The 56,988-nt window shown below is 66.2% G+C and carries 54 protein-coding genes and 2 tRNA genes (2 of these 56 cut by a window edge); 34 read left to right on the forward strand and 22 right to left on the reverse strand.

The genetic code is table 11. From position 1 onward, the window contains the following. Both BLS91_RS01830 and trhO read right to left on the reverse strand, forming a co-directional pair. Window positions 1-512, reverse strand: partial view of a cysteine desulfurase-like protein gene (locus BLS91_RS01830; RefSeq protein WP_338061537.1) — the 5' portion only. The gene continues 436 nt to the left of window position 1, outside the view; the window shows 512 of its 948 coding nt (coding positions 1-512); the start codon lies at window positions 510-512; its stop codon lies off the left edge, out of view. Between the two features lie 96 nt (window positions 513-608). Further along, window positions 609-1,505 (reverse strand): oxygen-dependent tRNA uridine(34) hydroxylase TrhO, encoded by an 897-nt coding sequence (gene trhO, locus BLS91_RS01835; RefSeq protein ID WP_092338623.1) that lies wholly within the window; start codon window positions 1,503-1,505, stop codon window positions 609-611. A gap of 96 nt (window positions 1,506-1,601) precedes the next feature. Between trhO and BLS91_RS01840 the strand changes: the two genes are divergently transcribed. Then, window positions 1,602-2,126 carry a YbhB/YbcL family Raf kinase inhibitor-like protein gene (locus BLS91_RS01840; RefSeq protein WP_241983072.1) on the forward strand — a complete coding sequence of 175 codons (525 nt, stop codon included), beginning with the start codon at window positions 1,602-1,604 and terminating at the stop codon, window positions 2,124-2,126. A gap of 84 nt (window positions 2,127-2,210) precedes the next feature. Beyond that, on the forward strand, window positions 2,211-3,308 hold the full coding sequence (locus BLS91_RS01845; RefSeq protein WP_233197244.1) for an alpha/beta hydrolase: 1,098 nt from the start codon (window positions 2,211-2,213) through the stop codon (window positions 3,306-3,308). Here BLS91_RS01845 and BLS91_RS01850 read toward each other — a convergent pair. Then, window positions 3,305-3,943: a LysE family translocator gene (locus BLS91_RS01850; RefSeq protein ID WP_092338625.1), complete on the reverse strand. Its 639-nt coding sequence runs from the start codon at window positions 3,941-3,943 to the stop codon at window positions 3,305-3,307. The two genes, BLS91_RS01845 and BLS91_RS01850, sit on opposite strands and share 4 nt — an antisense overlap. A gap of 126 nt (window positions 3,944-4,069) precedes the next feature. Here BLS91_RS01850 and BLS91_RS01855 point away from each other — a divergent pair, with 126 nt between their 5' ends. Then, entirely contained in the window at window positions 4,070-4,633 is a 564-nt protein-coding gene (locus BLS91_RS01855; protein WP_369827315.1) for an acyl-CoA thioesterase, read from the forward strand. A 5-nt stretch (window positions 4,634-4,638) separates the two neighbouring features. On the opposite strand, the gene BLS91_RS01860 is transcribed toward BLS91_RS01855, so the two are convergent. Next, a complete protein-coding gene (locus tag BLS91_RS01860) occupies window positions 4,639-5,145 on the reverse strand; it encodes an SRPBCC domain-containing protein (protein ID WP_092338629.1) in 507 nt (168 codons plus the stop codon). 71 nt (window positions 5,146-5,216) lie between these two features. Further along, a complete protein-coding gene (locus tag BLS91_RS01865; RefSeq protein ID WP_092338631.1) occupies window positions 5,217-6,785 on the reverse strand; it encodes a phytoene desaturase family protein in 1,569 nt (522 codons plus the stop codon). A gap of 116 nt (window positions 6,786-6,901) precedes the next feature. On the opposite strand from BLS91_RS01865, the gene BLS91_RS01870 reads away from it, so the two are divergent. Continuing rightward, window positions 6,902-10,609: a choice-of-anchor I family protein gene (locus tag BLS91_RS01870; protein WP_092338633.1), complete on the forward strand. Its 3,708-nt coding sequence runs from the start codon at window positions 6,902-6,904 to the stop codon at window positions 10,607-10,609. 105 nt (window positions 10,610-10,714) lie between these two features. Here the strand turns inward: BLS91_RS01870 and BLS91_RS01875 are convergent, their stop codons facing one another. After that, complete coding sequence (locus BLS91_RS01875) at window positions 10,715-11,689, reverse strand: LysR family transcriptional regulator (protein ID WP_092338635.1); 975 nt, start codon at window positions 11,687-11,689, stop codon at window positions 10,715-10,717. 157 nt (window positions 11,690-11,846) lie between these two features. Here BLS91_RS01875 and BLS91_RS01880 point away from each other — a divergent pair, with 157 nt between their 5' ends. From BLS91_RS01880 to BLS91_RS01895, 4 genes are all read left to right on the forward strand, one after another. Continuing rightward, window positions 11,847-15,428 (forward strand): proline dehydrogenase family protein, encoded by a 3,582-nt coding sequence (locus tag BLS91_RS01880; RefSeq protein WP_092338812.1) that lies wholly within the window; start codon window positions 11,847-11,849, stop codon window positions 15,426-15,428. 206 nt (window positions 15,429-15,634) lie between these two features. Beyond that, window positions 15,635-16,657: a 3-oxoacyl-ACP synthase III gene (locus tag BLS91_RS01885; RefSeq protein ID WP_092338637.1), complete on the forward strand. Its 1,023-nt coding sequence runs from the start codon at window positions 15,635-15,637 to the stop codon at window positions 16,655-16,657. Window positions 16,658-16,832: 175 nt separating this feature from the next. After that, on the forward strand, window positions 16,833-19,844 hold the full coding sequence (locus tag BLS91_RS01890; protein ID WP_241983073.1) for an alpha/beta fold hydrolase: 3,012 nt from the start codon (window positions 16,833-16,835) through the stop codon (window positions 19,842-19,844). Window positions 19,845-19,854: 10 nt separating this feature from the next. Next, window positions 19,855-20,844 carry an NAD-dependent epimerase/dehydratase family protein gene (locus BLS91_RS01895; RefSeq protein ID WP_092338639.1) on the forward strand — a complete coding sequence of 330 codons (990 nt, stop codon included), beginning with the start codon at window positions 19,855-19,857 and terminating at the stop codon, window positions 20,842-20,844. Window positions 20,845-20,950: 106 nt separating this feature from the next. Here the strand turns inward: BLS91_RS01895 and BLS91_RS01900 are convergent, their stop codons facing one another. The 3 genes from BLS91_RS01900 to BLS91_RS01910 all read right to left on the reverse strand — a co-directional run bounded on the left by BLS91_RS01900 (window position 20,951) and on the right by BLS91_RS01910 (window position 22,756). Next, window positions 20,951-21,313 (reverse strand): GntR family transcriptional regulator, encoded by a 363-nt coding sequence (locus BLS91_RS01900; RefSeq protein WP_338061538.1) that lies wholly within the window; start codon window positions 21,311-21,313, stop codon window positions 20,951-20,953. Next, window positions 21,310-22,311 (reverse strand): hypothetical protein, encoded by a 1,002-nt coding sequence (locus BLS91_RS01905; RefSeq protein ID WP_134505228.1) that lies wholly within the window; start codon window positions 22,309-22,311, stop codon window positions 21,310-21,312. Before BLS91_RS01905 ends, BLS91_RS01900 begins: the two co-directional genes overlap by 4 nt. A 67-nt stretch (window positions 22,312-22,378) precedes the next feature. Beyond that, window positions 22,379-22,756 (reverse strand): GntR family transcriptional regulator, encoded by a 378-nt coding sequence (locus BLS91_RS01910; protein WP_092338643.1) that lies wholly within the window; start codon window positions 22,754-22,756, stop codon window positions 22,379-22,381. Between the two features lie 171 nt (window positions 22,757-22,927). On the opposite strand from BLS91_RS01910, the gene BLS91_RS01915 reads away from it, so the two are divergent. Beyond that, a complete protein-coding gene (locus tag BLS91_RS01915) occupies window positions 22,928-23,692 on the forward strand; it encodes an ABC transporter permease (protein WP_092338645.1) in 765 nt (254 codons plus the stop codon). Window positions 23,693-23,723: 31 nt separating this feature from the next. Here BLS91_RS01915 and BLS91_RS01920 read toward each other — a convergent pair whose 3' ends face one another. After that, a complete protein-coding gene (locus BLS91_RS01920; protein ID WP_092106650.1) occupies window positions 23,724-24,161 on the reverse strand; it encodes an Lrp/AsnC family transcriptional regulator in 438 nt (145 codons plus the stop codon). Window positions 24,162-24,386: 225 nt separating this feature from the next. Between BLS91_RS01920 and ddaH the strand changes: the two genes are divergently transcribed. The 5 genes from ddaH to BLS91_RS01945 all read left to right on the forward strand — a co-directional run bounded on the left by ddaH (window position 24,387) and on the right by BLS91_RS01945 (window position 28,293). Next, window positions 24,387-25,241, forward strand: coding sequence for a dimethylargininase (ddaH, locus tag BLS91_RS01925; protein WP_092338647.1), 855 nt, complete (start codon window positions 24,387-24,389; stop codon window positions 25,239-25,241). Window positions 25,242-25,270: 29 nt separating this feature from the next. Then, on the forward strand, window positions 25,271-26,527 hold the full coding sequence (gene rocD, locus BLS91_RS01930; protein ID WP_092338818.1) for an ornithine--oxo-acid transaminase: 1,257 nt from the start codon (window positions 25,271-25,273) through the stop codon (window positions 26,525-26,527). A 190-nt stretch (window positions 26,528-26,717) separates the two neighbouring features. Then, window positions 26,718-27,680: an acetylxylan esterase gene (locus tag BLS91_RS01935; RefSeq protein ID WP_092338649.1), complete on the forward strand. Its 963-nt coding sequence runs from the start codon at window positions 26,718-26,720 to the stop codon at window positions 27,678-27,680. 38 nt (window positions 27,681-27,718) lie between these two features. Beyond that, on the forward strand, window positions 27,719-27,925 hold the full coding sequence (locus tag BLS91_RS01940; RefSeq protein WP_233197246.1) for a ribbon-helix-helix domain-containing protein: 207 nt from the start codon (window positions 27,719-27,721) through the stop codon (window positions 27,923-27,925). Beyond that, window positions 27,922-28,293 (forward strand): type II toxin-antitoxin system death-on-curing family toxin, encoded by a 372-nt coding sequence (locus BLS91_RS01945; protein ID WP_092338650.1) that lies wholly within the window; start codon window positions 27,922-27,924, stop codon window positions 28,291-28,293. The genes BLS91_RS01940 and BLS91_RS01945 overlap by 4 nt, the downstream gene beginning before the upstream one ends. 22 nt (window positions 28,294-28,315) lie before the next feature. Here the strand turns inward: BLS91_RS01945 and BLS91_RS01950 are convergent, their stop codons facing one another. Next, window positions 28,316-29,689 carry an alpha-hydroxy acid oxidase gene (locus tag BLS91_RS01950; RefSeq protein ID WP_092338652.1) on the reverse strand — a complete coding sequence of 458 codons (1,374 nt, stop codon included), beginning with the start codon at window positions 29,687-29,689 and terminating at the stop codon, window positions 28,316-28,318. A gap of 7 nt (window positions 29,690-29,696) precedes the next feature. After that, window positions 29,697-30,422 (reverse strand): FadR/GntR family transcriptional regulator, encoded by a 726-nt coding sequence (locus BLS91_RS01955; RefSeq protein WP_092338654.1) that lies wholly within the window; start codon window positions 30,420-30,422, stop codon window positions 29,697-29,699. A gap of 90 nt (window positions 30,423-30,512) precedes the next feature. On the opposite strand from BLS91_RS01955, the gene BLS91_RS01960 reads away from it, so the two are divergent. Both BLS91_RS01960 and BLS91_RS01965 read left to right on the forward strand, forming a co-directional pair. Then, complete coding sequence (locus BLS91_RS01960) at window positions 30,513-31,262, forward strand: dienelactone hydrolase family protein (RefSeq protein ID WP_092338656.1); 750 nt, start codon at window positions 30,513-30,515, stop codon at window positions 31,260-31,262. Continuing rightward, window positions 31,205-32,638 carry an ABC transporter substrate-binding protein gene (locus BLS91_RS01965; protein WP_233197247.1) on the forward strand — a complete coding sequence of 478 codons (1,434 nt, stop codon included), beginning with the start codon at window positions 31,205-31,207 and terminating at the stop codon, window positions 32,636-32,638. Before BLS91_RS01960 ends, BLS91_RS01965 begins: the two co-directional genes overlap by 58 nt. Window positions 32,639-32,645: 7 nt before the next feature. On the opposite strand, the gene BLS91_RS01970 is transcribed toward BLS91_RS01965, so the two are convergent. From BLS91_RS01970 to BLS91_RS01985, 4 genes are all read right to left on the reverse strand, one after another. Next, window positions 32,646-33,566, reverse strand: coding sequence for a 2-hydroxyacid dehydrogenase (locus tag BLS91_RS01970; RefSeq protein WP_092338658.1), 921 nt, complete (start codon window positions 33,564-33,566; stop codon window positions 32,646-32,648). Window positions 33,567-33,670: 104 nt separating this feature from the next. Continuing rightward, window positions 33,671-34,576, reverse strand: coding sequence for a DMT family transporter (locus BLS91_RS01975; protein WP_092338660.1), 906 nt, complete (start codon window positions 34,574-34,576; stop codon window positions 33,671-33,673). A gap of 157 nt (window positions 34,577-34,733) precedes the next feature. Continuing rightward, on the reverse strand, window positions 34,734-36,209 hold the full coding sequence (locus BLS91_RS01980; protein WP_241983074.1) for an MFS transporter: 1,476 nt from the start codon (window positions 36,207-36,209) through the stop codon (window positions 34,734-34,736). Next, complete coding sequence (locus tag BLS91_RS01985) at window positions 36,206-36,727, reverse strand: MarR family winged helix-turn-helix transcriptional regulator (protein WP_092338664.1); 522 nt, start codon at window positions 36,725-36,727, stop codon at window positions 36,206-36,208. Before BLS91_RS01985 ends, BLS91_RS01980 begins: the two co-directional genes overlap by 4 nt. Before the next feature lie 78 nt (window positions 36,728-36,805). Between BLS91_RS01985 and BLS91_RS01990 the strand changes: the two genes are divergently transcribed. Next, complete coding sequence (locus BLS91_RS01990; protein ID WP_092338666.1) at window positions 36,806-37,654, forward strand: alpha/beta fold hydrolase; 849 nt, start codon at window positions 36,806-36,808, stop codon at window positions 37,652-37,654. A gap of 4 nt (window positions 37,655-37,658) precedes the next feature. Continuing rightward, window positions 37,659-38,711 carry a lipoate-protein ligase LplAB gene (locus BLS91_RS01995; RefSeq protein WP_092338668.1) on the forward strand — a complete coding sequence of 351 codons (1,053 nt, stop codon included), beginning with the start codon at window positions 37,659-37,661 and terminating at the stop codon, window positions 38,709-38,711. Between the two features lie 49 nt (window positions 38,712-38,760). On the opposite strand, the gene BLS91_RS02000 is transcribed toward BLS91_RS01995, so the two are convergent. Next, window positions 38,761-39,099 (reverse strand): GNAT family N-acetyltransferase, encoded by a 339-nt coding sequence (locus tag BLS91_RS02000; RefSeq protein WP_233197248.1) that lies wholly within the window; start codon window positions 39,097-39,099, stop codon window positions 38,761-38,763. Between the two features lie 49 nt (window positions 39,100-39,148). On the opposite strand from BLS91_RS02000, the gene BLS91_RS02005 reads away from it, so the two are divergent. After that, the gene (locus BLS91_RS02005) at window positions 39,149-40,036 is read left to right on the forward strand and encodes a DNA-methyltransferase (protein ID WP_092338672.1); all 888 of its coding nucleotides are present in this window, start codon (window positions 39,149-39,151) and stop codon (window positions 40,034-40,036) included. A 118-nt stretch (window positions 40,037-40,154) separates the two neighbouring features. Beyond that, window positions 40,155-41,078, forward strand: coding sequence for an LLM class F420-dependent oxidoreductase (locus BLS91_RS02010; protein ID WP_092338674.1), 924 nt, complete (start codon window positions 40,155-40,157; stop codon window positions 41,076-41,078). A gap of 122 nt (window positions 41,079-41,200) precedes the next feature. Here BLS91_RS02010 and BLS91_RS02015 read toward each other — a convergent pair whose 3' ends face one another. Continuing rightward, the gene (locus tag BLS91_RS02015; protein ID WP_092338676.1) at window positions 41,201-42,616 is read right to left on the reverse strand and encodes a GH1 family beta-glucosidase; all 1,416 of its coding nucleotides are present in this window, start codon (window positions 42,614-42,616) and stop codon (window positions 41,201-41,203) included. A gap of 172 nt (window positions 42,617-42,788) precedes the next feature. Between BLS91_RS02015 and BLS91_RS19825 the strand changes: the two genes are divergently transcribed. Further along, window positions 42,789-42,926: a hypothetical protein gene (locus BLS91_RS19825; protein ID WP_158252782.1), complete on the forward strand. Its 138-nt coding sequence runs from the start codon at window positions 42,789-42,791 to the stop codon at window positions 42,924-42,926. Window positions 42,927-42,953: 27 nt separating this feature from the next. Next, complete coding sequence (locus BLS91_RS02020) at window positions 42,954-43,661, forward strand: amidase domain-containing protein (RefSeq protein ID WP_159433812.1); 708 nt, start codon at window positions 42,954-42,956, stop codon at window positions 43,659-43,661. Here the strand turns inward: BLS91_RS02020 and pgm are convergent. Next, the gene (gene pgm, locus BLS91_RS02025; RefSeq protein ID WP_092338824.1) at window positions 43,658-45,274 is read right to left on the reverse strand and encodes a phosphoglucomutase (alpha-D-glucose-1,6-bisphosphate-dependent); all 1,617 of its coding nucleotides are present in this window, start codon (window positions 45,272-45,274) and stop codon (window positions 43,658-43,660) included. The two genes, BLS91_RS02020 and pgm, sit on opposite strands and share 4 nt — an antisense overlap. Window positions 45,275-45,309: 35 nt before the next feature. Here pgm and pheA point away from each other — a divergent pair, with 35 nt between their 5' ends. Together pheA and BLS91_RS02035 are read left to right on the forward strand one after the other, a co-directional pair. Continuing rightward, complete coding sequence (gene pheA, locus BLS91_RS02030; protein WP_092338680.1) at window positions 45,310-46,266, forward strand: prephenate dehydratase; 957 nt, start codon at window positions 45,310-45,312, stop codon at window positions 46,264-46,266. A 24-nt stretch (window positions 46,267-46,290) separates the two neighbouring features. Further along, a complete protein-coding gene (locus BLS91_RS02035; protein ID WP_092338682.1) occupies window positions 46,291-46,752 on the forward strand; it encodes a hypothetical protein in 462 nt (153 codons plus the stop codon). On the opposite strand, the gene BLS91_RS02040 is transcribed toward BLS91_RS02035, so the two are convergent. Beyond that, window positions 46,741-47,736, reverse strand: coding sequence for a diacylglycerol/lipid kinase family protein (locus BLS91_RS02040; RefSeq protein WP_092338684.1), 996 nt, complete (start codon window positions 47,734-47,736; stop codon window positions 46,741-46,743). The two genes, BLS91_RS02035 and BLS91_RS02040, sit on opposite strands and share 12 nt — an antisense overlap. A gap of 62 nt (window positions 47,737-47,798) precedes the next feature. Here BLS91_RS02040 and serS point away from each other — a divergent pair, with 62 nt between their 5' ends. The 5 genes from serS to BLS91_RS02065 all read left to right on the forward strand — a co-directional run bounded on the left by serS (window position 47,799) and on the right by BLS91_RS02065 (window position 51,655). Continuing rightward, window positions 47,799-49,079 (forward strand): serine--tRNA ligase, encoded by a 1,281-nt coding sequence (gene serS / locus BLS91_RS02045; protein ID WP_092338686.1) that lies wholly within the window; start codon window positions 47,799-47,801, stop codon window positions 49,077-49,079. Beyond that, the gene (locus BLS91_RS02050; protein ID WP_276326775.1) at window positions 49,076-49,891 is read left to right on the forward strand and encodes an HAD family hydrolase; all 816 of its coding nucleotides are present in this window, start codon (window positions 49,076-49,078) and stop codon (window positions 49,889-49,891) included. Before serS ends, BLS91_RS02050 begins: the two co-directional genes overlap by 4 nt. Before the next feature lie 119 nt (window positions 49,892-50,010). Further along, window positions 50,011-50,095, forward strand: a tRNA-Ser gene (locus BLS91_RS02055). A gap of 83 nt (window positions 50,096-50,178) precedes the next feature. After that, complete coding sequence (locus tag BLS91_RS02060; protein ID WP_092338688.1) at window positions 50,179-51,462, forward strand: LCP family protein; 1,284 nt, start codon at window positions 50,179-50,181, stop codon at window positions 51,460-51,462. Window positions 51,463-51,564: 102 nt separating this feature from the next. Then, window positions 51,565-51,655 (forward strand) — tRNA-Ser (locus tag BLS91_RS02065). Here the strand turns inward: BLS91_RS02065 and BLS91_RS21100 are convergent. Further along, window positions 51,637-51,825 (reverse strand): hypothetical protein, encoded by a 189-nt coding sequence (locus BLS91_RS21100; RefSeq protein ID WP_420838488.1) that lies wholly within the window; start codon window positions 51,823-51,825, stop codon window positions 51,637-51,639. The genes BLS91_RS02065 and BLS91_RS21100 overlap by 19 nt on opposite strands. On the opposite strand from BLS91_RS21100, the gene BLS91_RS02070 reads away from it, so the two are divergent. The 4 genes from BLS91_RS02070 to BLS91_RS02095 all read left to right on the forward strand — a co-directional run bounded on the left by BLS91_RS02070 (window position 51,772) and on the right by BLS91_RS02095 (window position 55,140). Next, entirely contained in the window at window positions 51,772-51,885 is a 114-nt protein-coding gene (locus tag BLS91_RS02070) for an ATP-binding protein (protein ID WP_420838487.1), read from the forward strand. The two genes, BLS91_RS21100 and BLS91_RS02070, sit on opposite strands and share 54 nt — an antisense overlap. Before the next feature lie 374 nt (window positions 51,886-52,259). Next, the gene (locus BLS91_RS02080) at window positions 52,260-52,442 is read left to right on the forward strand and encodes a hypothetical protein (RefSeq protein WP_092338692.1); all 183 of its coding nucleotides are present in this window, start codon (window positions 52,260-52,262) and stop codon (window positions 52,440-52,442) included. A 690-nt stretch (window positions 52,443-53,132) separates the two neighbouring features. Then, window positions 53,133-54,671: a multicopper oxidase family protein gene (locus BLS91_RS02090; protein ID WP_092338696.1), complete on the forward strand. Its 1,539-nt coding sequence runs from the start codon at window positions 53,133-53,135 to the stop codon at window positions 54,669-54,671. A gap of 46 nt (window positions 54,672-54,717) precedes the next feature. Continuing rightward, window positions 54,718-55,140: a DUF302 domain-containing protein gene (locus tag BLS91_RS02095; RefSeq protein ID WP_092338698.1), complete on the forward strand. Its 423-nt coding sequence runs from the start codon at window positions 54,718-54,720 to the stop codon at window positions 55,138-55,140. A 446-nt stretch (window positions 55,141-55,586) separates the two neighbouring features. On the opposite strand, the gene BLS91_RS02105 is transcribed toward BLS91_RS02095, so the two are convergent. Further along, window positions 55,587-55,943 carry a thioredoxin family protein gene (locus BLS91_RS02105; protein WP_092338701.1) on the reverse strand — a complete coding sequence of 119 codons (357 nt, stop codon included), beginning with the start codon at window positions 55,941-55,943 and terminating at the stop codon, window positions 55,587-55,589. Between the two features lie 125 nt (window positions 55,944-56,068). Here BLS91_RS02105 and BLS91_RS02110 point away from each other — a divergent pair, with 125 nt between their 5' ends. Continuing rightward, window positions 56,069-56,988, forward strand: the 5' portion of a protein-coding gene (locus BLS91_RS02110; RefSeq protein ID WP_092338703.1) for an MBL fold metallo-hydrolase. 457 nt of this gene lie beyond the right edge of the window; only the first 920 of its 1,377 coding nucleotides appear in the window; its start codon is at window positions 56,069-56,071; the stop codon falls past the right edge of the window.

A 56,988-nucleotide genomic window follows, 5' to 3' on the forward strand; every position in this document is an offset into this window, starting at 1 on the left:
CCGATGAGGTTGGAAGCAGCCGTGACGGCGACCAGACGGGTGTGTTCGGTCAGTTGCGCGGTGACCGCCTCGGCGCTGAGCTCGCCGGTTGCCGGGTCGAAGTCGACCCACTTGACGGTGGCGCCGGCGTGTTCGGCGGCCTGGATCCAGGGACGGATGTTGGCGTCGTGGTCGAGCCTGGAGACCACGATCTCGTCGCCGACATTCCAGCTGCGGCCGAGGTGGCGGGAGAAGTCGTAGGTGATTTGGGTGGCGCTGCGGCCGTAGACCACGCCGTGCGGGTCGGCGCCGAGCAGGTCGGCCATCGCCGTGCGGAAGACGGTGACGGCGTTGTCGGCGTTCTGCTCCGGCAGGCTGCCGCTTCCGCGGTTGGACAGCGGTCGGGTCAGGGTGAGGGCGATCGCGGCGGCGACCTGGCGAGGCGTCTGCGTGCCGCCCGGACCGTCGAAGTGGGCGAACCCGGAGGAGAGGGAGGGAAAGTGGGAGCGGACTGCCAGCGCGTCATAGGTCACACGCCATCCAAGCACAGCGTCTGCTCGTCGACCAGCGCCGCCGAGACCACCGCCGGTCGAGCCGCGACGAACGGGTGGTCGAGACGAGTGGTCGAGCTACGCGTGCGCGGCGCAGGCGGGCGCTTCGCGTGTGACGCAGTCCGGGCAGGCCACGAGCTGTTCGCGGCAGGAGGCGTCCCGGCAGTTGAGCATGTTCGTGGTGGCCTGGCCGCACTCCTGGCAGGTCCCGAGCACGGCAGCACCGGGTGCGAAGTCGATGGACATCCGCTGGTCGAAGACGTAGAGCGATCCCGACCACAGTCCCTCATTGCCGAAAGCCTCGCCGTAACGCACAATGCCGCCGTCGAGTTGGTACACCTCGCCGAAACCACGCGACTTCATGAGACCGCTCAGCACCTCACAACGGATGCCCCCGGTGCAGTAGGTCACGACCGGCTTGCCCTTGAGATGGTCGTATTTGCCGCTGTCGAGTTCGGCCACGAACTCGCGCGTGTTGGCCACATCGGGCACGACCGCGTCTCGAAAGTGGCCGATCTCGGCCTCGAACCGGTTGCGCCCGTCGAAGAAGACGACCTCGTCTCCGCGTTCGGCGACGAGCGCATTGAGCTCGGCCGGCTGCAGCTTGGTGCCACCGCCGACGACGCCGGCCCCGTCGACGCGCAGCTCGCCGGGGGCGCCGAAGCTCACGATCTCCTCGCGCACCTTGACCACGAGCCTTGGAAAATCGAGGCTGTGTCCGTGCGAGTCGAGGCCGGTGCCCTCGCTGAACTTAAAGTCGATGTGCCTGAACGCCGGGTAGTCGCGGGTCTTGCGAATGTACTTCTTGATCGCGGGCAGGTCGCCACCGACCGTGCCGTTCAGGCCGTCTTTCGAGATGAGGATGCGCCCGCGCAGACCGAGCCCTGCACACAGGTCGCGCTGCCACAGTCGCACCGCATCGGGGTCGGCCAGCGGCGTGAAGATGTAAAAGAGCAGAATCTTCGGAATGGCCATGGGCCCATTTTACTTTGTGCGCATTTCTTGAGAGCGCGCGTAGGCTGGCCGCACTGTCTGTACTGCCACTGGTCAGCCGTATCGAGGAGGCAAATCGTGACCCAGGACCCGCTCGCCCGCTTCGGCGAGGTGCCCCAGTTTTCACTCAGCAGCACCGACATGACCGACGGGGCACCGCTCGCCGCAGCACAGTATGGAACCGACGCGGGCGGAGCGGATGTGTCCCCGCAGCTCTCTTGGTCGGGTTTTCCCGCCGAGACCCAGAGTTTCGCGCTCACCGCATACGACCCCGACGCCCCGACCGGCTCCGGGTTCTGGCACTGGGCGGTGGCCAACCTGCCGGTATCCGTGACCGAGCTGGCTGCGGGAATCGATACCCTGCCGGCCGGCGCACTCGTGCTGTCGAACGAGGTGCGTCTCACCTCGTTCATCGGCGCTGGCCCGCCGCCGGGAACCGGCACTCACCGCTACCAGTTCATCGTGCACGCCGTTGACGTGCCGACGCTCGAACTCGACTCGCAGTCCACGCCGGCCGTTCTCGGCTTCAACCTGCACTTTCACACGCTCGCGCGTGCGGTACTGGAGGCGACCGGGGTCGCGGGCGGGGCATCCGCTGCCTGAGGGGGCGCCGTGTAAAACCGGGAGTTGTCCCCAAATGGGGTAACTCCCAGCGGGGATTCGGGGGAAACGACTTAACCTCAGGCAGTGAGTATCACCAGCACCACGTTCGACACCGCTCGTTCCATTCCCCCCACCAGCCCCCCAACGTCGTCAGCGCGCCCGGCCGTGCCGACGCCCGCCTGGCTGCACGGCATCCGTTTGCATGCCGACGGCGTGACCGTCGACCGGTCTCTGCACCGGGAGACGGGCATCCGTCGGTTGCCGGTCTGGGCGTGGCGCGCGCTGATGCTGCGCCGGGCGACCCCGGTGCACAAGTTCAACCTGCACCCGATCGATTCGGTCGAATACGACCTCGACCTCGACTACATCGGCGATGGCCAGAAGATTCACCGGCTCGACGTTCTCGTTCCCAAACGCGAAGCGGGCGCAGACCCCTTACCCGTGTACGTGTATTTTCACGGCGGCGGCTGGACCTCCGGCGACAAAGACCCGCTCACCAAGTACTGCGCAAGCCAGGCTGCCGAAGGAATGGTCGTCGTCAACGCGAACTACCGCATGGCCACCCGGTTTCAACTGGGCCACATGATGAAGGACGGCAACGCCGTGCTCGACTGGGTCGCCCGCAATATCGCCGCCTACGGGGGAGACCCGACCCGAATCGTGCTCGGCGGCGACTCGGCCGGCGGCCACATCGCGGCGCTGCTCACCGCTGCGGCCTTTGAACCCGAGCTCGCAGAACACTATGACATTGCGCCGCCGGTCGCCCGCCGCAACCTGCGCGGCCTCGTGCAGCACTGCAGCATCGCCGATTTCTCGGTGCTATTCGACCGTGGGTTTGTGCTGAGCCTCAACTTTGTTCGGATGCTGCTGCCCGAGCGCGGCCGCGGACTGCACCTGCGTACGGCCGCGCGTTTCATGTCGCCGATCGAGTGGCTCGACCGCGGTTTTCCGCCGGTCTTCGTCACGACGTCGGAGCGCGACTATTTCTACCGGGCCAACCTCAACTTCATCGAGGCGCTACGAGCCCGCAAGATTCGGGTCGACACGCTCATTTACGGCCGACGCAGCGTCAACACCAAGCACACCTGGCAACAGGACGACACGCATCCGGAATCGCAGGAGGTCTACCGTCGCCTCGGCGCCTTCGTGCGTGCCGTCGCGCCGCGGGCTATGACGGTTTAGGACCGCGCGCCGGTTGCGGCGAGCACTCCGCCGAGGCCGATCATCATGACGCCGCCGGCCGAGGACAGGTTCTCGATGCGCTTCGGTGACCGGGCAAACCAGACCCGTGCCGTGCCGGCCGCGAGAGCCCAGGTGCTGTCGCCGAGCAGGGCGAGCAGCACGAAGACCAGTCCGAGCACCGCGAGCTGCAGCGGAACATCGCCGGCCCGGTAGTTCACAAACTGCGGCAGCACCGCGATGAAGAAGACCAGTGACTTAGGGTTGCTCAGGCCCACCACGAATCCTTCGAGAACGAGCCGCCACTTGGTCTTGCGGGCCACCCTAACCTCGCTCATCTGCGCGGCCTTGCCCCGGTTGCGAATCGCCTGCACCCCGAGATAGATGATGTAGGCCGCGCCGGCGAACTTGACGATCGTGAACAGCAGCACCGACTGGGTCACGATGACGCCGAGTCCGAGAGAGACCGCGACGATTACCGGAATCAGGCCCAGGGCGTTGCCGAGCACGCTGAGAAAGCCGCCAAGCCGGCCGAGTGCCAGCGATCGTCCGATCACGAACAGCACGGTCGGGCCGGGAATGACGATGAGCGCGATCGACGCGAGCGCGAACGTGAGCAGGGTGGGCAGGGAAACCATGTTTGAATGCTAAACCCAGCGGCGACTGTGGCACATCGTGCAGCCAACCCCCGTTGCGGCGACGGATGCTGGTGCCCCCCCACAACGGATTGCTCGCGGTTGCGCCCACTTCGCTAGCATCGTTTCGTGCATATGTTCTTCAGAACCCTCCTCCACGCCCTGCTGTCGAAGTTCGGCCCAAAGCTCGGTCACTTCGATGTCGCGCGCACCAACTTTGTGACCCTGCCGACCGACCAGGATATTTTGCGGCACATGAACAACGGCGTCTACCTGTCCATCATGGACGTGGCCCGCTTCGACATGCTGCACCGCACGGGCGTCTGGGCCATCTTCAAGCAGCGAGGCTGGTACCCCGTCGTGGTCTCCGAGACCATCAGTTTTCGCAAGTCGCTCACGGTCGGCCAGAAGTTCACGGTGGAGTCGCGCATCCTCGGCTTCGACGAAAAGGCGGTCTACGTCGAGCAACGTTTCGTACGACCGGATGCCGACGGCGTGCTCGAGATCTACGCCCACGGCTACATTCGTGGTCGCTTTCTCAAGCGCACCGGCGGAATCGTCACGATCGACGAACTGCTGGGCGCGATCGGCGTCGCCCCCGACAACGTGAGCGTTCCGGAGTGGCTGCTCGAGTGGGCTGGCGCGGCAGCGGCCGCACCCACTCGAGCCCCGGCCCCGAGCATCTGGATCTAGCCTAGTTAGGCGGTGCGCACCGGAACGATGAGGTCCTTGTAGAACTGGGCGTGCGCGGGGTAATAGTGATTCCACTCGGGCAGGGGAAGGCCGGCGCGGGAGGCGACCAGGCGGTCGAGGTAGTAGTCCCAACCGGGGCCGACCGTGGCGGCCTCGCTCGCCGAGCGCAGACGCTGCCCGAAGGTCAGGTTGGTCATGCCGTCGCCCTCAACCAGGTGGAACAGTGCGCGCCAGGAATCTTCACCCTCGCCGAAGTCGCCGTTGAAACGGTGCGGCGCCTGGCACTCGCGAATACTCACGTACTCCCACTTGGCATCCGGCTCGGCCGTCATCTTGAACTTGACCGCGCCGGTCGCCGGAGAACCGGAGTAGGTGCCGATCCACTTCTCGAGTTCGGCAGGACGGGTCAGGCTCGCCCACACCTGCTCGATGGGCGCGTTGAACAGCCGATTGAGCATGAGATACAGGCCGTCCTCGCGGTGTACGAGGCGTCCGGTGGGCTTGGCTGACATGGGGACCTCCACTATGAGTGACATGCGCTTGTAACCTCAGGTTAGGCCACATTGAGAGGGTCGGCTACACGCTAAGCCCCTTCGAGCAGGGCCATCGCGGCGTTGTGTCCGCCGAGCCCGCTGACCCCGCCGCCGCGCCTGGCTCCGGCACCGCAAATGAGAATGCGCGGATGCTCGGTGGCGACTCCCCAACGCTCGGCGGGCGTGGCCTGCGGCTCGTCATCCTCCAGAAATGGCCACGACAGCCCGCCGTGAAAGATGTTGCCGCCGGGCAGATTCAGGGCGTGCTCGAGGTCGAGGGTTGTTTTGGTTTCGAGGCAAGGGTGACCCTCAACATCCGTCATCAACAGGGCTTCGATCGGCTCGGCGAGCACCGAATTGAGCGAGCAGAGCACGGCGGCCTGCAGCTGCGCGCGCATCTGGTCGTTGTTGGCTTCGGTGAGCGCCCGATTCGGGGTGTGCAGGGCGAACACGGTAAGGGTGTGGGCACCGGCCTGGGCAAGTTCGGGCGACAGAATGCTCGGGTCGGTCAGCGAATGGCAGTAGACCTCGCACGGCACCAGTTCGGGAATCTCACCGGACATGGCCTGGTCATACGCGGTCTGCAGCTGCTTGTAGCCCTCGTTGATGTGAAACGTACCGCCGAATGCCGCCTCCGGCGACACGCTCGCGTCCAACAAGTGCGGCAAGCGTGTCAGCAGCAGGTTGACCTTCACCTGGGCGCCTTCCGGCTTGACCAGGTCTGCGGATGCCCCGCCTCCACCACCCAGCAAACCCCGCAGCACCCACGGCGCCACGTTGGCCAGCAGCGCGGCGCCGTTCGTCGTCTTCAGGCGCCCGTTCTGGCGGTATTCCACGGCTCCGTCGGGGGTGGCCGACGTGACCTCGGCGCCGACTTCGAGCCGCGCACCGGCCTCGCGCGCCGCCCGTTCGAGTGCCCCGGTCACAGCGCCCATGCCGCCGATCGGCACGTCCCAGTCCCCGGTTTCATTGCCGATCACGTGATACAAAAAGCAGCGGTTCGCGTCGGGACTGGAGTCATCGAGGCCCGTGAAGGTGCCGATCAGCCCATCGGTAGCCACGACGCCGCGCACGAGATCGTTCGCAAACCGGTTGGTGATCGTGTCGCCGAGCGGCTGCTCGACCAGGGCGGTCCAGAGGGCATCGTCGCCGACCAGTCGCTTAGCCTCCGATCGGGTGAGCAGCGGTTCGCAGATCGTGGGAAACACGGCGCGCGCCAGTCGGGCGGTGTCGTCGTAGAAGGAGTTCCAGGCATCGAAATCGGCCGCGGCACCGATGCGTTCGAACGACGCCCTGGTCGCTTCGGGGTCGCCCTGGTCAACGAGTAATCCGGCGCCAGTCGGCCCCGGCGTGTACGACGAGTACCGACGTCGAGCCAGCTCGATATCGAGCCCCAGCTCGCGGATGATTCTGGTCGGCAGCAGGCTCACCAGATAGGAGTAGCGCGAGAGGCGCGCGTCAATGCCGGGGAAGGTATCCGCTGAAATGGCGGCGCCGCCCACCTGCTTCTCCCGCTCGAGCACGAGCACGCTGCGGCCGGCCTGGGCCAGGTAGGTGGCGGCGACAAGGCCGTTGTGGCCGCCACCGATAATCACGACGTCGTGTCTGGTCTCGCTCATGAGCAGAGCCTAGCCAGTGCGCGCCGAACCTATCAGTCACCTTGCATTCACCTGCGAGTCACCTGTGACCAGTACACAGAATGGCATCCATTGTCTGCAACAGGAGGATCTACCGCATGAGCGCCTTTCGACGCCCCGCACGCCGCCGACTACCCGTTGCCATCCTGGCTGTCACGGCCTGCGCCGCTCTCGCGGTGGCGCCGCTCGTATCGTCGGCAGCACCGACGGCATCCGCTGCTATCGTCGTCGCACCGGTGACCGCGTCGGGGACCGACCCGTACTTCAACCTGGCGCCGCTGGGAACGTACGAGACCGGCACCTTTGACGCCTCGGCCGCCGAGATCGTGACCTACCACGCCGCCAGCAAGCGACTCTTCGTGGTCAACGCGGCCCAGGGTGCCGTGGACGTGCTCGACATCGCCGACCCGACTACCCCGGTCAAGGAGTTCTCGCTCAGCGCAGCGGGAACCACAATCGACGGCGGCAGCTCGCTCATCCCCACCGGTTCCACCGCCAACTCGGTCGCCGTGCGCGCCGACGGCCTCGGCGCAATGGCCATCGAATCGCCCACCAAGTCGGATGCCGGCTGGCTCGTCTTCTTCGACGCCAACGCGACGACAGCCACCATTCTGGGCGCGGTTACGGTCGGTGCCCTGCCGGACATGGTGAGCATCTCGGCCGACGGCAAGTATGCCGTCTCCGCCAACGAGGGCGAGCCGAACGACCTGTTCACCGTCGATCCCGAGGGGTCGGTCAGCGTCGTCACGCTCCCGTCGACCCTTACCCTGCCCGCTTCGTCGGCCGTCGCGACCGCTGATTTTCACGCCTACGAATCCGAAGCCAATGGCGGCACGAGGACCCTCGACCCCGACGTGCGCATCTTCGGACCGACTCCCGAAGCGGGCTTTCCGGTCTCGCGCAACCTCGAGCCCGAGTATGTCGCGATCGACCCGAACAGTCTCACCGCGTATGTGGCGCTGCAGGAAGCCAACGCGGTCGCTGTGGTTGACCTCGTCGCGGCTGAGGTCACCGAAGTGCGCTCGCTCGGCTTTCAGGACCACGGCCTGCCCGGCAACGGCATCGACGCCTCCGACAAGGATTCGGCCGTCAACATTCAGACCTACCCCGGTCTGCACGGCATGTACATGCCCGACGGCATGAACGCCTACACGGCGAAGGATTTCTCCACCGGCACTGACGCGACCTACCTGGTCACCGCCAACGAGGGCGACGCCCGCGAGTGGGGCAGCTACGTCGAGGGCGCGCGTGCGGAGGACCTCACGATCTGCGCTACTAGCGACCTCTTCGGCAAGAACAACGACGCAGGAATGGGCCGCCTGAACGTGACCAAGGAAAACGGTTACAACACCGCCGGCACCTGCTACGAGGAGCTCTACTCCTTCGGCTCCCGCTCCTTCTCGATCTGGGACACCAACGGCGCCCAAACCTTCGACTCCGGTGAGGACTTCGAGCGCATCACCGCCGCGGCCAACCCGGCCTATTTCAACTCGAACCACAGCAAGTCCAACTTCGAGGGTCGCAGTGACGACAAGGGCCCCGAACCCGAGAACCTCGCCATCGGCGAGATTGACGGTCGCACCTACGCCTTCATCGGCCTGGAACGGGTGGGCGGCATCATGGCCTACGACATCACCGACCCGACCGACGCGAAGTTCGTGACCTACCTCAACAACCGCAACTTCGGCGTCGACGCCACCGTCGACCTGTCGGCAGCCGGTGACCTCGGCCCGGAGGGCGTCACGTTCATCTCCGCCAAAGAATCGCCCACCGGTGAGCCGATGCTCGCCGTCGGCAACGAGGTTTCCGGAACCACCACCATCTTCTCGATCAACGTCATCCCCACCGAAATTCAAGTGCTCGGCATCAACGACTTTCACGGTCGCCTCGAAGCCAACGCCAGAAACCAGGAGGCCGGCGCGGCCGTCCTGGCCGGAGCCGTTGCCCAGCTGAAGGCGAAAAACCCGAACACCCTGTTCGTCTCGGCAGGCGACAACATCGGCGCCTCCACCTTCACCTCTTTCTCGCAGCAGGACGAACCGACGATCACGGCGCTCCTTGCGGCCGGGCTGGACGCATCCGTTGTGGGTAACCACGAGTTCGATGCGGGCTGGGACGACCTCGAGGGTCGGGTCCGGTCTTCGTTCGGCGACCCGCGCTACGCGCTCGGCGCCAACGTCTACCTGAAGGGCACGACCACCCCGGCACTCGATGAATACTGGGTCAAGGAGGTCGATGGCGTGCGCGTCGGCTTCATCGGCACCGTCACCGCGGCTACCGCCTCACTGGTCTCCCCGGCCGGCATCGCCGACATCGAGTTCGGCGACCAGCTCGAGGCCGCCAATCGCGTGGCAGCGCAGTTGCAGGATGGCAACACGACCAACGGCGAGGCCGATGTCATCGTGCTGCTCACCCACGAGGGAGGCGTCGGCACCGACTGCGCCGCGATCGGTGACGCCGACACCCTCTACGGCGATCTGATCCGCGACGCATCGGCCAATATCGATGCGATCCTCTCGGGTCACACCCACGCCACCTACAACTGCTCCTACCCGGTCACGGGCTGGACCGACGGGCTGAAACGCCCGGTGATGCAGAGCGGCCAGTACGGCATGAACCTCGACCAGCTGAAAATCTCGGTCGACCCAGTGACCAAAAGCGTCGTCTCGATGACCAGCGCGCTGGTGGACCTGCACAACGGCACGACCGGCCTCTACCCGGCCGACGCCACCGTGGCGCAGATCGTGACGGATGCCGCGGCCCAGGCCGACATCGTCGGCTCGGTTGAAGTCGGTGCCATCAGCGCCGACATCAAACGTGCTTACAACGGCGTGGCAGAGGACCGCGGGTCGGAATCGAGCCTCGGCAACCTCGTCGCCGACATTCAGCTTTGGGCCACCTCGAACTCTACCTTCGGCGGTGAACCGGCCGAGATCGCCTTCATGAACCCCGGCGGGGTGCGCACCGACCTGAGCTACGGCGAGAACGGCAAGGTGACCTACAAAGAGGTCGCCACCGTGCAGCCCTTTGCCAACACCCTCGTCACCATGGACCTCACCGGTACCCAGCTGCGCACGGTGCTCGAACAGCAGTGGCAGTCCAGCCGCGCCAAGCTGCACCTCGGTGTCTCCGAGGGGTTCAGCTACCTCTATGAGCCCGACGCGGCGCTGGGCGAGCACATCGTCGGTATGTCGCTGAATGGTGTGGCCATCGCCCCGACCGACGTGTTCCGCGTGGCGGTGAACTCGTTCCTAGCCTCGGGCGGCGACAAATTCACGACCTTCGCCGCCGGAACCAGCGTCGCGGACACCGGCCAGGCCGATCTCGCCGCGACGGTCGCCTATTTCGAGAAGCACCCGCTCGTCGACCCGGCATCGCTCGGCCGCGCGGTACTGGCCGGCACCGACTGGGCCAGCATCGACGTGGGTGACGCCGTCTTCACCCCGGGCGAGCGCGTCACCGTCACGGTCTCCGGGCTGAACCCCGGCCAGAAGGTCACCGGCACGCTCTACTCCGTGCCGGTGAACCTCGGCACCTTCGCGGCCAATGCTGCCGGAGTCGCAACGTTCTCCGCAGTGATTCCGGCGAGCACGCCGGTCGGCGCGCACACGCTCGTGATCAGCTCGGTCGGCCTGGAGCCGATCAGCCTCGCGGTCACCGTTGTTGCAGCGGCGAGCACGAGCGGCCTGGGTGCTATCCCGGCACTCGGCGCGTCGCTGGCCCCGGCCGGCCTCGCCGCGCTGCTCCTGTTGCTCGGCGGCGGCCTCATCTTGGCCCGTCGCAAGCGCCAGGCCCTGCAGGCCTAGCCTGTTCAGAACGGATGCCCCGGTGCTCGCGCCGGGCATCCGTTTGACTGGGCGGTCATGCGACGCGGCTGATCGCCGGGTGCAATCCGAGGAGGGGTGGCGCGGTTACACCGGCGCGAGCGGCTCGAACGGGCGCGGCGGCTCCAACGGGTCGGATTCCGTGGGTTTGGCCACCTTGCTCACCGCCCGGTCGAGGGCTGCGCGCACGACGACCACGCCCGGCCGCTGCGCGCTCGACCGGCGCGCAGCCGAGAACAGGGTGCGGTGCGGGGTGCCCGGCAGGTCGTGCAGCTGAACGGCCGGCATGCGCCCGGCCCAGACCAGATCGGGCAGAATGCCCACCGCATTGCCCGATTCAATCAAGCGGATGTGCGCGATCAGGTCGGCGGTCTCAAACCGCACGTCCGGTTCGAAACCGGCCGAGCGGCAGAGCTGCGTGGCCCACTGCCGCGACGCTGTACCCACCGGCTCCATCACCCAGGGCAGGCCGGCGGTTTCCTCGAGGGTTGCCGCGCTGACCCGCCCTGCGCCGTCCCGGGAACTATCCGCGGGCGGCACGGCGAGCCGCAGCGCATCCGTTGCGAGGTTGATCCGGTCGAGGTCGGGCCAGTGCGCGCGGGTGTGGCCGGGATACTGCTCGGCCAGCACGAGGTCGAAGTCGCGCGCGGCCACCTCGAACAGGCCGCGCTCTGGCTCGCGCTCGGTCACTTCGACCCGTAGCGCCGGAAAGTCCTCGGCGAGAAAAGTGAGCGCCCGCGGAATGACGGCGAGGGCGGCAGACTGGAACACGGCCACCCGCACGGTGCCCGACACCGTCGTGGTGCTGGCGCGCAGGTCGGCCTCTGCAAGTTCGAGCCGCTCCAGCAGGTGGGTGGTGTGCTCCACCAGAATCTCGGCCTGCGGGGTGAGCTGCACCCGCCGCCCCACTTTTTTCAGTAATACAACGCCGGCCTCTTTTTCGAGCAGCGCGAGCTGCTGCGACACCGCGGATGGGCTGTAGGCAAGGGCAGCGGCGACCCCGGCGAGGGTGCCGCGAATCTTCAGTTCGCGCAGCAGTCGGAGTCGCCGCACATCCAGCATCCGCTGCCCCTTACACCCATCGAACGACCCAAAACCAAATCATTAGAAATTGTAACGAATATCATGCATAAACATTTGCTTTTGCTAAATATAGGCTGGCCTCAGACTTGAATAACCAGAGCAACCCAACCGCGAACGAAAGACTAGTCTCGTGACCATGACCAACGCCTCCACCCGCCCCGCCAACGAGGATTTCAGTTCGGAGGTCGTCGCTCTCGTCAAGAAATGGCTCGACGAAAGCGCCACCATCCCAGCGGATGCCGCGGCCGAACGGCTCGCCGGCGTGCTCAAGGACCCGAACGGCCTGGACTTCACGGTCGGCTTCGTTGACGGCGTCATGCGCCCCGAAGACAAGATGGTCGCCGGTTACAGCCTGCAGAAGATCGCCAAGAAGGCGCCCGGTTTTCTGCCGGTGCCCATGCGCGCGGCCATCGGCCTCGGTGGCATTCTCGGACCGGTGCTGCCCTGGGTCGTCATTCCCGCCGCCCGCACCGTGCTGCGCCAGATGGTCGGCCACCTCGTCGTCGACGCCACGCCCGACAAGCTCGGTCCCGCGCTCGTGCACCTGAAAGAGGGCGGCAACCGCCTCAACATCAACCTGCTCGGTGAGTCTGTACTCGGCGAGAAAGAGGCGCTCGAACGCCTCGAAGGCACCAAGCGCATCCTCGAACGCCCCGACGTGGACTATGTCTCGATCAAGGTGTCCTCGATCGCCAGCCAGCTCTCGATGTGGGCCTTCGATGAGACCGTCGCCCGCGTGATCGAACGCCTGACGCCGCTGTTTGAATTCGCCGCGGCATCCGCTACCCCGAAGTTCATCAACCTCGACATGGAGGAGTACCGCGACCTCGACCTCACCATCGCCGTGTTCGAGGGGCTGCTCGACCAGCCGCAGCTGGCCCAGCTCGAAGCCGGCATCGTGCTGCAGGCCTACCTGCCCGACGCGCTGAGTGCCATCCAGGGCCTCACCCACTGGGCGCAGAATCGCCGCGCGGCCGGCGGAGCCCCGATCAAGGTGCGCCTGGTCAAAGGCGCCAACCTCGCCATGGAGCATGTCGACTCCGCCGTACACGACTGGCCGCTCGCGACCTTCTCCACCAAGCAGCAGAGCGACACCAACTACAAGCGGGTGCTCAACTGGGCGCTCACCCCGCAGAACACGGATGCCGTCAAGCTCGGCATCGCCGGCCATAACCTGTTTGACGTGGCTTGGGCGCACCTGCTCAGCGTTGCCCGCGGCGTCGACGACAAGGTCGAGTTCGAGATGCTGCTCGGCATGGCCACCGGCCAGGCCCAGGCCGTGCGCAAGGACGTCGGACAGCTGCTGCTCTACACACCCGTCGTCGACCCCTCGCAGTTCGACGTGGCCATCAGCTACCTCATTCGCCGGCTCGAAGAGAATGCGAGCTCGGAGAACTTCATGTCGGCCGTGTTCGAGCTGACCAGCAACCCCGAGCTCTTCGACCGCGAGAAGGCTCGGTTCCAGGCCTCGCTCGACGCCCTCGACGACCGGGTTCCCACCCCCAACCGCGTGCAGGACCGCTCCAGCAGCTACGACCGGGGTCGCCTGGCCGCCGCCACAACGGATGCCCGCAGCCAGCAAACCGAGACCGCCAGCGACGACGACCCGCAACTGACCGGCGTGCTGCTCGGCATCACCCGCGGCTCGGCGCCCACCCACTCGACCTTCCACAACGAGCCCGACACCGACCCGTCGCTGCCCGCCAACCGGGCCTGGGGCCGACGGATTTTGGCCCGCGCCGATGCATCCGTTCTCGGAACCGAAACCATCGAGGCCGCCGCCGTTCCCGACGAGGCAGCGCTCAATCTGATCATCGACGGTGTGCTCGAGGCGGGAGCAGCCTGGGGGCAGAAGACCGGCGCCGAACGCGCCGCGGTACTGCACCGCGCGGGCCTGGCGCTCGCTGCCAACCGAGATCGCCTGATCGAGGTCATGGCCAGCGAATGCGGCAAGACCATCACCGAGGGTGACGCCGAGGTGAGCGAAGCGGTGGACTTCGCCCACTACTACGCCGAACGTGCCAAGGATCTGGACCGAGTGCAGGGCGCCATCTTCGTTCCCTCGAAACTCATCGTGGTCACCCCGCCGTGGAACTTTCCCACCGCCATCCCGGCCGGCGGCATGCTCGCCGCCCTCGCCTCCGGTGCTGGCGTCGTCGTCAAGCCGGCCACGGTCGCCCAGCGCACCGGTGCCGTCGTGGTCGAGGCCCTCTGGGAGGCCGGTATCCCGCGCGAACTCCTCGCTCTGGTCAACCTGCCCGACCGTGACCTCGGTGCCAAGCTCATCGCGCACCCCGCAGTCAACCGGGTCATTCTCACCGGCGGCTACGAGACCGCCGAGCTGTTCCGCAGATTCCGCCACGACCTGCCCCTACTCGCCGAAACCAGCGGCAAGAACGCCATCATCGTCACCCCGTCGGCCGACTTCGACCTGGCCGCCGCCGATGTCGTCAAGAGCGCCTTCGGCCACGCCGGCCAGAAGTGCTCGGCCGCGAGCCTGGTGATTCTGGTCGGATCGGTAGCGAAGTCCGAACGCTTTCTCGGCCAGCTGGTCGACGCCGCGACCTCGATCAAGGTCGGGCAGGCAAGCGATCCGGTCACCCAGATGGGCCCGATCATGTCGCCGGCCGACGGCAAACTACTGCACGCCCTGACCACGCTCGGCGCCGAAGAGAAGTGGCTGGTCGAACCGAAGCAGCTCGATGACACCGGCAAGCTCTGGTCGCCGGGCATTCGCACCGGCGTCGCGCCCGGATCGTACTTTCACCTCACCGAGTTCTTCGGCCCGGTGCTCGGCGTGATGCACGCGCGCAACCTAGAAGAAGCCATCCGCTTTCAGAACGCGGTCGACTTCGGCCTGACGACAGGGCTGCACTCGCTCGACGCCGACGAACTGGCCCTCTGGGTCGACACGATCGAAGCCGGCAACCTCTACGTCAACCGCGGCATCACCGGTGCTATCGTGCAGCGCCAGCCGTTCGGCGGCTGGAAGCGCTCAGCCGTGGGCGCCGGAACCAAGGCCGGCGGACCGAACTACCTGCTCGGCCTCGGCAGCTGGGTCAACGAGCCGGGCCGGAACAGCTCGACGTTGCACCTGCGCGGCCTCGAACAGCGCGTCACCGACATCATCGAGGCCAGCCAGCCGTTTCTCGACTACGCCGACTTCGACGTGCTGCGCCGTTCGGCCGTGAGCGACGCTCTCGCCTGGCGCGAGGAATTCAACGTCGTGCGCGACGCGACCGACCTCAAGGTGGAGCGCAACCTGTTCCGCTACCGCGCGCTGCCGGTCACCGTGCGCCTGACCGAGAGCGGAACGCTCGCCCAGCTGCTGCGCGTGATCGCCGCCGCGACCCTGTCCACGTCGCGCTACGACGTGTCGAGCAGCGTTCCGGTGCCGCCGGGCGTGCGCAATATCCTCGCCCAGCGTGAGATCCCGGTGCTGGTCGAAACCGACGAGGAGTGGCTCGCTCGCGCTCGCTCGGGCGGGATCACGGCCAGCCGCGTGCGTCTCATCGGCAGTGACCCGGTGCTGGGCGCGCGAGTGGAAGCATCCGCTTTGGCCGAAGCGGTCAACGGCAGCCCCGACATCGCGGTGTACTCGAACGCGGTCACCCAGGCCGGGCGCATCGAGGTGCTGCCGTTCCTGCGGGAACAGGCAATCTCGATCACCGCGCACCGCTTCGGCAACCCGAGCACGCTCTCCGACGGCGTGATCTAGGCCGGTTACGGTTCGTAACCGCGGAGATTCCGGCCGGATCGCCTTCAATCGTGTGATTGGGGGGATCAGCGGCGAAATCTCCGCGGTTCTGCACGCATGGGCCCGAGAGGGCACACAGGCTACGTGCGGTTTACATACAGATTCGTGGGGCAGACTCTAACGGGCCGTATGATTACCGCTGTCCACAATTCGACAGGGGTTCACGCTTGAACGGAAACGCGACGACGACGCACCGAAACGTCGCTCTGTTGTCGGTCGCGAGTCTCTTGGCGCCGCTCATCACGACGTCGGAAGAGATCGACCGACGTCTGAAGCCGGTGTTGACGCGCCTCAAACTGCCCACCGGGCTGCTCCAGCGGGTTGCCGGAGTGTATGAGCGCCGCAACTGGGGGCCGAACGAGACCTTCGACGACGCCGCGGTCAAGGCCGGCAAGATCGCCCTGCGCGAGGCCGGCATCAAGCCGAGCGACGTGGGCCTGCTCATCAATACCTCGGTCACGCGCAAGCACCTCGAACCCTCCGTCGCCGTGCGTATCCACCACGGACTTGGCTTGCCGTCGTCGGCGATCAACTTCGACATCGCCAACGCCTGCCTCGGCTTCGTCAACGGCATGACGCTCGCCGCCCAGCTCATCGACAGCGGTCAGATCAAGTACGCCGTGATCATCGACGGCGAGGACGCCGACGAGATCCAGACCAACACGATCGACCGCCTCGGGCGCCCCGGCATCAAGCGCAAAGACTTCATGAGTGAGTTCGCGAGCCTTACCCTCGGTTCCGGCGCTGCCGCTGCCGTGCTCGGCCCAGCGGATGCCCACCCCGCCGGGCACCGCATCCTCGGCGGGGTCACCCGCGCGGCCACCCAGTTCAACGGACTGTGCGTCGGCAGCGTCGACGGCATGTTCACCGACGCCAAGGCGCTGCTCAAGGGCGGCATGGAACTGGTCGTCTCGGCCTGGACCGAGGCCAAGCGCGACTGGAGCTGGTCGAACATGGACCGCTACATCGTGCATCAGGTCTCGGACGTGCACACCAACGCGATCGTCAAGGCCACCGGCATGGACAAGGCGAAGGTGCCGCTGACCTATCCGACGCTTGGCAACGTCGGCCCGGCGTCGATTCCGATCACGCTCTCCCAGGAGGCGTCGAAGCTCAAACCGGGCAACCGGGTGCTCCTGATGGGTGTCGGCTCGGGCCTCAACACCGCCATGATGGAACTCGTCTGGTGAGAGTCGCCGCCCGACACCACCCTCGCCTCCTGCGAGATGCCAACTTCGGCCCCATGAACTGTGCAACCGCCCATGACATGCCACTTTCGGCCCCATGGAACGGCGCCAAGGGGCCGAAGTTGGCTTCTCGTGAAAACCAAGGGGCCGAAAGTGGCTTCTCGGGCTCAAAAGGAGTGTGACCGAGATTCGTGCAACCGCAGCTTCCCGTCTTCCGCGCACGCGGCTGGTCGTGGCGACCCTGCCGCCGTCCGGGCTGGCCGGGCTGAAACCCGAGTGGTCGCGCCTGGTCGAGGTCGCCGAGAGCGGGTCTGCCGCGTCTCACGGCTGGCACCTGCTCGACAATGGGCCGCAGCTCGACGCGCTCGGCGTGGTTCCGGTCGGAACTATCTTGTGCGTGCACGGCAACCCGACCTGGTCGTACCTCTGGCGAGGCCTGCTGGCTGCAGCAACGGATGCAGCACAGTCGGGCGCGCCGGCCTGGCGCGTGATCGCTGTCGATCAGCTCGACATGGGCTTCTCCGCGCGCACCGGCAGTGCTGCTCGTGCTGGCGCAACCGGCCGCCAGCACGCAGGCACTGGAGGGTTTCGCCCACTCGCCCGCCGGGTGCGGGACCTCGGCGACCTCACGGACGCCCTCGAACTCGTCGGCCCGGTGATCACCCTCGGTCACGACTGGGGCGGAGTGGTCTCGCTCGGCTGGGCCGTCGACCATCCCGAACTGCTGGCCGGCGTTATGCTGCTGAACACCGCGGTGCATCAGCCCGCCGGCGACAAGATTCCGGCGCCCCTGCGTCTCGCGCTCGGGCGCGGAATCCTGGGACCTGCGACCGTCGCGACGCCCGCGTTCCTGGCCACGACGTTGGCCCTCGCGCATCCGCCGTTGTCGCCCGAGGTGAAGCGGGGCTACCGCGCGCCGTACCTAACCGGCGATCGCCGCGGCGGCATCGGCGGGTTCGTCGCCGATATTCCGGTCGCTCTCGAGCACGAGAGCCGGCCGGAACTCGACCGCATCGCCGAGGCCGTGCGCTCACTCGCGGTGCCCGCGCTGCTGCTCTGGGGCCCCCGGGACCCGATCTTCAGCGACCGATACCTCGACGACCTGGTCGAACGGATGCCGCACGCTCGCGTTCACCGGTTCGAGGGTGCCGGGCATCTACTCGCCGAGGACGCGGACTATGCCGCGGCCGCGCTGCTCTGGCTCGGGGATGCCGTAGCTGACAGGCTCCTCGACTCGGTTCGCGCCGGTGCGTCGCGTTCCCGGAATGGCGATCTCAACAAGCTCGATCAGCGTATGGGGGCGCCCGGCGAGCTGTCCGCCGCTACGCCGGGATTCGCGCCTGAGCCTGCTTCGGCGGCCGCACCATCTCCGTTGGTCGAGCCCGTCTTTGGCGGGCCGGCGGCCGCGTGGGAAGCCGCGGGGACGCATCCGCTCTGGCACTACCTCGACGTCCTCGAGGACTCCGACGAAACTGCCCTCGTCGACATGCAGCCGGCCCCGCGCACCGTCAGCTGGCGGCTGCTCTCGCGGCGCGTGCGCCAGATCGCGGCCGGCCTCGTGCACATCGGCGTCACACCCGGCGACCGTGTCTCCCTCCTCGTGCCGCCGAGCGCCGACCTCACCGCGGTGCTCTACGCCTGCGTGCGCATCGGCGCGATCGTCGTCGTAGCGGATGCCGGCCTCGGCCTTCCCGGCCTCACCCGCGCCGTGCGCGGCGCCCGCCCGGACTTCGTGATCGGGGCTGCTCCCGGCCTCATGGCCGCGCGCGCACTCGGCTGGCCAGGGCGCAAGATCTCGGTCGCCCGCTTTCCGGCCCCGATGGCACGGCTGCTGAGCATCGAGCACACCCTGGCCGAGCTGATTCAGCTGGGCCAGGCCCGACTCGAAGCCGGCGACTTGCTCCCGACCGAACCCGCGCCAAATGATGCGGCCGCCGTGCTGTTCACCTCCGGATCGACCGGACCGGCCAAGGGCGTCGTCTACACCCACGGGCAGCTCTCCGCCGTGAGTCGTGCCCTCTTTCTGCAGTACGGCGTTGGCGTCGGTACCGGCCTCGTCGCCGGATTCGCCCCGTTCGCCCTGCTCGGCCCGGCGCTCGGGGCCCGCTCGGTCACCCCCGATATGGATGTCACGGCACCCAAAACCCTCACCGCCACTGCCGTTGCCGCCGCCGTTGCCGCGATCGACGCGACCGTCGTCTTTCTCTCGCCCGCGGCCCTCGTGAACGTCGTCGCCACCGCCGACGCGCTCACCCCCGCCGATCACGCCGCCCTCGCCGGGGTGCAGCGTTTTCTCTCGGCCGGCGCCCCCATCTCCGAGAGTCTGCTGGCCCAGGCCGCCGCGCTCATGCCGGGAGCGACCGCGCACACGCCCTACGGCATGACCGAGGGCCTGCTCATGGCCGACATCACGCTCGACGGCATTCGCGCCGCCGCCGCGAGTGTCGCCGACTCACCCAGAGTGGGTGCCGCGGCGGACGAGTCCGCCGGACTTCTCGAGACGGGCTCGACCAGCTCGACGAGTGTGGCCGTCCCGGCGGCAGGCGAGCAACGATCGGCTGTGAACCCGGCCGGGGGAGTCTGCGTCGGTGGGTCGACCGCGACCACGCGCATCCGGATCAGCGCGCTCGACGCGAGTGGGGCATCCGTTGGTGAACTCACGGAAGAGCCCGACGTGACCGGCGAGATCGTTGTGTCGGCGCCGCACGTCAAGGACCACTACGACCGGCTCTGGCTCGCCGAGCGCGCCTCGCGGCGCGGTGCTGTGGCGGGCGAACGCTGGCATCGCACCGGTGACGTCGGCCACCTCGACGGTGCAGGCCGCCTCTGGGTGGAGGGCCGCATGCCGCACGTCATCGTGACGGCCGACGGCGTCACGACCCCGGTCGGGCCGGAGCAGCGCATCGAAACCCTGCCCGACGTTTTTCGGGCGGCCTTCGTCGGTGTCGGTCCGCTCGGCACACAGCAGCAGGTCGCCGTGATCGAAACGGTACCGCCGGCCCGCCGGGTGCACCGAGCTGCAGAGCCCCTCGCTGCCGCAGTGCGCGCGGCCGTGGGCTCGCCGGTCGCCGCCGTGCTCGTTGTTCCCGGTCTGCCGACCGACATTCGGCACAACTCCAAGATCGACCGCAGCCGGCTGTCGCGCTGGGCCACCGGCATCCTCTCTGGCAGTCGCTGGTCTAAGCCATGAGGGGCGCGCCATGAGAGTGCTGGTGACGGGAGCCAGCGGCTTTCTCGGTCGGGCCGTCGCCGAGCACATCAGTGCGGCCGGGCACGAGGTACGCACCTTTCAGCGGCGGCCATCGGGCCTGACCGGCGTCGAAGACGTGCACGGCTCGATCACGACGGTCGCCGACACTCCGTATGCCGGGCTCGCCTATGCGGTCAGCGGTATGGACGCGGTCGTGCACCTCGCCGCGAAGGTGTCGCTCGCCGGTGACCCGGCCGAGTTTGAGGCGGTCAACGTTGGCGGCACCCGTACCGTTCTGCAGGCGTCGACGGATGCCGGCGTCTCCCGTTTCGTCTACGTCTCGTCGCCGTCGGTCGCCCACGCCGGTTCGTCGATCATGGGCTCTGACTCCCTGCCGGCGTCGCCGGAGCAGGCCCGCGGCGATTACGCCCGCACCAAGGCTCGGGCTGAACTGCTCGCGCTTGCGGCCGACGCCCCCGGATTCAGTGTGGTCGCCGTGCGGCCGCACCTGGTCTGGGGCCCCGGCGACACCCAGCTGATCGACCGGATCGTCGACCGCGTTCGCCGCGGACGGCTGCCGTTGCTCGGACACGGCGCGGCGCTCATCGACACGACGTATGTCGACAATGCGGCCTCGGCCATTCACGCAGCGCTCGAGGCCGCTGTCGCCGTTCACGGCCAGTCCTACGTGATCACCAACGGTGAACCGCGCCCGGTCGCTGAACTTCTCGCCGGAATCTGCGGGGCGGCCGGCGTGACCGCGCCGGCGTGGCGGGTGCCAGCATCCGCTGCCCGCGCTGCCGGTTCGATCATCGAGGCGATCTGGCAGCGGCGCCCCGGAGTCGACGAACCGCCGATGACCCGGTTTCTGGCCGAGCAGCTCTCGACCGCGCACTGGTTCGACCAGCGGCGCACCCGCGCCGACCTGAATTGGACCCCCGCGGTCTCCCTCGACGAGGGTTTCGAGCGCCTGGCCGCCCACTACCGCGCCGCCCGGTAACCTCCCGCCCGGATCTACTCCGGACGGGGCCCAGGCCCCGTCCACCGGCCCAGTTTATAAACTGGGCCCCGGGCTCGGGCCTGGGCCCCGTCCGTGTACGAGGCCGCTACGAGCGGATTCCGAGGGCCGCGCGCGCAAACGCGAGCGCCTCCTCGGGGGCAACGCCCAGTTGGCGCGCTTTGCCGGCGAACGCGGCGGCGGCCACCTGCACCTGTTGCTGGGCGGCATTGCCGCTCGCGGCGATGAAGGATCCGTTGCGGCCGCGCGTTTCGATGACCTCGTCACGCTCGAGCTCGCGGTAGGCGCGGGCCACAGTATTGGCGGCCAGCCCCAGGTCTTCGGCGAGCTTGCGCACGGTCGGCAGCTTGTCGCCCGGTGCGAGATCGCCCGACTGCACTGCGGCAAGCACCTGCACTCGTAACTGTTCGTACGGCGGCGTGGCCGAACGCGGATCGACCAGCAGCATCATGCCGAGGTCTTCGTTCGATTGTCCGCATCGGGCTGATCGTCGACGGCACCGCGCGCGCGGTGCCGGTCCAGTTCGACGGCCGTTTCGGGCCAGAGCCGCCGCAGGTAATGCGTCGTGTTGCGATTGCGCATGCTCGTCAGGCTCCAGCTCAGCAGCGCGACGAAAAGCACCGGGCCCATGATCGTGAACGAGCCGACCAGAATCTCGCCGATCGAGCCGCGCGCCGGCCGGTTGATCGCCTCGCTCAACGAGAGGAACAACACGCAGGAGCTGACGGCGGCGATGATCCCCGGAATCCCGACCAGGCTGCGCAGTGTGGTGCTGCGAAAGGCATCGCTCCAGGCCAGTTGAATGTAGGTTCCGGCCGGTTGACCGCGGCCGAGCAGGGCGTTTGCCGCCGCCCAGGTGACCAGGCTCGCGGCAGCCGCCAGGGCCAGCAACAGCCCCGCCGGCCAGAGAATCGTGCGCACCGAGACGTCATCGAACACCCGCTCCGGGTTGATCGCGATGACCCCGAGCACGGTAGCATAGCCGAGAGTAGCGAGGCCCAGCAGGCCCAGAGAGAACGCGCGGTCCAGCGGAGTAACGTAGTCGGCCAGCCCGGGGGAAGCGCTGCGCGCCAGCCGCGGCACCTCGGCTACCGGTGCGAACGCCGAGCGGGAATCGTTGCCGATGAGGGCGACCGTCGACCCGACCGTCATTGCGACCAAGACCACGAGCCCATTCCACGGGTTCTGACTGCCGTCCGTCAGAACCAGCAGCGCCACGCCCGGCACGAGCCCCACCATCGACCCGACGACCCCCGCGCGTTCGCGGCGATAGATCCGGCTCGACAGCTCGGGGACGATCTCTGGAACCAACGCGAGCCCGACCTGCTGGGAGTAGGCGTGCAGCATCCGCTTGCGTGGTTCGGCACGCGCGATATAGATCAGGCGGATGCCGAGTCCCGCCAGCATCAGCGCCGCAAAAACTGCTAAGACTGCTAATACTGGATCCACAAAACCCTCCCGTTGTGTGCGTTTTGTACCAGAGTAGCAATACAAAACTCCGGCCGCAAGGCCCGGCTCAGGAGTCGGAACGGCGATTCAGGGCATCGGTGACGAGGGTGAGGGCCTCGGCCGGGCTCACGCCGAGTTGCTCGATGCGGGCAGCGAATGCGTCGGCCGCTGCCTGGGCGTGCCGCTCGGCCGCATCACCGTTGGGTGCGATGAATGAACCGAACCGACCGCGCGTTTCAATCACGCTGTCACGCTCGAGTTCGCGATAGGCCCGGGCGACCGTGTTCGTGGCCAGACCGAGCTCAGCGGCGAGGGCCCGCACGGTCGGCAGGCGGGTATCGTGCTCCAGCTTACCGGAGCGCACGGCCGCAATGACCTGGCTGCGCAACTGTTCAAACGGCGGCGTGCTCGAGTGTGAATCAATGGCAATAAAGGAAGCGGGCACGGGACCCTCCGTTCAACGTTATGAGCAATTTTGCCTCGCTACAACGAATGCCGCAACACCATACCCACGGTACGTTCCCAGGGGATGTTTTCCGAGAGCGGGTGAACGGTTGCTTCAACATCACCGAAGCAACCGTTTCCCCGCTTTCGCGGGGCCGCGTAGGCTCGGGGCATGACCTTTCCGGCCGATCTCCCCGCCGAGCTCGCCGGGCTGGTGCCGACCTTAGTCGGCGTTCTGTTGCTGCTCGCGGTGGTCGCGACGGTGCTGCGGGTCTATCGCACACAGCATCCGTTCGCGCCGGCGCTCGCCCTGTTGCGTGGGATCCTGCAACTGGCCGCGATCAGTCTCATTCTCAGCGGCATCATCAATGAACCGCTCTGGGTCGGCGTCGGATTGCTCGTCATGTTCGCGGCGGCCGTCGGTACTGTCACCCGCCGTATCGGCTTCAGTCGCGCGCACCTGTTTCGCGTGGCTGCGGCGATGGCTCTCGGTGTGAGCGTCACTCTCGCCATCGTGTTCACGACCGGAGCGATCGAATTCTCACCACGCTACGTGCTCGCGATCGGCGGCATCATCATCGGCAATGCCATGTCGATCGCGACGCTCAGTGGTCGCCGCTTCTCCGAGGCGGTCGGCGATCACTGGGACGAAGTCGAGGGCTGGCTTGCGCTCGGGGCCACGCCGCGGCAATCCACGCGCGATCTGGCCAGGCAGGCCGTCTACTTCGCCATCATTCCGTCCACCGACCAGACCAAGACCACGGGGCTGGTCACGTTGCCGGGAGCGTTCGTCGGGGCGATTTTCGGTGGAGCTTCGCCGTTGGAGGCCGGACGCTTTCAGATCGTCGTGCTGGCCGGCATCCTCTGCGCTGGGTCAATTGCCGCGGTCACCCTGCTGCACCTGATCTCGCCGGTGCGTCAAAAGCCGGTCCCTTAGAACCTGGCTCGCGAAAGCGGGTGAGGTGTTGCTACTCGATTGAGCGATGGATGAGGCGTGACAGCACGATCGCACTCCGAGTGTGATCGACGTTGGGTGCCAGGCGCACCTTTTCGAGCGCCGCCTCGAGCCCCGGAATGTCCCGGGCTCGAATGTGCACCATGGCGTCGGCGCTGCCGGTGACGGTTCCCGCGTCGACGACCTCCGGCACGCCGGAGAGTATGCGCAGTAATTCGTCGGGCGCGACGGTGCCCCGGCAGAACAGCTCAACATAGGCTTCCGTGCTCATACCGTCGACCGCCGGGTCGACCTGAATCGTAAAGCTGCGAATCACCTTGTCGGCCACCAGGCGGTCGACGCGGCGTTTCACAGCGGATGCCGACAGTCCCACCACCGAGCCGATGTCACCATAGCCGGCGCGCGCGTTCTGGCGCAGCAGATCGAGAATGCTGTGGTCGAGGTTATCCATGGGGCGAGTCTAAGTGACGGCACTGCGCAAACTTGCGTCACGGTGGCAATTCTCGAAGATTTCTTGCGCAGATCAGCGTGAAACGTTGAATCATGCTGTGTGAGACTGAGGGTGGCGTCCCGGAACGATCAAGTGTGGTCGAGCCGGGCTCTCGTGAGCGACCTGGTCCGCCATCCACCCCGAGTTCCGTCGGCCCGAAGGCCCGCGGATCCCCGAAGGAGCCTCATGTCGATCAACTCAGCCACCCCCGTTCTGGCCGAAGAGCCCGCCGTTCCCGTGCGCATCGCCACCAAGCGCACCATTCTTATGTGCAAGCCGCAGTTCTTCACCGTGGTCTACCGCATCAACCCGTGGATGGACCCGGCGCTGCCCACCGACACCTCGCTCGCCGTGAAGCAGTGGCAGACCCTCTATGACGCCTACATCGGCCTCGGCTTCGATGTGCACCTGATCGACCCGATCGACGGCCTGCCCGACATGGTCTACGCGGCCAACGGCGGTTTCGTCATCGATAACCAGGCCTACGGAGCCAAATTCACCCATGTGCAGCGCCAGCCCGAAGGCCCCGCCTATATGGACTGGTTCGGCGCCAACGGCTTCGACGTGCGTGTACCCGTGGAGACCAACGAGGGCGAGGGCGATTTTCTGCTGGTCGGCGACGTCATCCTGGCCGGCACCGGCTTTCGCAGCGACTCGAACAGCCACGCTGAACTCTCGAATATCGCCGGCCGCCCGGTGATCACCCTGCGCCTGATCAACCCGAGTTTCTACCACCTCGACACCGCCGTGGCCGTGCTCGATGACACGAACATCGCCTACCTGCCGAGCGCCTTCGACGCGCCGAGCCTCGCCATTCTGCAGGAGCGCTACCCCGACGCCATCATCGTCACCGAAGAAGACGCCTCCATTCTCGGCCTCAACTCCTACTCCGACGGCTACAACGTCGTCATCGCCGCCCGCGCCAAAGACTTCGAACGCCAGCTGCGAGCTCGCGGCTACAACCCGATCGGCGTCGACCTGTCCGAACTGCTGCTCGGCGGCGGCGGCGTCAAATGCTGCACGCTCGAGCTGCGCCGATGACCGCCCCCACCAACCTGAAGGAGCACGACATGACGACGAATCTGACAGACGCACCCGCAGCATCCGTTTCGCCTGCAGCTACTGCCCTCATTGCCGAGGAAAGCGCGCACGCCGCGCACAACTATCACCCGCTGGAGGTCGTCGTCGCGACCGGCGACGGCGCCTGGGTAACGGATGTCGCCGGTCACCGCTACCTGGACTGCCTCGCCGCCTACTCCGCTGTGAACTTCGGCCACTCCAACCCGGTGCTGCTCGACGCTGCTCGTGCCCAGCTCGGCCGCATCACCCTCACCAGCCGGGCGTTCTACAACGACCAGCTCGGTCCGTTCGTGACCGCGCTCGCCGAACTGGCCGGCAAAGACATGGTTCTGCCCATGAACACCGGCGCCGAGGCCGTCGAATCCGGCATCAAGGTGGCCCGTGCCTGGGGCTACCGGGTCAAGGGCGTCGCGCCCGACCAGGCCAACATCATCGTGGCAGCCGGCAACTTTCACGGCCGCACCACCACCATCATCAGCTTCTCTGACGACGAGTCGGCCCGCGCCGGCTTCGGCCCGTTCACGCCCGGTTTTCGCACCGTGCCCTACGGCGATGCGGCCGCGCTCGAGGCCGCGATCGACGAGAACACCGTGGCCGTGCTGCTCGAACCGATCCAGGGTGAGGCCGGCATCGTCGTGCCGCCGGCGGCCTACCTGCCCGCAGTACGCGAGATCACCACGCGCCACAACGTATTGTTCATCGCCGACGAGATTCAGTCCGGCCTCGGCCGCACCGGCTCGACCTTCGCCTGCGACCTCGTGGGCGTCGTGCCCGACCTCTACCTGCTCGGCAAGGCCCTCGGCGGCGGCATCGTTCCCGTCTCCGCCGTCGTCGGCAACACCGACATTCTCGGTGTGCTGCACCCGGGCGAGCACGGCTCCACCTTCGGCGGCAACCCGCTCGCCGCAGCCGTCGGCCTGGCCGTCGTGAAGATTCTGGCCACCGGCGAATACCAGCAGCGCGCGACCGAACTCGGCGCGCGCCTGCACGCGGGCCTCGCCGAGCTCATCGGGCACGGCGTGATCGAAGTGCGCGGCGTCGGCCTCTGGGCCGGCATCGACATCGATCCGTCGCTCGCTCCGGGCCGCGTCGTCTGCGAGGCCCTCCTCGCCCGTGGCGTGCTCGCCAAGGACACGCACGGGTCGACCATCCGCCTGGCACCGCCGATCGTCGTCTCCGCCGAGGACGTGGACTGGGCCGTCGAGCAACTGCGTCTCGTGCTGGCCGACCTCGCGGCTGCGAAGTAGGCGCGCTCCCGGGCAGAACGCATGACCGCGCCCGATCTGGGTGCGCGCTACGCCGGTTACCGTAGCGCGCATCCGTGTTTGGGGCGCGATCGCGCGCCGGCCGCCAATAGCAGCGCGTGCGTTCTGCCGAAAGCGGATGCCCCCGCGTGACGGCCCGGCTCCACGCTGTGGCGGCCATAGGCTGAAGGGCATGTACACCGACCTGCCCGAAGCCGAACTCCGCGCCTATCGCAGTGGCCAGGCCGACCCGGCCGACTTCGATGCCTTCTGGGCCGAGACGCTCGCCGAGGCCGATCGGCATCCGCTTGATGTCACCGCCACGAAGGTCGACGCCGGTCTGGAAACGCTCGAAGTCTTCGACGTGACTTTCCCCGGGTTCGGTGGGCAGCCGATCAAGGCCTGGCTGCGAGTGCCCGCCGGCGCGCGTCGCCCGCTGCCGACCGTCGTGCAGTTTCACGGTTACGGCCGGGGACGCGGGCAGAGCTTCGAGAACCTACTGTGGGCATCCGCCGGGTTCGCGCATTTCGAGATGGACCTGCGCGGGCAGGGCTGGGGCGGTAGCACGGGCGACACGGTCGACGACGCCGGGAGTGGCCCGCAGGTACCCGGTTTCATGACGCGCGGCATCGACTCGCGTGAGACCTACTATTACCGCCGCGTTTTCACCGATGCCGTGCGCGCCGTCGCGGCGGCCCGCAGCCTGGCGCTCGTCGATGAAACCCGGGTGGGCCTGGTCGGCACCAGCCAGGGCGGCGGTATCGCGCTCGCCGTGGCTGGGCTCGTGCCCGACCTCGCCGCGGTCGTCGCGCGCGTACCGTTTCTGTGTGACTTTCCGCGGGCATCCGTCATCACCGACGCGCTGCCGTATCGGGAGCTCGGCCAGTACCTCGCCACCAACCGGCTCAAGGTAGTGCGGGTGCACGACGTGCTCGCCTACTTCGATGGCGTCAACTTCGCCAAGCGCGCGACGGCGCCGGTGACCATGACGGCCGCCCTGATGGACCCGATCTGCCCGCCGTCGACAGTGTTCGCGGCCTACAACAACTATGCCGGCCCAAAGCAGATCACCGTCTGGCCGTACAACGGCCACGAGGGCGGCGCCTGGGAAGACGACGCTCTCGCCCTGCGTGCGTTCCGCGAACACCTCGGCTAGGCCTTGTTGCCGGCATGGAGCGGCAGTACCATTTTGGTATGGCTATCAACGTGCGCATCCCGGAGGAACTCGACCGTCAACTTGAGGCACTCGCGACGGCGCAACACGTGTCGAAGCACGCGCTGCTCCTGCAGGGCGCAACCCTGATTGTCGACCGTTATTCGCGGCGCAACGAAATCGAATCCGGCCTGCAATTCGTGCTCACCCACGACGCCGAGTTGCTGCAGCGCCTCGAAGACGCGTGACCCAGTACCTGGAGGTCGCCGATGCGCTGCAGGTGACCGAGCGCTACGGCTTCTACGTGCGGGACGCTGGCCTGCTCGCGTCTGCACTCGCCCGGCCGTCGGCGTCCATGTTCGGAACGGATGCCTACGCGACCTTTGATCGAAAGGCCGCGGCCCTTCTCGAATCTCTCGTGCGCAATCATCCGCTGGTCGATGGAAACAAGCGCACAGGCTGGACCCTCATGGTGCTCTTTCTCTGGATCAACGGGTATGCCCACGATTTCACCACCGATGAGGGTTTCGATTTCGTGATTGGCGTCGCCGAAGGGGTCGTCGACCTCGACGAATCTGAAAAGCGGATCGCGGCGCATCGCGTCACGCGTTCGTAGCTCGCCGCCGACTGTCTGCGACTTACGAGACCGTCTTCCGTGGCGCAGGCTTCACCGGCGTGGTCGTGACGACAGCGGATGCACTCACCGACTCCTTGCGCACGGCCGGCTCCCGCACGGGAGCCTTGCGTACCGGAGCAGCCGCGGCGGCGGCGACCAGGGGCGACACCACCGGCTGCAGCCGGGACAGCTGGGTCACGTGGCCCGGGTTCAACTCCTCGAGTGCATTCACGCCGAGCAGGCGCATGGTGCGCGTGATCTGCTCCGAGAGGATCGCAATGGTGCGGTCGACGCCCGCTTCACCGCCGGCCATGAGGCCGTAAAGGTAGGCGCGGCCGATCATCGTGTAGCGGGCGCCGAGCGCGACGGAGGCGACGATGTCGGCACCGCTCATGATGCCCGTGTCGAGGTGCACCTCGGTGTGGGCACCGACCTCGCGGGCGATCTGCGGCAGCAGGTGGAACGGAATCGGTGCACGGTCGAGCTGGCGACCGCCGTGGTTCGAGAGGGTGATGCCGTCAACGCCGAGGTCGACGAGGCGCTTGGCATCGTCCAAGTTCTGCACTCCCTTGACCACGATTTTTCCGGGCCACTGGGCCTTGATCCAAGCCAGATCGTCGAAGGTCACGGTCGCATCGAACATGGAGTCGATCAGTTCGCCGATGGTGCCGCTGGACCGGTCGAGGCTCGCAAAGGAGAGCGGCTCGGTGGTGAGAAAGTTGATCCACCATTCCGGTCGCGGGATGGCGTTGATGACAGTGCCGAGGGTGAGCGCTGGTGGAATCGAGAAGCCGTTGCGCTTGTCGCGCAGTCGGGCGCCGGCCACCGGCACATCGACCGTGACGAGCAGGGTGTCGAACCCGGCCTTTTTGGCTCGCTCGACCAAGGCCATCGACCGGTCGCGGTCCTTCCACATGTACAGCTGAAACCAGTTGCGGCCGGTGGGGTTGGCGGCCTTGACGTCTTCGATCGACGTCGTTCCCATGGTTGACAGAGCGAACGGAATGCCGGCCCGCCCGGCGGCGCGCGCCCCGGCGATTTCACCCTCGGTCTGCATCATGCGGGTGAAGCCGGTGGGCGCGATGCCGAACGGCTGCGAAACGGGGGCACCGAGCACGTCCCAGCTGGTGGACACGGTCGACACGTCGCGCAGAATGGCCGGATGAAACTCAATGTCTTCGAAACCCTGGCGGGCCCGGCCGAGTGAGATCTCGGCCTCCGCGGCACCCTCGGTGTAGTCGAAGGCGGCCTTCGGAGTGCGCCTTTTGGCGATCGCACGCAGGTCGGCGATCGTGAGGGCCGCGTCGAGGCGGCGCTTCTTCGCGTTGAGCTCCGGAGCCTTGAACTTCATCAGCGGTGCCAGGTCTTTGATCCTGGGGATACGTCGTTGAACCATGGTCGTCCTATCGTGTCGTGGGGCTGGCAGTGGTGGAAGTGAGATGGGTCTCGGCGTAGTACCCCGAGATGTGGGCGTGCACCGCGAGGCGGGCGGCATCCGCTTGACCGGCCAGAACGGCATTGAGAATGCCGCGATGCTCGAGCCTGAGACGAGCGGATGTTGCCGGCCAGCTCGCGAGGCCCGCCGCGCCCGCCCGCGCGTACCCCTCAATTGCGCTGCGGAGGCCGGCCATGGTCGCCGTGATGACCTGGTTGCCGTTCGCTTCGGCGAGCGAGAGATGGAACTGGGTGTCGAGGGCGAGGAATTCTGCTTCGGTGAGGGTCTCACTTTCCATCGCGGTGAGGATTTGCGCTGATTCGGTGAGGTCGACCTGGACCTCGGCCAGTTCGGCGACGATTGATCCCTCCAGGATGAGGCGGGTTTTGACCACGTCCGCGACCTCAAAGCCCTGGGCCGCAACCTGCAGGCGCATGAGCGCCGACATGCCGCCGCCGGGTCGTGCGACGATGATCGCGCCGGCCGAGGGCCCCGAGCCGACGGCGGTGCGAATGAGCCCGAGCACCTCGAGCACCCGCAGCGCTTCGCGCACGCTGGAACGGCCGACGCCGAGATCTGCTGCCAGGGTGCGCTCTGGCGGGAGGTGATCGCCCGGGCTCAGGCGACCCTCGAGCAGGTCGAGCTCCACGGCGTCGAGCACGATCTGCCAGGCGCGCGGGGTGATCTCGGTCATGCTGTCCTCTTGATCTCGTGTGGTCTGACCACAGAGTACACGATTTTCTCGCGGATTGCGGATACAGTTTCAGCCAACCCGAGAGAGACCATGACCCCTGCACCCCAGCTCATCGACTTGAAACTGCCCGACGGGCCGGGTGGCAGCGCCGGCCTGAAAGCCGTGCTCGCGATCCCGGCCGGCGATGGCCCCTGGCCCGGAGTCGTGCTCGTGCATGAGGCGTTCGGCCTCACCGACGTGATGCGCCACCAGGCCGTCAGAATGGCCGAGGCCGGATACCTGGCGCTCATGCCCGACCTCTTCACCGAGGGCGGAACCCGCAAGTGCCTCGTCGGCACCTTTCGTGCTCTGTCGGCCGGTGCCGGCCGGGCTTTCGTCGACATCGAGTCGGCGCGCGTGTTTTTGAGTGAACGCGGCGACTGCACCGGACGCATCGGTGTTCTCGGTTTCTGCATGGGTGGCGGGTTCGCCCTCGCCACGGCGACGCGCGGCTTCGACGTCTCCTCGGTCAACTATGGTCGGCTCCCGAAAGACCTGGACGATCACCTGCTCGGCGCCTGCCCGATCGTCGGTAGCTTCGGCGGCGCGGACCGCTCTCTGGTCGGCGCGGCAGCCGCCCTCGATTCATCCCTGGCGAGGCTGGGCATCGAGCACGACGTCAAGGAATACCCGGGTGCCGGCCACGCCTTTCTCAACGATGCCGAGACCGGGCCGCGGATGCTGCGCCCGATGCTGAAGCGCATTCTCGGTGCCGGCCCCGACCCGGTGGCCGCCGCCGCCGCGTGGACGCGTATCGAGGCGTTCTTCGGCGAACACCTTGGGGCGTCACAGAAGCCCTGACCTGGCTGGCGGCTGGTAGCCTCCAACAGACCCAAGGGGACCCCATCGCCAAACGCTCGACCATTATCGCCATCGTCACCGTCGCATCCGTTGTCACGATCGGCGGCGTGGCCACCGCGCTCGCGCTGACACCGCAAACCGGCTCCGACACCACGCTCACCCTGCGCGTCTGGGACGAGCAGGTCGCGCAGTCCTACGAAACGTCGTTCGCGGCGTTCGAAGAAGCCAACCCGGGCATCGACGTGGCGGTGAACGTCGTGCCGTGGGCCGACTACTTCACCAAGCTGCGCGTTGACGTGGCCGGCGAGACCGCCGACGACGTGTTTTGGGTGAACGCCGGCAACTTCGCCGACTATGCCGTCAACGGTAACCTCGTAAATGTAACGGATGCCCTTGGCGAGGCCGCGCAGACCAACTGGCAGCCCAGCGTCATCGGTCAGTACACCCTGAACGGCGCGCTCTGGGGAGTGCCCCAGCTCGCCGACCCCGGCATCGGGCTGTATTACAACGAAGAACTCCTGTCGGTGGCCGGCATCGACCCGGCCACCGTCGGTGAACTGCATTGGGATCCCGCCGCCGGCGAGGACACCCTGCTGCCGGTGCTGCAGAAACTCACCGTCGACGCCAACGGCAACACCGCCGACAGCGCGGCCTTCGACCCCGCGCAGATCGTGCAGTACGGCTACAACGCGGCCAACGACCTCAACGCCATCTACCTCAACTATCTCGGCTCGAACGGGTCAGCGTTGCAAGACGGCGACGAGTTCGTGTTCGACACCGCCGAAGGCGCCGCGGCCTTTCAGTACGTGATCGACCTGATGAACAAGTACCACGTGGCCCCATCGGCCGCCGACACCAACCTCAACGGCGACTTCGCACTCGACCAGTTTCTGCAGGGCAAGATGGCCCTGTTCCAGAGCGGCGTCTACAACCTCAGCAACGTGAACGAGGGGGCCGGCTTCGACTGGGGTGTGGCCGCGATTCCGTCTGGACCGTCCGGGGCGATCAGCGTCACCAACGGCGTCGTGGCCGCCGGCAATGCCGACTCGAAGCATCCGGAACAAACCCAAAAACTGCTGGAGTGGCTCGGCAGTACCGAGGGTAGTGCGGCGATCGGCGCCGACGGCTCGGCGTCGCCGGCCGTCATCGGTGCGCAGGCCAGCTATGTCGCGTCGTGGCAGGAGCAGGGCATCGACGTGAACGCGTTCATCGACGTGCTCGCCAACGGCAGTGTACAGGCGCCGCAGGGCGCGAAGTGGGCCGAGGCCTCCGACGCGTTCGAGTCGACCTTCGCCGAGATGTTCCTCGGCCGCATTCCCGTCGATGAGGCGTTGCGCACCGCGCAGGAAGCGGCCAACGCGGCCGTCGCCGGCTGAGCGGCGGCTAACTCGTCAACACGACGTTGAGCGGGGTCTCGCCGCGCAGCATCCGCTCGATTTGCGCGCGCACTAGGCGGGCCATGCGCGGCAGCATGGCGCTCGACGCGCCGCCGACGTGCGGGGTGATGAGCACATTCGGCAGTGCGAAGAGCGGATGCCCCTCCGGCAGCGGTTCGGGGCTGGTCACGTCGAGGGCGAGCCTGAGGCGGCCGCTGCTCGCATGCGCGAGCAGCGCTTCCGTGTCGGCGACCGCACCGCGAGCGATGTTCACGAGCAGGCTTCCGTCACGCATTTGGGCCAGGAATGCATCGTCAACCAGGTTCGTCGTCTCGGCCGTGAGCGGAACACCGACGACCACAATATCGGCCTGGGGCAGGAGTTCGGGCAGGGACTCGAAGCCGTAGATGTTGCCGCGCTCGTCACTGCGAGCCGTGCGGGCGACGCGGATCACCGTGGTTTCGAAGGCGAGCAGCCGACTCTCGATAGCGTGGCCGACACCGCCGTAGCCGAGCAGCAGCACGGTGCGGTCGGCGAGGCTGGCGTGCTGCGCGGGCGCCCACTCGCCGGCGTCCGCGGCGCGCACGAAATCGGGAATGCCGCGCTGCGAGGCCAGGATGAGGGCGAGGGTGAGTTCGGCCGTGGAGGTTTCATGCACGCTCGCGGCGTTCGCGAACACGTGCCCGGCAGGCAGTACCCGGTCGACGCCGTCGTAGCCGATGGACTGGCTCTGCACCAAACCGGCATCGACGCCGGCGAGATGCGCGAGCCGGTCGGTCTTACCCATGTACGGCGTGACAACGAGGTCGAACCGGGGTCGTGGCGACGGTCCGTCGAGCGCCCACTCCACTACCTCAACGCCGTCGGGCAGTTCCCCGACCGCCTCGCGCAGTACGGAGTCGGGCAGGCTGACCAGCAGTGAGTTCATCTCCCGAGCCTACTTTGCCCCGCTCTCTCTGGACGGGGCCCAGGCCCCGTCCCCGGGCCCAGTTTATAAACTGGGCCCACGGACGGGGCCTGGGCCCGTCCCGGTTAAAGCCCTCGCCTCGCGGTGTCGAGCACGGGCTGGGGCGCCAGCGGGCGGGACGGCCGCAGCGTGCTCAGCGCCACACCCGCGAACACGATCACGCCGCCGACGAGCTGCGGCGTGGTCAGCTGGGCGCCGAGCACGACGGCGATGACCACCGTGAACACCGTGATCAGGTTGAGAAACAGGCCGGCCCGAATCGGCGGAATGCTCTTGAGCGCAGCGTTCCACAGCACGTAGGAGCCGATCGAGGGAAAAATCGCGATGAAGATCACGGCCCAGCCGATGGCGGCATCCGCTGGCCAGCGCACCCCACCGAGCAAGGCGACCGGCGCGAGCAGCACCGCGACGAAGGTGCCTTGCAGGGCCGTGGCCGTGATCGGCGGCACTGGCAGCCCGCGACCGACGATCGTATAGAGGCTCCACACCACGATCGCGCCAACCATGAGCAGGTCGCCCGTGTTGGGTGTGCGCGTGAAAACGGATGCGATCGCACCGTTGGTGATGATCAGCACCACTCCCACCAGCCCCAGCGCCAGCCCGGCAATACCTCGCCAGCCGATGCGTTCGCGCAGCAGAACCGCCGCGAGCACCACCATCACGGCCGGATTCGCGGCGTTGATGAGCGACGCGGATTGCGGCGTCGTGTACTGCAGGGCGGTGTAGAGCAGCAGATTGTAGCCGCCAACGCCGAGGGCTGCGAGTAGCAGCAGCCGGGGCCAGTGGCGTAGTACCCGGGCCCAGTTCGGGCGCTCGACCACTTGGGCGAGGATCAGCAGCGGAATGCAGGCGAGCAGCCAGCGCAGCCAGGTTAGCTCAACGGGGGAGAGGGTCTGCACGGCGATTCCGCCGACGATGTAGTTGCCGGCCCAGAGCAGGGTGGCGACGATGAGGGCAATGGTGGCCTTCATGCGCGCGTTCGGGTGGTGAGAGTGGTCATGACCTGCCTGGTGTTCGAAGAGGGTCTGCCCTTCGACCCTAGCTCGTCCCGCGCTGGCCCTCAGTGGACAACTTCGAGGGGTGTCGATCGCGCCGCACCCCTCGAAGTTGTCCACTGAGCACCCGAACTCAGCGCGGGGCGGTGGCCTCGACGATCGCGATCTCGCGGGTGGCGGTCTCGCGGTTGCGTTCGGCGGCAGTTTCGCGATCCGGGTCCAGCGTGGTGTCCCCATCGCGATCCGGGTCCAGCGTGGTGTCCCCATCGCGATCTGGCTCGGGCTCCTCGCGCTCGAGCACGGCGGTCCCGCCCCGGCGACTCGGCGTCGCGAGCGGCACATCGCGCCCGTCGCCGGCGTGAAGCACGCGCACCCGCGGTGACGAGAACGGATGCACGTGCACCCGCAGCCGGCGATACCGCACCATCCAGAACAGCACGACGGCCGCAGCCAGCAGGCCGGAGACCGCGGCGAGGCCAAGCGCCCAGCGTGGGCCGAAGGCATCCGCTACCCAGCCAACGAGCGGCGCGCCGAGGGGAGTGCCGCCGACGAAGATAGCCATGTACAGCGCCATCACGCGGCCGCGCATCTCGGGCCGGGTCGTGGTCTGCACGTAGGCGTTCGCCGTGGTCATGAGCGTGAGCGACGACAAGCCGACCAGGGTGAGAGATATGGCGAAAGTTGCATATGTCGGCATGATTGCGGACAGCGCGCAGGCCAGGCCGAACAGGCCGGCGCCGAGCACGATGAGTCGCAGGCGGGCGCGGCTGCGGCGGGCAGCGAGCAGCGCGCCGATGACGGCGCCGATGGCCATGATCGAGCTGAGCAGGCCGAACTCTGCAGCCCCCTTACCGAATTCGATGGTGGCCATGGTGGACGTGAAGATGGCGAAGTTGAGGCCGAAGGTTCCGATCAGAAAGACCGCGATCATGACGACGACGATGTCGGAACGGCCACGCACGTAACGGAAGCCGGCCAGCAGCTGTCCGCGCTCCCGTGACGCCTTTGGTTGGCGGCGCAGTTGGTGGGTGCGCAGCAGGGTCATGGCGAAGACCGTCGCAGCAAAGGTGACCGCGTTGATCATGAAGACCCAGCCGGCGCCGACGGCGACCGTGAGCAGGCCGGCCGCGGCCGGGCCGATCAGGCGTGCACCGTGGAACGACGCCGAGTTGAGTGCCACCGCGTTCGACAGCTGGTCTTCGGCGACGAGTTCGGAGACGAACGTCTGGCGGGCTGGCGCGTCGATCGCCGCGACAACGCCGAGGCCGAGCGCGAACAGATAGACGTGCCAGAGCTGGGCTACCTCGAGCACGGTCAGAATGCCGAGGCCGAGCGCCAATAGGCCCATCAGGGTCTGGGTGAGAATGAGCAGCTTGCGCCGGTTGAACCGATCGGCGATGAGGCCGGACCAGGGCATCAGCACGAGCTGCGGGCCAAGCTGCAGCGCCATGGTGATGCCGACCGCCGTGGCGTCGTAGTTGGTGAGCTGGGTCAGCACGATCCAGTCCTGCGCGGTGCGCTGCATCCAGGTGCCGATGTTCGACACCAAAGCCCCGGCGAACCAGATGCGGTAATTGACGACGCTCAGCGAGCGAAACATGGCGCTCAACTGTCGGCGAGCTCCTTCATGATCAAGGTCGCGTCGGCGAGGGTGCTGCGCTGTGCGGGACTGAGCTGGGCGACGCGTTGCACCAGCCAGGCATCTCGACGCTTGCGCGTTTCGGTCATCATTTCGCTCGCGGCGTCCGTTGTGCTCAGCACGATCTTGCGGCCATCGAGTGTGGAATCGGTGCGGGCCACGAGACCGGCATCAACGAGGCATTTCACCGTGCGGGTCATCGACGGCGGGGTGACGCGTTCGAACTCGCTGAGTTCGGTGAGCGTCAACGGTCCGTGCACATGAAGCACGCCGAGCGCGGAGAACTGGCCACTTCCGAGCTCGTTCTCGGCCTTCTCTTGGCGCAGGCGGCGGGCCAGGCGGCCGTTGGCGAGTCGAAATTCGTGGCTGAGTTCGGCGGTGTTGGGTGCGGCTGTGGGGTGTACTGCGGCCGCTTGTGGTGCGCCGACCGGCGGCTGCGCCTTGATGACGCCGAGGGCGGCAGTTTTGGGGTGTGTTCGCGATTCCATAGATCCTTAGCATAGCAAATTAGCCTTGCTAAGTACATTGGCAACCGGAAGCCCACCGCAACAGGGCAGACTGGCCTCGTGCCCACATATACGGATGCCCATGGCCGGCTCATTACCTATTACGTCTGGTCGGTCGACGCCCCGCGCGCCGTCATCCAGCTCGCGCACGGCGTCGGTGAACACGCCCAGCGCTATGCCACGCTCGCCGCAGACCTCAACCGGGCCGGCTACACGGTGTACGCCGACGACCACCTCGGTCACGGCCAGACCGGACTCGCCCAGCACGGCGGCGACCACACATTGCTCGGGCGACTCGGCGCGGGCGGGCTGCGCGCGGCGGTGGCGGGCGTGCATCAGCTGAGCGGAATCATCCGCTCGGAAAACCCGACTCTGCCGCTCGTGCTGCTCGGGCACAGCTGGGGATCGTTCATGGTACAGATGATCGTGAACGAGCACGCCGCCGAGTACGACGCCATCGTTCTCTCGGGCACCGCCTATCGCTGGCCCGGATACCTTGACGGTGGCGACCTGAACCGCAAAAACAAAACGCTCGGCACCACCGGGGTCGAGTGGCTCAGCCGCGATCCGGCGGTAGCCCAGGCGTTCGTCGCCGACCCGCTGACCACTGCGACGCCGCTGGCCAAGCTGTTCGGCATTCGAGAGGCCGCCCGCCTGTTCGGTCGGCCAGCTCGCGACCTGCCGACTGACCTGCCGATGCTCGTGCTGGTCGGCGGTGACGACACCGTCGGCGGCGAACGCAGCGCGCTCAGACTGGTCAACGCCTACGTCAAGCGGTCCGGGCTGCGCGACGTGCGCCTGATCGTGTATCCGGGCGCGCGGCACGAAGTCTTCAACGAGACCAACCGCTCCGAGGTGATCGGCGACCTGGTGGCCTGGCTCGACGAACGATTTATCACCGTAGGCTGAAACCATGCATGGTGAATATAAGGTTCCGGGCGGCAAACTGGTCGTCGTAGATCTCGATGTCGTCGACGATGTCATCGCCAACTTTCGTCTGGCCGGTGACTTTTTTCTCGAACCCGACGATGCCCTCGAAGACATCAATGCAGCGGTGACCGGCCTGCCCGCCGGCAGCTCGGCGGCCACGATCGCCGCCGCCGTGCGTGGCGCGCTGCCGAGCGGCGCCATTCTGCTCGGATTCTCGCCGGAGGCCGTCGCCGTGGCGATTCGCCGTTCGCTGTCCCAGGCGAGCACGTGGCGGGACTACGACTGGCAGATCATCCACTCGCAGAAGCCCGTCGCCCCCGTGCTGCAGATGGCCCTCGACGAGGTGCTCGCGACCGAGGTCGGTGAGGGGCGCCGACAGCCCACGCTGCGCATCTGGGAGTGGAACGAACCGGCCGTCGTCATCGGCAGCTTTCAGTCGCTCAAGAACGAGGTCGACCCGGAGAATGCCACCAAGTTAGGCTTCACCGTTGTGCGACGCATCAGCGGCGGCGGTGCCATGTTCATGGAGGCCGGCTCGGTCATCACCTATTCCATCTACGCGCCGACCGATCTCGTGCAGGGCATGAGTTTCGCCGACTCCTACGCCTTTCTCGACGAGTGGGTCATCACCGCGCTCAAATCGCTCGGCATCGACGCGTACTACCAGCCGCTCAACGACATCACGAGCCCGACCGGCAAGATCGGTGGGGCCGCCCAGAAACGCCTCGGCAGCGGCGCCGTGCTGCACCACGTCACGATGAGCTACGACATGGACGGCGAAAAAATGGTGCAGGTGCTGCGCATCGGCCGGGAGAAACTCAGCGACAAGGGCATCACGAGCGCGGCCAAGCGCGTCGATCCCCTGCGCCGCCAGACCGGCCTGAGCCGCGCCGCGATCATCGACCGCATGAAGGAGACCTTCATCGGCCTCTACGGTGCCACCGAGGGTGACGTCACCGCCGAGGAATACGCCAAGGCCACCGAGCTCGTCGCGAACAAGTTCAGCACCGAGGAGTGGCTGACCCGGGTTCCCTAACGACGGCGAGCGGATGCCGCCGGCCGGGCCGCCGGCATCCGCTTACGTATCAACGCCCGCGGGTCAGCAGGTCCTGGTACTCGGCGTGCGTGTCAATCCAGTGCGCCACATAGGAGCAGTCCGGCACGACGGCCAGGTCGGTGCGCACCCGCACGTCGTCGAGCGCCTGCTCGACCAGAATGCTCGCCAAACCGTGGGTACGCTTGGCCGGATTGACCTCGGTGTGGGTGAAATGCACCGCGGCCGTCGTGGTGATGTAGTCGGCCACGCCGACCGGTTCGCCATCGAGCAACACCGTGTAGCGGCTCTGTTCGGGGTCGTGGCGCACCTCGAGTGTGCCGGCTTCCGCCAGATTCTGCGAGTGGATGGTCATCGATTCAGCAGTCATCCCGACAGACTAAGCCGATTGCAGGCGCGCAGGCTGAAAGAATGGACAAATGCCTTCTGCGTGGACCCCGACCAGCCCGAGCCGTGTCATCCACGCCAACAACCTCGAGGTGCTGCCCGGCCTACCCGATGGTGCCTTCACCCTGATCTACCTCGACCCGCCATTCAACACTGGTCGTTCGCAGAAGCGGCAGAGCACCACCTCGGTGCGGTCGGTCGCCGTGGACGGCTCACACGCGGCCGGAACGATCACCGGATTCAAGGGGCAACGTTACGAACGCATCAAGGGTGATCTGCTCGGCTATGACGACCAGTTCGAAGACTACTGGGCCTTTCTCGAGCCGCGCCTGATCGAGGCCTGGCGGCTGCTCGCTGACGACGGCACGCTCTACCTGCACCTCGACTACCGCGAGGCGCACTACGCCAAGGTGCTGCTCGACGCCCTGTTCGGCCGGGAATGCTTTCTCAACGAACTCATCTGGGCCTACGACTACGGCGCGAAGTCCAAGAACAAGTGGCCCACCAAACACGACACGATTCTGGTCTATGTGAAGAACCCGGCCCGGTACTACTTCGACTCGACCACCGTCGATCGCGAGCCATATATGGCTCCCGGCCTGGTCACGCCCGAAAAGGTCGCCAAGGGCAAACTGCCGACGGATGTCTGGTGGCACACCATCGTCTCGCCCACCGGCAAGGAGAAAACCGGCTACCCCACCCAGAAACCGATCGGAATCCTGCGCCGCATCATTCAGGCGTCGAGCCGTGAGGGCGACTGGGTGCTCGACTTTTTCGCGGGCAGCGGCACCACCGGCGCGGTCGCGGCCGCGCTCGGCCGCCGCTTCGTGCTGATCGACCAGAACCCCGAGGCCCTGGCCGTGATGCGCGCCCGCTTCGAGCCGGTGCCCGACGTCGAATTTCTCGCCCCTGACGCTTGACGCTGACTCAATCCACCTCGTGGCACTCGTTTGAGAAGCTGGCACGGGTTCAAACCAGTGCCAACTTCCTAAACACGTGCCACGACCCGCCCGCATCCGCTTGATCCGAGGAGAACCCATGAGATTTCGCATTTTCACCGAACCCCAGCAAGGTGCCACCTATGACGACGTCCTCGCCGTCGCGCAGGCCACCGAGCGGCTCGGCTTCGACGCCTTCTTCCGCAGTGACCACTACCAGGTCATGGGCGACGGTGACGGCCTGCCCGGCCCGACGGATGCCTGGACCACCCTGGCCGGGTTGGCGCGCGAGACGAAACGCATCCGTCTGGGTACTCTCGTCTCGTCTGTGACCTACCGGCCTCCGGGCATTCTGGCGATCCAGGTGGCGCAGGTCGACCAGATGTCGGGCGGCCGCGTCGAGCTCGGACTCGGTACCGGCTGGTTCGAGCAGGAGCACCTCGCCTACGGCATCCCGTTTCCGGCCAAGCGATTCGGCATGCTCGAGGAACAGCTCGAAGTGATCACCGGGCTGTGGAACACCCCGGTCGGGGACCGGTATAACTTCGCCGGGGAGCACTACACCCTCGTCGATTCACCGGCACTGCCGAAGCCGACACAGGTGCGAGTGCCGGTGATCGTGGGAGGTGGCGGCGCCAAGCGCACCCCGAAACTCGCTGCTCGTTTCGCGACCGAGTTCAACCTGCCGTTTCCTGACTTCGCAGACATCGCGGGCAAGTTCGACGGTGTGCGGGCTGCCTGTGAGGCCATCGACCGCGACCCGGCCGAGCTCACCTATTCGGCCGCGCTGATCGCCGTCGGTGGCCGAGACGAGGCCGAATTCGCCCGTCGGGCTGCCGCGGTCGGTCGCGAGGCGGCCGAGCTGCGCGAGCACGGCCTGGCCGGCACGGCCTCCGAGATCGTCGACCGGCTGGGCACCCTCGCCGACTCCGGCGTCGAGTGCGTCTACCTGCAGATCATGGACCTGTCCGACCTCGACCACCTGGAGTTTCTGGCCGCCGAGGTCGTTCCCCAGCTGCGCTAGCCCGCCGCCAGCGAAGCGGATGCCGCTGGTCGCGCATCCGCTCGTGGCACGCGTTGGGGAAGCACGCACGTGTTCAAACCAGTGCCAACCTCTCAAACACGTGCCGCGGGACAGCCGGGCGGTCAGCCCGCGTGCGCCGCCCGCAGGTGCGCCGCGTACATGCGTCCGCTGTCCTTCACCGTGCGTTCGAGGGTCTTGTAGTCGACCCGCACGATGCCGAACCGTTTCTCGTAGCCGTACGACCACTCGAAGTTGTCGAGCAGCGACCAGACGAAGTACCCGCGCACGTCGGCGCCGGCCGCGATCGCCTCACCCACCTTGTTGATGTGCGTCACGATGTACTCGGCGCGGTCCGCATCGTGCACGGCGCCGTCGGCGCTCACGGTGTCGTCGTAGGCGGCACCGTTCTCGGTCACGTAAAGCGGCGGCAGGCGGTCGTACTCCTCGCCGAGGCGCACCAACAGCAGGCGCAGGCCGTCGGGGTTGACCTCCCAGTCCATCGCGGTGCGCGGCAGTCCGCGACTGGGGAAGGTGATGTACTCCGATCCGACCCACGGCGAACCGACGGGCCGGTCGGCGCCACCGGCGTGACCATCGCTTGCCGAGGCATCCGCATGGCCGCTCACGAGGTCGTCGTGGTAATGGTTGACCCCGAGAAAATCGAGTGGGGCCGCGATCATCTCAAGATCGTCGGCGTGGATGACCTCGGCGAGTCCACACGGCTCGAGGTCGTGCAGGGTGTCCTCCGGGTAGGAACCACGCAGCAGCGGGTCCAGAAAGACGCGGTTAGCGAGCGAATCGAGCCGCCGGGCAGCCTCGAGGTCGACCGGGTCGGCGGCGTCGCGCGGCACGGCGTTGGTGAGATTAAGGGTGATGCCGAGGTTCTGAGCACCCGCAGAGCGCAGCGCGTTCACCACAAGGCCGTGCGCGAGGTGCTGGTGATGCACCGCGGCGACCGCCGCCGGGCCATCCTGCCGGCCCGGCGCGTGTGCACCCGATCCGTAGCCGAGCAGGGAGGAGCAAAAGGGTTCGTTGAAGGTGGTCCAGTGGGTGACCCGATCGCCCAGCGCGGAGTAGACATCGCTCGCGTAGTCGACGAACCGGTACGCGGTGTCGCGGTTGGCCCAGCCGCCCTTCTCTTCGAGGGCCTGCGGCAGATCCCAGTGATACAGGGTGAGCCAGGGCAAAATGCCGGCGCCGAGCAGTTCATCAACCAGCCGCGAGTAGAAGTCGAGCCCCTCGGGGTTGACGGCCCGATCATTCGGGCGCACGCGTGCCCAGCTGGTCGAGAACCGGTAGGCGTCGAGGCCGAGCGAAGCCATCAGACGCACGTCGGCGGGCATCCGGTGGTAGTGATCGACCGCCGTTTCCAGGTCGTCGCCGCCCGCAATGGCGCCTGGAACCCGCGCGAACGCATCCCAGATCGAGTCCTCCTTGCCGCCAGCGTGGCCGGCCCCCTCGATCTGCGCGGCGGCGGTGGCCGACCCCCAGAGAAATCCGCGCGGCCAGGTGAACGGTGTGGGCAGGGTCTGCGACATGACGTCACGCTACCCTGCGGCGAGGAATTCGACCAGTGACGAGGGCGTAACCGCGGACATCCGGTCGAACCGTCCCCGCAATCGGCTGCGTACCGGCCATCGTGTCGGAGATCTCCGCAGTTATGCACGCGGCATTCGGAGCTCTCAGATTCGTCGCGGCTAAGCTCGAATCATGCTGCAGAACAACGAACCCAGCGAGGCCGACCAGCGGCGCACCCGGCGCCGGTTTCTGATCGGGGTCCTCATCGTTGGAGTGGTCGTCGCTCTCGCGGCGATTGGCCTCTATCTGAGCGCCGCGCTCAGCGTTTAATCAATCAGAAATGAGTACACAGTGCAGTTGACTAGGTGGCAGCGACTTGGCCTGACGACGGCCATCGGTGCCGTTCTCGCGGTCGGTGCAACCGCGCTCGTTGTGCAGGCGCTTGATGATAGTCCCGCCACCCCCACCAAAACGGCGCAGACGACGGATGCCGACGCCTCAGCTGCGACGGAGGAACCGGCTCGCGCCACCCCCACCGACACACCCGCTGCGGCCCCGGTCGAAGCGGAGCCCGCCCTCAGCGCCCCCGTCGCCGCGCAGATCGACTACCTCCTCGCGCACTGGAAGCTCGAAACCTACAACTCCGCCGAGTGGGGCGTGCTCGGAGAGAACGACTGTGTCAACTTCGCCAGCCAGGCCATGATCGCCCGCGGCTGGACCATGGACGGAGTCTGGTCGAGCCCGAAAAACGGCAACGCCTACGATGCGTCGGCCGCCTGGCGCAGTTCCACCGCGTTCATGAACTACATCGCGCAGGCCGGCAAGGCCACCGCCCTGACCGATCAGCAGCGCGACCAGGTCAAGGTCGGCGACATCGTGCAGTTCGACTGGGACAACACCGGCGATCGCGACCACACCGGCATTGTCACCAGGGTCGAGAAGGTCGGCGACACTGTTGCCATCTCGTTCGCCGGGCACACCCTCGATTCCGACTACCGCTCGGTCGACACGGCAATCACCGTGGATCACCCGGGCGGAACGGCCTACTACTGGAGTGTTCCCTAGGCGATCGCGGCGTCGACGATCGCCTTGGCCTCCAGCTGAACCTGGGCAAGGTGTTCGTCGCCGAGGAACGACTCGGCGTAGATCTTGTAGACGTCTTCGGTGCCGCTCGGCCGGGCCGCGAACCAGGCGTTCTCGGTCGTGACCTTCACTCCGCCGATGGCCGCTCCGTTTCCGGGGGCCACGCTGAAGGCGCCGGTGATCTTCTCACCGGCCAGTTCGGTGGCCGTGATCATCGAGCCGTCGAGCTTGGCCAGTGCGGCCTTCTGCGCGGGCGTGGCCGCAGCATCCACTCGCGCATAGGAGGGAGCGCCGAAGTGTTCGGCCAGCTCGGCGTAGCGCTGCGAAGGAGTCTTGCCGGTGACGGCGAGAATCTCGGAGGCGAGCAGGGCTAGCAGAATGCCGTCCTTGTCGGTGGTCCAGACCGTGCCGTCGAAGCGCACGAAGCTCGCGCCGGCGCTCTCCTCGCCGCCGAAAGCCACCGAGCCGTCGATGAGCCCGGGCACGAACCATTTGAAGCCCACTGGCACCTCCCACAGGTCGCGGCCGAGAAAACCGGTGACGCGGTCGATCATGGTTGACGAGACGAGGGTCTTGCCGACCGCGGCGTCGGGCTTCCAGCCTTCACGGTGGCTGTACAGGTAGTCGATGGCCACGGCGAGAAAGTGGTTCGGGTTCATCAGGCCGCCGTCTGGCGTGACGATGCCGTGCCGGTCGGCGTCGGCGTCATTACCCGTGAGAATGTCGTACTCGTCCTTGTGGGCGACAACGGATGCCATCACCGACGCACTCGACGGATCCATCCGGATCTTCTCGTCCCAGTCCAGGGTCATGAATCGCCAGGTCGGGTCGACCGTGGGGTTGACCACGACCAGGTCGATCTCGTAACGGTCACGGATGGCGCCCCAGTAGCCGACACTCGCGCCGCCGAGCGGGTCGGCCCCGATGCGGATTCCGCTGGTGCGGATGGCCTGCATGTCGATGATGTTCTCGAGGTCGTTCACGTAGTTGCCACGAAAGTCGTAGGTCTCCACTGCGCTCGGCTCGCTCATCAGCACGCCGTCGAGGCCATTGGCGATGAGCTCGTTCGCCCGGTTCGCGATCCACGAGGTCGCATCGCTGTCGGCCGGTCCGCCGTGCGGCGGGTTGTACTTGAAGCCGCCGTCCATCGGCGGGTTGTGGCTCGGGGTGACGACGATGCCGTCGGCCAGGTCGCCGTGCTCGGCGCGGTTGTAGGCCAAAATCGCGTGCGACAGGGAGGGGGTGGGCACGTAATCGTCGAACTCGTCCACGAGTACACGAACGCCGTTGGCGACGAGAACCTCGAGGGCGGTCGTGTAGGCCGGACCGCTCAGGGCGTGCGGGTCGGTGCCGATGAAGAGGGGGCCGGTGATGCCCTGGCCCGCGCGGTATTCCACGATCGCCTGCGTTGTGGCACTGATGTGGTCCTCGTTGAACGCGGTGTTCAGGGAACTCCCGCGATGCCCTGAGGTGCCGAAGACGACCCGCTGGGCTGGCACCCGGGTATCCGGTTTCAAATCGTAATAGGCCTTGACCAGCCCATCAACGTCGATCAGGTCAGATTCCAGGGCTCGGGTGCCCGCGCGTTCGCTCATGAGCACAGTCTGGCACCCCCGGTAGGCTGTCAGCCATGCCCGACGCGCCGAATCCGCCCAAAGCCCGCACCTACAGCTATCTCGGCCCGGCCGGCACCTTCACCGAAGCGGCGCTGGCCCAGGTACCCGAAGCGCGGGGCCAGATCTGGCGCCCGGTCAACAATGTGGGCGAGGCCTTCGCTGACGTCGGGAGCGGCCGCAGCCTCGCGGCCATGATCGCCATCGAGAACTCGGTCGACGGCGGTGTCACGGCCACCCAGGATGCCCTGGCCAGCGTGCCGAACCTGCGCATCATCGGCGAATACCTGGTGCCGGTGAATTTCGTGCTGGTGGCCCGCCCCGGCACGACGCTGGCCGACGTGCGCGTCGTCAACGCGCATCCGGTCGCCTACGGCCAGTGCCGCAACTGGCTCGAACGCACCCTGCCGAGTCACGGCCACATCCCCGCCTCGAGCAACGTCGCCGCCGCGTCTTCCCTGCTCGACACCATGCAAGCGGATGCCGCGATCGCGCCACCCGGCATCGATAAACATCACGACCTCGTCGTTCTCGCTTCGAATATCGGTGACAACCCGAACGCGGTCACCCGCTTCGTGCTGGTCGGCCGCGGCAACGAGCTCACCGCGCCGACGGGCGCCGACAAGACCAGCCTGATCATCGAGCTGCCGAGTGACCGTTCCGGTGCCCTGCTGGAGATGCTCGAGCAGTTCGCCACGCGCGGCGTGAACCTCAGTCTGATTCAGTCCCGGCCGATCGGTGATTCCCTCGGCCGCTACCGTTTCGTCGTCGACGCCGAGGGGCATATTCTCGACGAGCGCGTCGCCGATGCGCTGTTGGGCCTTCGACGGTTCAGCCCCAAGGTGATCTTTCTCGGATCCTATCCGCGGGCCGACAAACGCCCGATCGAGTTCACCTCGCGCTACGACGACGGCATTTTCATCGAAGCCCGCGACTGGTTGCGCGGTTTAATTGCGGGGGAACCCGTTGAATAGGCACATCGCGGGGGAGCCCACCGAATGACCGTCGACCCGAACAATGATGCCCGCTACCAGCGTGGCTACGAGCCCGCCGCCCAGGCGGCTGCCGCCGCGTCGGACCGTCTCGCGCCCACCTCGAACGGCGGGCCCGCGGCATCCGCTGCCCCGACCGAAACCGCATCGGTGCCGGCGCCGGAAGCCGCCGCGCTGCTCGACCAGTTCGAGCCGCGCAATCCGTTCGTCGTTGCCCTGTGGGTTGTTGGTCCAGCCCTCACCATCGGCGGACTGAGCGTGCAGGTGCGAACATTTCTTGATTCGATGGGTGGCTCAAGCTACATTAACTCTCCCGACGGCGAGGTGCCGTTCGATATGTTGTTGCAGCAGATCTCCTGGTCGCTCGGACCGGCAATGACCTCAACCGGCTTGGCCACTGTCGTCGGTCTGCTCTTCTACCATGCACTGCGCTGGCGGTCCCGGCCGTCACGCCGTTCAGACACCTGATTCAGCGGGCACGCGCACGATGAGCGCGCCGGCATCGGCGTTCAGCCGCACCTTGCGCACGAGGCCGAACTCATCGCCGTCGAGCTCGAAATCCTGCGCGTGTTCGAGCACGATGCGAATATCCGGCCCGCGCAGGGTCGTCATCACCCGCTCATTCGACGATTCGGTGGCCTGAATCATGCGTCGGCCCACCGCCGAACGCCGCAGCACCCCGTTTTCCCAGGTCACCCGGCGCCAGATGGTCAGCCAGCCGAGCACGCCCTTAGGCTGCAGCACCGCGATGTCCAGAATGCCGTCGTCGAGGCGCGCGTCGGGCAGAAACTGCAGGTTGCCCGGCAGCAGCCCGCAATTGGCGACAAGAATCGCGCTCACCTGTGCCGGCCGGTCAACCCGCCCAGCAACGCTGTAGCGGATGCGAAATGGCCGCGCTTTCGGCAGCGCCCGCGCCACCCCGTCGACGTAGGCGAGCCAGCCCACCTGTTTCTTGAGATCGTCGCGGGTGTGCGCGATCATCTGAGCATCGAGGCCGAGGCCGGCCATAACCAGGAAGACGTGTTCCTGCACTTCGCCGGTATCGGTCGTCAGGGTGGCGACGCCGAGATCGATCGGCCGGTCGACACCACTGAACGCGATCTCGGTGGCGGCATCGATACTACCGAGCGGCAACAGCAGGTTGCGAGCGAGCAGGTTGCCGGTTCCCGACGGCACGATGGCCATGCGCACCCCGGACTCACGAAGCGCCTCGGCGACGGCCCGCACGGTGCCGTCGCCGCCGGCCGAGATCACCATCGAGGCGTGAGCGTCAAGTGCTCGTTTCGTGGCTGCCTGGCCGACATCGTCGACGCTGGTTTCAAACCAGTGCGTCTCGCCCCAGCCGGCGGATTGCTCGGCGGCGGCCACGCTCGTGCGCAACCTGGCGAGGTCGACCTTCACCGGGTTGTAGACAACGGCGGCGTGCTGGTCGAAGTTTTCGGAGGCGCTCACGAGGCCTAGGCTACTGGGTCGCCCCGCGTTTGCCCGCCAACTAGCGCTTGTAGACTGGCCGGGTGATTGATCCGGTGCTGTTACGCGAAAACCCTGACCTCTTCAAGCGTTCGCAGGAGGCTCGTGGCGACTCCGTTGGAGCGGTGGATGCCGCGCTCGCCGCCGACGCCGAACGGCGTTCGACGATCACCGCGTTCGAAGACCTGCGCGCCGCGCAAAACCTGTTCGGCAAGCGCGTCGCCGCAGCGCCCGGGGCCGAGAAGAAGGCGCTCGTTGCCGAGGCGCAAAGCCTCGCCGCTGAGGTGAAAGCCGCAGGAGTCATCGCGGGCGAGGCCGACGCTCGCTTCACCGCGATCGTCAAGACCATCGCGAACCCGATCATCGACGGAGTTCCGGCCGGCGATGAGGCCAACTTCAAGACCCTGCGCACCCACGGCGATGCCCCGGTGTTCGACTTCGAGCCGCGCGACCACCTCGAGCTCGGCGAACTGCTCGGCGCCATCGATATGGCCCGCGGCGCCAAGGTCTCCGGCACCCGTTTCTACTTCCTGAAGGGAATCGGCGCCCGCCTCGAGATTGCGCTCATGAACATGGCGCTCGACCGGGCGCTTGCGGCCGGCTTCGTGCCGCTCATCACCCCCACGCTCGTACGCCCCGAAATCATGGACGGCACCGGCTTTCTCGGTGAGCACAACGATGAGGTCTACTACCTTCCCACTGACGACCTCTACCTCACCGGCACGAGCGAGGTCGCGCTCGCCGGGTACCACAAAGACGAGATCCTCGACCTGTCCGAGGAACCCCTGCGTTACGCCGGCTGGAGCACCTGCTACCGCCGCGAGGCCGGCTCGGGCGGAAAAGACACCCGCGGCATCATTCGCGTGCACCAGTTCAACAAGCTCGAAATGTTCACCTACGTGCTGCCCGAGAACGCCGAGGCCGAGCACGACCGCCTCGTCGCCCTCCAGGAGGGCATGCTGCAGTCCCTCGGCCTCAGCTACCGCGTGATCGACGTCGCAGCCGGTGACCTCGGCGGAAGCGCGGCCCGCAAGTTCGATATCGAGGCCTGGGTGCCCACCCAGAACGCCTTCCGCGAGCTCACCAGCACGAGCAACTGCACCACCTACCAGGCGCGACGGTTGGACATCCGTTACCGCACCGACACGGGCAAGACCGCGCCGGTCGCCACTCTCAACGGCACGCTCGCGACCACCCGCTGGCTCGTCGCCATGCTCGAAACGCACCAGCAAGCGGATGGCTCGGTGCGCGTCCCCGAGGCGCTGCGGCCCTACCTCGGCGGCCTCGAGGTTTTGACGCCGCTCCCGGTGAAGGGAGCGAAGTGACGTCACAGGTCACGACCGAGCCGTGGCTCGTCGCCCTCGACATCGACGGCACTACCATGCACGAAGACGGCTCGATCAGCCAGGCCGTGATCGATGAGGTTGTGCGGCTCGCCGAGGCCGGGCACGAGGTCATGCTCGCCACCGGCCGGTCCGCAGCTGCAGCCCTGCCGGTGCTAGACCGCCTCGGCATTTCTCCGCGCTACGTGGTCTGCTCCAATGGGGCCATCACCATGCACCGCGATGCCTCAGCGCCCCTGGGCTACCGACGCGAATGGGTCGAGACCTTCGACCCGAGCGACGTGCTCACCTCGATTCGGGCGCACCTCGGCTCGGCCCGGTTCGCGGTCGAAGACGAGCACGGTTTCTACCGGTACACCGAACCGATTCCCGATGCCACAATCGGCATGGACAGCGAACGGGTCGACTTCGACGAGCTGTTGAAGCACAATGCGACCCGCGTGGTCGTTATCTCGCCCGACCACGACATGGAGGATTTTCTCCAAGTGGTCGAGCGCATGGGGTTGAATCGGGTGAGCTATGCGATCGGGTGGACCGCCTGGCTCGACATCGCGCCGGACGGCGTCAACAAGTCGACCGCGATGGAGCGAGTACGTGTGGCGGTCGGGGTTCCCCGCGAGCGGGTGATGGCCGTCGGCGACGGGCGCAACGATATTGACATGCTGGCGTGGGCCGCCGAATTCGGTCGCGGCGTGGCCATGGGCGAGTCGCCCGACGACGTTCTCGCCGCCGGGTCCGAGATCACCGGCAATGTGGAGATTGACGGCCTCGCCATGGTGTTGCGCACACTCTGACTCGCATCCAGCCGTTTATCAGGCCCCTCTGTCAGCCTGTATAGTCTGCCATCGGCTAGAATCGGGCCAGTTCGCCCAATTCTTTCCGCGCTGCAATTCGCGCGGGGAATGGGCAACCGGGAGGGCTGTCCGAGCGGCCGATGGAGCCAGTCTTGAAAACTGGTGGGCAGAAATGTCTCGTGGGTTCGAATCCCACGCCCTCCGCAGTACCAGCACAATGCAAATCGCCGGCGCACAACGATTGTCGCCTCAGGCTGACCAGCCAACAACCCGATGAGAGGACATGAGTGAGCGACCAACTTCGCCCCCGCTCGAACGGTTCCAAGAACCTCAAAACCGTTGCCCGTCACGGCCGCCTGAAGAAGTCGAACGCCGCCGTCACCGTGGCCAAGTTCATCGCGGGCAGCCTGGCCGTCGTTTTGGTCAGCGGATTCTCGGTCGGCGCGATTGCCACTTACGACGTCGCCACGAGCGTGCAGCCCAGCGTTCACCTCACCAATGAGACCAACGGCCCGGTTCCCTCGATCGGTGCCATCGACGGCGGCGTGAACATGCTCATCGTCGGCAGCGACAGCCGCGTCGGCCAGGACGCGGCCTTCGGCCCGGAAGACTCCACCGGCGACCTCAACGACGTCACGATGCTGCTGCACATCTCGGAAGACCACAGCAACGCCTCGGTCATCAGCTTTCCGCGCGACATGTTCGTGGCGATCCCCTCGTGCCCCGACCCCACGGGTGGCTCGTTTCGTGCGATGAGCAGCCAGAAAATCAACACCACGCTCACCTACGGTGGCCTGGCCTGCACCGTGCTGACCGTGGAGGAGCTCACCGGCCTCTCCATCCCGTTCGCGGCCGAGGTGCAGTTCAGCGGCGTCATGGCCATGTCCAGCGCTGTTGGCGGCGTTCCGGTCTGCGTAGCCAGCCGCATCGAAGATGAGTACACCGGTACCTTTCTCGACCCGGGTGAGCACGTGCTCGAGGGCTATGACGCGCTACAGTTTCTGCGCACCCGCCACGGCCTCGGCGATGGTGGCGACCTGACCCGCATCAACAACCAGCAGCTGTTCATGTCCTCGCTCGTGCGCACGATCAAGAGCGCTGACACCCTCTCCGATCCGACCAAGGTCTACGCTCTGGCCAAGGCAGTGACAGCGAATATGCGCCTCTCGGACAGCCTCAACAGCGTCACGACGCTCGCGTCCATCGCCATCGCTCTCAAAGACATCGACCTCAATCAGGTCGTCTTCGCCCAGGTGCCCACCGGCAGCACGACCGGCGGGGTCAAGGCCGTTCAACCGGCCTTTGACAACCTGTTCGAGGCGGTTGCGGCCGATCAGCCGCTGACCCTCAGCGGAACGACCGGCCGCGGTACCGAGGCTGACCCGAACGCTCCCGTCGAGGCAGCGCCGGTTCCCGTCGCAACCACCGACCCCTCGGCCGCGGCCGATCCGGCGGCAACTGAGGCCCCCGTGGCCACGGAAGCCCCGGGAGTCGTCCTGTCGGAGTCGGTGACGGGCCAAACGGCCGGCGACTATACCTGCACCAGAGGGCGCACGCTCGAGAACCAATAACCGGGCGCGGGCATCTGTTTTGCCTGCCCGGGTTTGCATGGTCAGAGCGGATGCCCGCCTGCGGCTAAGATGGACGAGTGTGTTTGCGCAAGCAGGCGCCAAGGAGACGTCGCATAGTTCGGCTTAGTGCACCACCCTGCTAAGGTGGAGTACCCTTTACGGGGTACCGTGGGTTCAAATCCCACCGTCTCCGCAGCCATTCGAACCCCTGAATCCCTTATAAACACTGGGACTCAGGGGTTTTCCTTTGCCCGAAATAGAAGAAGCCTGATCATCACCACAAACCACGAATTCTCCCGCGGGGGAACGGTGTTCGGCGACGACAATATGGTCGCCGCCGCCATCGACCGCATCGTCCACCACGGCCGGCTCCTCCAGCTTCGTGGCGAGTCCTACCGAGTAAAACACGCCCTCATGAAATAGCCGCCAGCACACCAGCCCGGGGACGAAAACGTCCCCGAAAACCGGCCGTTCTGACCACCGTGCTCAACTGGCCGGAAATCACGCCACACTGGCCGGATATTTATCGCACAAATGGCCGACATAAAGTTGACAAAACACAGTCCACACGCACCATCATCGCAACCTGGCTCTCGACTCCGAGGTCGTCACGGCCGGCAGCATCCAGATCACCAAACTGCGCGTCATCGAAAACACCGGCGAAAACCGCAGCGGCCAACGGCTCGCCCGCGATGCCGCCACAACGCATTTCGTGGAAGCCGAGCTCGGCCAAAACGTCGCCGCCACCCTGCACAAGGGCGACCCACCATTCAACATCTCGTGAAAGGAAAACCCCAATGAACGACCACGATAGCGAACTCGTCACTCAGGCCACCGAGCTGGCCGACACGGCTCACTACCTGGCGCAAGCGACTCGACCCTGGCCCGGCGCTGCCCAGGGCGATTTTTCCCCCCTGCGCAAGCTGACCACGCCAAAGCAGTCTGGTGTCATGCCGTCCGCGCTCTCGTCCGAAGGCTGAATCCCCCGCGCCGACGACGATCAAACCCTCGCGTCATCAAACGCAAGGTCTCGAAATGGCCCGCCAAACGCTCTCGCCATGCCGACTGGCCACAACCCGCTCACGAGCCAGAAAGCATCATTCAAACACTTAACTGAACGGTATGGGGCTTAGCGTGTCCCCCGATCGGGGTCAAGATGGTGACGAGCTAGGCACTAACAATGGCCTTCCGATTCCAGCCGTTCGTCATGGCTTCAGGCTATATCCCGCGACCCTTGGGCCTAGTTCGAAGCTGTCAAAGCCTCGCGTTTGGGCCCTTCTTGTTGCGTGAGTTTCAGTGGGTTGCACCGGTGTGTGAGGTACGTGCCGTTCCACGTGCGTGGACAATCTACCCAGCCTTGACTTATACCGCTAGGGGTATGGTGGAGATACGGATCAGTAAACGAAAGGAAACGATCAGATGATGTGGGGTAACGGAAGTATGGGATGGTCCTGGGGGTTCGGCCTGCTAGCTATTGCGGGTGTCGCCGTGCTCATTTATGTCATTGTTCGTTTTTTGTCGAACAAATCCGGAAGCAATGACACGCGATCTGCTCCGAGGCAAGCTGATTCCGCCAGTGCCAGGCGGATTCTTGAAGAGCGTTTCGCTCGGGGGGAGCTCACTGCGGAGCAGTTGCGTGATCAGCTGCGGGTGCTCGAGGAGGGCCGGTAGTGCCAGGCCTTAGTCGCCGTAGTGCCCTGATCCTCGGCGGGGTGGGGATTGCAGGCACAGCTGTGGGGGGAACGGGTTTCTTCGTCAATCAACGGATCTACTCGACGACGTCACTGGCAATACCGTCCGGGAGCGACCTTGTGGAGCCTCCGGAGCTGCGAAGCATCAGCGGCACTCTCGCCGTTGATCTTGAGTCTTCCCCCCAACAGGTGACCATTGCTGGCCGTGACGTGCGTGCGCTGAGTTACAACGGTGGCGTTCCCGGCCCCACACTGCGCGTTCGAGCGGGAGACACCCTCAGCGTCAGCCTTCGTAATGGTCTGGCCGATCCGAGCAACTTGCACGTGCACGGCCTTCACGTTTCGCCGGAGAACAACGGCGACAACATGTTCGTCACCGTCGAAGCCGGCGACTCCTTTGATTACCAGTACGAATTGCCCGCCAATCACCCGCCGGGCGTCTACTGGTATCACCCGCACCATCACGGTTTCGTGGCCGATCAGGTATTCGGCGGGCTCTATGGCGCCATCATCGTCGAAGACCCCGACCCTATCCCTGCCAGCCGGGAACGCGTCCTCGTTATTTCCGACATGACCCTCGATTCCACGGGAACAATTTCAGCGGCCACAGCGATGGAGAAAATGTCCGGACGCGAGGGAGACCTCGTCCTGGTCAACGGGCAACTCACCCCCAGCATGACTGCCCGCCCTGGTGAGCGGGAACGATGGCGCATCATCAATGCCTGCGTGTCCCGCTACCTGCGGCTACGTCTCGACGGGCAGCAACTGTCCCTTCTCGGAATCGACTCCGGACGTTTCGAAGCCGCGCACGACGTCGACGAGGTCGTGCTGGCCCCCGGGAACCGGGCCGACCTTCTCGTCACCGGCACAGCCGGCACCTCCGTACTGCGTGCCCACACCTATGACCGAGGTACGTCCGGCGGAATGATGATGGGAGTCGGAGGCTCCGCTGGAGCCGACGACATCGCGCTGGCCACATTTCACGTAGCCGGTGACGACGTCGCCCCAGTCGCCGCCATACCCGGCCAGCCCGTTCCGCGTGACCTTCGCACGGCTACCGTAACCGCTCGACGCGAGTTGATCTTCGCGATGGGAATGGGCGGAAATATGGGCGGCGCAATGGGCGGGGAGACAGGCAGCGGCATGGGTGGAAACATGGATGGCGGCATGGGCGGAGGAGTGGGTGGGGGCATGATGTCAGCCACAATCAACGGCCAGGTATTCGATGCCACCCGGGTTGACACGACCGTGCAATTCGACAGCGTGGAGGACTGGATGCTGACAAATACCAGTCCGCTCGATCACCCCATGCACCTGCACGTGTGGCCGATGCAGATCATTGAACAGTCAGGCCGGCCCGTCGAAACCATCATGTGGCAGGACGTCGTGAACATCCCGGCACGCAGCACAGTGCGCGTACGTATCGCGTTTGACGACTTCAGCGGACGTACCGTGTACCACTGCCACATTCTTGACCACGAAGACAGCGGAATGATGGGCGTCATCACCGCAAACTGACAGTAGCCGCAACCATCAATTCGAAAAAATGAATCAGGAGAAACCAATGAACTACGCACACACCATCACCGTCTCGCTGCCCTACGAAGAAGCAGTCGCCAGAGTGCGCGAAGAACTAGCCAACCAGAGCTTCGGCGTTCTTACCGAAATCGACGTCCACGCGACCTTCGAAACGAAACTCGGCGTGGAAAGCGCACAGTCACTGGGCGAATACTTGATCCTGGGTGCGTGTAATCCGGCCCTCGCCGAACAAGCACTCACCGCAGAGCCCGACATGGGATTGCTGCTTCCGTGCAACGTCGTCATCCGACGAAGCCCATCAGCGACAATCACCACGGTGCAAGCTATCAACCCACAAACCATGGTCCAGCTCAGCAGCTCCCCAGGGATACAGAACGTTGCTGATCAAGCCGATGAACGTCTTCTCGCCGCGCTAGCCGCTCTGCAAGGAGAGAACAAAAGCAACTAATACGCGCTCTGGCCCGCGAGAGCACGGTGAGGGCTGTGCCGCTGGTTCTGCGTAAAGCAGCGCGCGGCGGCGCTCGTTCTGACATGAGGGCTGCCGCACATACCCGACCGCGGAACGAGGATGTCCTCGCCCGGGCCGTGCCAGCCGTTAGCGTCCGAGTAGCCGGGACCAGAATGAGCCAGTCGATTTTTCTTTCACGTGCCCGGCGCATTGCTGGTTGCGTGGAACACCGCGCATGACCTGATCAACGTGCTGACCGCAGCCCGCCCACGTTGTTTTTTGACACACTTTGCAGGTGACGGAACGACACATAATGGATCTCCATTCAATAAGGTGAACTGCTAAAAGAATTATACCCCTAGGAGTATTCTACTTAGGCGGGACAGGGACGTGCTCATGTGACCCTGCTGTGAAGCGGTCATGCGGTTTCTCACAGGGCGCGAGGTTTAGCGGGCGGCGATACTGGCGCGCACGTCGTCCATGTTGAGGTTCTCGACGCCGGCAATGAGCTTTTCCAAGCTGGCTGCGTTGAGGGCGCCTGGCTGGGAAAAGACGAGTACGGAGTCCCGAAATGCCATCAGCGTGGGGATGGAGCGAATGCCCGCGGCTGCGGCCAATCCTTGTTCGGCTTCGGTGTCGACTTTTCCGAAAGTGATTGCGGGGTGTTTTTCAGACGCGGCGGTGAAGGTCGGGGCGAAACTGCGGCACGGGCCGCACCACTCGGCCCAGAAATCAACCAGCACGATGGGACTCTGGGCAATGGTCGCGTCAAAGGTGGTCTCGGTGAGATTGATAGTAGCCATACACACAGACTATACCCTTAGGGGTATCTTGCATACCGTGCGGGGTATGTGCGAGACTAGCGCACATACCCACTACACGCCCCAACTCGTGTCGGCGTGATGGGCCCCGACCTTTGGAGGCCACGATGATTTTGACCCAGTACTATCTCAACTGCCTGTCCCATGGCTCGTACCTCGTCGGTGATCCGACGAGCGGTCAAGCCGTCATCGTGGACCCCCGCCGCGACATCGACGATTACCTCGTCGACGCCCAGGCGAACAACCTGACCATCATCGGCGTCATCAACACGCATTTCCACGCCGACTTCGTCGCCGGTCACCTCGAGTTGGCCGCAGCCACTGGCGCCTGGATCGGCTACGGCACCCGCGCCGAGACCGAGTATGAGATCCACCACCTCGCCAATGGCGAGAAAATCTCGCTCGGCGAGGTGGAACTAGAAATTCTCGACACCCCCGGGCACACCTGGGAGTCCATCAGCATCGTCGTTCGTGAACACGCCAACGATGCCGTGCCCCATGCCGTCCTCACCGGCGACACCCTCTTCATCGGTGACGTGGGTCGTCCCGACCTGGCCGCATCCGTTGGCGCCGATCCCGACCAACTGGCCCGCGCCCTGTACGCGTCGATCCACACGACCCTTCTCGCCTTGCCCGATGCGGTGCGTGTTCTCCCCGCCCACGGTGCTGGTTCCGCATGTGGCAAGAACCTCTCCGACGAGCTCGAATCCACTATCGGCACCCAGCGCCTCACGAACGCGTCCGTGCAGCCGATGAGTGAAGACGATTTCGTGACAATGATCCGCAGCGGCCAGCCCGCAATCCCCGGCTATTTCGCCGTCGACGCGATGATCAATCGCAGCGCGCACGAAATCATCGGTTCCACCCGTGCACTGGCACCGCTCACCTTGACGGATGTTCGCAGATCCGTTGAAAACGGAGCCCGCGTTCTCGACACCCGCAGCCCCGAGGACTTCGCCCTCGGGCACTTGGCCGGGTCCATTAACGTGGGACTGGACGGTCGCTTCTCCGAGACGGCCGGAATGGT

Origin of the sequence: Cryobacterium flavum (assembly GCF_900103805.1) — a bacterium.
Taxonomy (GTDB): domain Bacteria; phylum Actinomycetota; class Actinomycetes; order Actinomycetales; family Microbacteriaceae; genus Cryobacterium; species Cryobacterium flavum.

Bases quoted from the DNA above. Each gene is read 5' to 3' on its own strand.
- ddaH (WP_092338647.1), top strand. From the start codon at position 24,387: ATGTCGATCAACTCAGCCACCCCCGTTCTGGCCGAAGAGCCCGCCGTT.
- BLS91_RS19825 (WP_158252782.1), top strand. From the start codon at position 42,789: ATGCTGCAGAACAACGAACCCAGCGAGGCCGACCAGCGGCGCACCCGG.
- BLS91_RS02010 (WP_092338674.1), top strand. From the start codon at position 40,155: ATGAGATTTCGCATTTTCACCGAACCCCAGCAAGGTGCCACCTATGAC.
- BLS91_RS01970 (WP_092338658.1), bottom strand. From the start codon at position 33,566: ATGAACTCACTGCTGGTCAGCCTGCCCGACTCCGTACTGCGCGAGGCG.
- BLS91_RS02105 (WP_092338701.1), bottom strand. From the start codon at position 55,943: ATGGCTACTATCAATCTCACCGAGACCACCTTTGACGCGACCATTGCC.
- BLS91_RS01850 (WP_092338625.1), bottom strand. From the start codon at position 3,943: ATGGTTTCCCTGCCCACCCTGCTCACGTTCGCGCTCGCGTCGATCGCG.
- BLS91_RS01960 (WP_092338656.1), top strand. From the start codon at position 30,513: ATGACCCCTGCACCCCAGCTCATCGACTTGAAACTGCCCGACGGGCCG.
- BLS91_RS01880 (WP_092338812.1), top strand. From the start codon at position 11,847: ATGACCAACGCCTCCACCCGCCCCGCCAACGAGGATTTCAGTTCGGAG.
- pgm (WP_092338824.1), bottom strand. From the start codon at position 45,274: ATGAGCGAACGCGCGGGCACCCGAGCCCTGGAATCTGACCTGATCGAC.
- BLS91_RS02095 (WP_092338698.1), top strand. From the start codon at position 54,718: ATGAACTACGCACACACCATCACCGTCTCGCTGCCCTACGAAGAAGCA.
- BLS91_RS02080 (WP_092338692.1), top strand. From the start codon at position 52,260: ATGAACGACCACGATAGCGAACTCGTCACTCAGGCCACCGAGCTGGCC.
- BLS91_RS02015 (WP_092338676.1), bottom strand. From the start codon at position 42,616: ATGTCGCAGACCCTGCCCACACCGTTCACCTGGCCGCGCGGATTTCTC.
- BLS91_RS01995 (WP_092338668.1), top strand. From the start codon at position 37,659: ATGCATGGTGAATATAAGGTTCCGGGCGGCAAACTGGTCGTCGTAGAT.
- BLS91_RS01975 (WP_092338660.1), bottom strand. From the start codon at position 34,576: ATGAAGGCCACCATTGCCCTCATCGTCGCCACCCTGCTCTGGGCCGGC.
- BLS91_RS01985 (WP_092338664.1), bottom strand. From the start codon at position 36,727: ATGGAATCGCGAACACACCCCAAAACTGCCGCCCTCGGCGTCATCAAG.
- BLS91_RS02035 (WP_092338682.1), top strand. From the start codon at position 46,291: ATGACCGTCGACCCGAACAATGATGCCCGCTACCAGCGTGGCTACGAG.
- BLS91_RS01870 (WP_092338633.1), top strand. From the start codon at position 6,902: ATGAGCGCCTTTCGACGCCCCGCACGCCGCCGACTACCCGTTGCCATC.
- BLS91_RS01935 (WP_092338649.1), top strand. From the start codon at position 26,718: ATGTACACCGACCTGCCCGAAGCCGAACTCCGCGCCTATCGCAGTGGC.
- BLS91_RS01865 (WP_092338631.1), bottom strand. From the start codon at position 6,785: ATGAGCGAGACCAGACACGACGTCGTGATTATCGGTGGCGGCCACAAC.
- BLS91_RS01900 (WP_338061538.1), bottom strand. From the start codon at position 21,313: ATGATGCTGCTGGTCGATCCGCGTTCGGCCACGCCGCCGTACGAACAG.
- BLS91_RS01920 (WP_092106650.1), bottom strand. From the start codon at position 24,161: ATGGATAACCTCGACCACAGCATTCTCGATCTGCTGCGCCAGAACGCG.
- trhO (WP_092338623.1), bottom strand. From the start codon at position 1,505: ATGGCCATTCCGAAGATTCTGCTCTTTTACATCTTCACGCCGCTGGCC.
- BLS91_RS01895 (WP_092338639.1), top strand. From the start codon at position 19,855: ATGAGAGTGCTGGTGACGGGAGCCAGCGGCTTTCTCGGTCGGGCCGTC.
- BLS91_RS02000 (WP_233197248.1), bottom strand. From the start codon at position 39,099: ATGACTGCTGAATCGATGACCATCCACTCGCAGAATCTGGCGGAAGCC.
- BLS91_RS02005 (WP_092338672.1), top strand. From the start codon at position 39,149: ATGCCTTCTGCGTGGACCCCGACCAGCCCGAGCCGTGTCATCCACGCC.
- BLS91_RS01950 (WP_092338652.1), bottom strand. From the start codon at position 29,689: ATGGTTCAACGACGTATCCCCAGGATCAAAGACCTGGCACCGCTGATG.
- BLS91_RS01955 (WP_092338654.1), bottom strand. From the start codon at position 30,422: ATGACCGAGATCACCCCGCGCGCCTGGCAGATCGTGCTCGACGCCGTG.
- BLS91_RS01915 (WP_092338645.1), top strand. From the start codon at position 22,928: ATGACCTTTCCGGCCGATCTCCCCGCCGAGCTCGCCGGGCTGGTGCCG.
- rocD (WP_092338818.1), top strand. From the start codon at position 25,271: ATGACGACGAATCTGACAGACGCACCCGCAGCATCCGTTTCGCCTGCA.
- BLS91_RS01860 (WP_092338629.1), bottom strand. From the start codon at position 5,145: ATGTCAGCCAAGCCCACCGGACGCCTCGTACACCGCGAGGACGGCCTG.
- pheA (WP_092338680.1), top strand. From the start codon at position 45,310: ATGCCCGACGCGCCGAATCCGCCCAAAGCCCGCACCTACAGCTATCTC.
- BLS91_RS01875 (WP_092338635.1), bottom strand. From the start codon at position 11,689: ATGCTGGATGTGCGGCGACTCCGACTGCTGCGCGAACTGAAGATTCGC.
- BLS91_RS01940 (WP_233197246.1), top strand. From the start codon at position 27,719: ATGGCTATCAACGTGCGCATCCCGGAGGAACTCGACCGTCAACTTGAG.